This window comes from Clostridium cibarium (assembly GCF_014836335.1).
Taxonomy (GTDB): domain Bacteria; phylum Bacillota; class Clostridia; order Clostridiales; family Clostridiaceae; genus Clostridium; species Clostridium cibarium.
In genome coordinates this window covers 1-48519 of the sequence record NZ_JACSRA010000032.1, presented here as the reverse complement: position 1 = coordinate 48519, position 48519 = coordinate 1, and the positions used below count along the sequence as shown (strand labels likewise).

Below are 48519 nucleotides of genomic sequence, written 5' to 3'. Positions count from 1 at the left end.
ACTTCCTTAAATTTATATTAATTATTAGCTTAATCAGTAAAAATTGGTCTACTAATACATACCTTTTCCCCAATAAAATAGACAGCACAAACTCATAATCAATAATTAATTTTACTTTATTAATGAATCTAAAAATTGTAATGATAAAAATAATGGCAGTAATAGTTTCAACTATTATCGCCATTATTTTTCAGCATCTTATCCTCTCATTTTTATTAGATTTTTTTTCTAATATTTTAATAACTCAATTTCCTCCACATCTTTTAAACCATCTATTATGTCAATTATCAATACTCTTGATTTAAAAAAGAAAACATTTAATAATTACGGTTTTTCTCTTTAATATAACCCCTAAATCCATCATCTAATGTACCATGAGTTAAGCTTCCTATTACACTTGTAATTGTTGATGGACCGCATCTTCCTAATCAGAAGTGCTTTAATTATTAAAGTTTACAATTCTATTTTTATTTATTTTCTTATTCCCTATCATCATTTATCATATATAAAAGTGCATTACAAATGGCCGCTGCAACATTACTTCCACCTTTTCTGCCTTTTGCTACTATAAAATCTACTCCTGATTCCATAATAAGCTCTTTTGATTGAACAACATTTACAAAGCCAACTGGCACTCCTATTACAAGCCTTGGATTAATTTTACCTTCCTTTATAAGTTCATATAATCTCACAAGAGCTGTTGGAGCATTTCCAATTGCAAATATTAATTTTCTATCAATCTCTGATGCTTTATCCATACTTGCTGTTGCCCTAGTTGTTCCATTCTCTTTAGCTATTTTAGCCACATCTTCATCCGACATAAAACAAAAAACTTCCCCACCATACTTTGCAAGTGCCTTTTTATTTATTCCAGACTTAGCCATCTGAGTATCTGTAACTATGCAAGCTCCATTTTTTATTGCTTCCATTGCCTTTTCTACAGCATTATCTGAGAATTTCAAGTTATTCACATATTCAAAATCTGCAGTTGTATGAATAACCCTCTTTATTATTAATTCTTTTTCTGGATCTAATTTTATATCACCTAATTCTTCTGTTATAATTTCAAAACTTCTCTTTTCTATATCTCTCGGTAATACATTTTCAAGTTCAATCTTCATATTTATCTCTCCTACATTTCTATTCCTTTTCTTGCAAAAATACCTTTGTCATAAGGATGTTTTATCTTTTGTATATTAGATACATAATCTGCAAGTTCAATAAGTTTTTCATCTGGATTTCTACCTGTCATAACTACTTCAAGCTTTTCAGGTTTATTTTTCAAAAACTCTATTAACTCATCTCTATCAACTAAATTATAATTATAAGCAGCCATAATCTCATCTAAAACAAGCATATCATAATCTGCTTCTTTACTTTTCTTTAAAACACTAGTTAGTAAACTACTATATACTTTTTTTGCCTCTACTTTTTGTTCATCAGTCATATTAAAGAAAAAACCAAAACTCTCTTCACAAGGTATTAAATCTATATTCTCTATACTATTTAATATTTTTAATTCGCTTGAATCATTATTCTTCAAAAATTGTGTAAAAATAACCTTCATTCCATTACCAGCAGCCCTAACACTAAGGCCAATTGATGTTGTAGTTTTTCCTTTTCCTTCTCCACAGTAAATATGTACTAATCCTCTCATACTCCTGCCTCCAAAATCTCATATATTTTTTTCATATCTAAACTTTCTCTTAATCCTTTTGCTAGCAAATCGTATTGCTCTTCTTTATAGTTTACAAAATCAAAGGTTTTAATATTTTCATAATCTAAGCCTTTATTTTTGAAAAGAATAGATACTATCCCCTTAACTACTTCCTCTTCATCAAAAATTCCATGTACATATGTGCCATATACATTATTTAAAGCCACTCCATCTTCCTTTATTATGCCTTCTGTATCAGTAATCTCATTCATTGGAGCTGATTCATTTAATAATTGTGTTATTCCCATATGAATCTCATACCCTTGGAAATTAACATTTATTAATTTTTTTAATGGTCCATCAATATTTTTAAAACTTCCCTTTACTCTAGTTCTTGTTTTTTCTTTTTCAAAAGTAGTTTTAATAGGTAATAATCCAAGTCCTTTTATACTTCTTCCGGCTTCAACATTATATGGATCACATAGCTCCTCACCTAGCATCTGATATCCGCCACATACTCCAAAAATTATTTTTCCTTTTGAAGCTTCTTTTAAGACGACCGCCTCTACTCCTGATTGTCTCACCCACATTAAATCTTCCATTGTATTTTTAGTTCCTGGTATTATTATCATATCTGGATTTTTAATATCTTCTGCTTTACTTACATATCTTAAAGATACTCCTTCTATATTTTCTAGCATATTAAAATCTGTAAAGTTTGATATTCTAGGAAGTCTTATTACAACTATATCAACAAGACCTACACTTTTTCCTTTTGTAAATCTCTCTGATAAACTATCTTCGTCTTCAATATCTACATGCATATAGGGTGTAAGCCCTACAACTGGAATTTTGCTCATATCTTCAAGCATTTCAATCCCTGGATCTAATATGGTTTTATCACCTCTAAACTTATTAATTATAGTACCCTTTATCATAGATTTTTCATCATCTTCAAGGAGCATTATAGTTCCAATAAGCTGGGCAAACACTCCACCTCTATCTATATCTCCAACTAATAAAACTGGAGACTTTGCAAGCTTTGCCATTCCCATATTTACAATATCATTTTCTTTTAAATTTATCTCTGCTGGACTTCCAGCCCCTTCTATAACTATAATGTCATATTCTTCTGCTAATGCATTATAGGCTTTCATTACTTCTGGTACAAGGCTTTTCTTATACTTAAAGTAATCTCGAGCATTCATATTTCCTAGAACTTCTCCATTCACTATTACCTGAGATCCTATATCATTTGTTGGCTTTAACAAAATAGGATTCATCAAAACAGATGGCTTAATTTTTGCAGCTTCTGCTTGAACAACCTGAGCTCTTCCCATCTCTAGTCCCTCTTCAGTTATATATGAGTTTAACGCCATATTCTGTGACTTAAATGGAGCTACCTTATATCCATCTTCTTTAAAAATCCTACATAACCCTGCAACTACTAGGCTTTTACCTACATTGGACATAGTTCCTTGTATCATAATGGATTTTGCCACTAACCTCACTTCCTTCCCTTTAATCTTCTACTAAAGTTCCTTGATGAAAAACCATTTTCCATTTACCATTAATACATTTCCATATAGAACTGCGAAGTGTAGTAATTTTCCCCTTACCTGACTCATTATATTTCTTAATTTTATACATAGCTAATATACAATCATCACTTAATTCTTTTATTTCAAAGTCTAAAATTTCTCCATATAACGAATTCTTGTCATCTGTTTCCTGAAATACGTCTCCACTTTTATAATGATACTCTTGTCCTGAACTACAAAACTCGATAAAGTCATTTGCTAATAAATTATTTATTTTTTTTGCTGATTTTCTTACTTCTGATTTTAGCAAATCATTTTCTAACCTTAATATTTCTTCCTTGATAGAATTCATCTTTATCCCCCAAAAATATATTTAGAACATACTAATAACTACAATTTTAATAAAAGAAAATACCATAATCCCCATAGTTGATGTTATATATAACAATCTATTTGTTATCTTTATATCATCATACCTAATCTTCCTTATATCATCCCCAATAGTCTTCTTCTTATAAAGTTTCCCAAAATAATAAGCATCATCAGCAATTTGTACCTCTAATGCTCCAGCACAAACTGCTTCTGTTTGAGCAGAATTTGGACTTGCATGATTAAATCTATCTCTTTTAAAAATTCTATAAGCATTTTTAGTATTTAACTTTATAAATAAAGATGAAATTATCATTAAATAAGCTGAAACTCTTGAAGGTATAAAATTAAAAATATCATCTAGTTTTGCAGCTACTCTTCCAAAGTAAATATACTTATCATTTTTATACCCAACCATGGAATCCATAGTATTCACAGATTTATATAAGACTCCAAAAGCTCCTCCCCCTATTGCCATAAATAACATAGGAGCAATAATTCCATCTGAAATGTTTTCTGCAATTGTTTCTACTGTAGCTTTAGTTACACCTTCTTTTGTTAAACTATCAGTATCTCTTCCAACTATCATTGAAACCTTTTTCCTAGCCTCTACTAAATCATCTTTTTCTAATTCTTTATAAACTTTCATACTTTCATCTTTTAAAGATTTTGTTGCTAAAAGCTGATAACAAATTAGACTTTCTATAAATAACTTAAAATAAATGCTTATCTTTCCTGCTAAATATAAAATAAAAATAGAGATTCCAGTAGATATAGATATTACGAGTAAAACTAAAAATACTCCTCCTATAAGCTCACCTTCTCTATTTTTAGTAAATACTCTCCTTAATATTTTTTCTATTATACTTATCAATTTTCCTATCACTCTAACAATATGTGGCATCCAAATTGGGTCTCCAAAAAATAAATCTAATACAAACCCTATTATTAATGCAACTAACGATAATAACATAAATCTTCCCCTATTCTAAATTTCAGATAAAACCTTAACTTTTTTCTCTTTAACTTTCCACAACTTCTCATCAATTTCTATAGAATATCCACAGCAATTTCCCGTTTGCCAGTGATAAAAATCTTTATGCGGATATGAATACTTTTCTAAAATAGCCATAATAGTTCCACCATGAACAACCATTGCAGCTAAATTAAACTTACACTCAATAATATTATCCACAACTTCATCAAAAGCTCTTACACATCTTAGTTTAAAATCCTCATGTTTTTCTCCATTTGGAAAAGCTATTGTTCCATTGCTATCAATCCACTTTTGATAATATATATTATCTTTTAAATCTTCATAATTCTTATTTTCAAAATCACCAAAGTCACATTCACTTAAATCATCATATATAATAGGATTTATGTCTTTGTAAATTAACTTTGAAGTCTCTATACACCTATTCATAGGACTTGAATAAACAACTTGAACCTTTGGAAACTTCTTATTTTCTATTAACTTTATTCCTTCTTGGGATAGCTCCTCATCTGTTTTTCCTATATACCTTTTATGTAGATTCCCTTCTGTTTTTGAGTGACGAATCAATACAATTTTAATCATTTTCATCTTCCTTAATAATATTTCCTATACCACAAACTACTCTATGCACTTCTTTTGCATTTTTAGCAACCTCACAGCATATTCTACCTGTAGCTTCTCTATATTCCCTATGAAACTTTTCAATAGGTACAATTCCATATCCTATTTCATTAGATATTATGACAACCTCTGGATTCTCCTTAATAATATTTCTAACTATATCTTTAATTGATTCTATATCCTTTTTTTCTTCTAAAAGTCTTCTAATAAGCAAGTGAAAATTATAAATAATAGGCTTTTCAAAAAAATCCTCTATTTTATCCTTTAGCCCATCTGCTACATTACTTTCATCAAACCCAGTCAAGTCTAAAGTGTATTGTAACTTTCCTTGAAACTCACCACCAATAATAAAAATCATTGTTTATTTTCAATGAGAGAATGTATTCCCCCACTAAAACTCCTTTCTTTTTATACTATTTTTTCCATATGACATGTTCTTCACTTTATTGAAATTCCCCATATTTTAGTATTGTAAAATAAAAATTTTATTATATTAATACAATGTATATTTCTATCAAAACTTCACAAACTATTCAACAGTGAGGTGTATAAAATGAAGTTAAGAATATTTATAATAGCTTTTTTAATATCTATATTTGCTTTTACTGAAACTCCAAAAGCAATTTTTGTATCAGATACCTATAAACAAGGTATCTATAACATTTCCGAGCCTAAAGAATTTTCTGTTACTGCTAAACTTGTAAAAAATCCTTTTACAACTTTTATAATAATCGATTCAAGCGGTAATCAAAAATATTTTAAAAGATTTGATAACTTTGATGAAATTGTAAACATAGGCTATATTAAGAATGGAGATCTTATCATAGTAGCTGGTAATGGAGAAATAGCTGTAAGTAGGTCATAATAGCTTAGTAACTTAGATGATATGAATTAACTTGCTCAAAATCACAGCAGTAAAAGCTATTACAAGTTCACAAACTTGCAAGAAATATCCTGCTAAATCTCCTGTAATGCCTCCAAACTTTTTTATAGACATATTCTTATAATATATAAATGTAAGGATAGCACTTATAATGCATGCACTCCCAAGAATCCTATTAACTAAAATCATAGCTATACCACTTACTAAAATATAAATATACATTGCATACTTAACTCTATTTTTTTCAGAAGCTTTTGAAAAACTTGAGGCTAAACCACTATTCTTTGCACAAGGTATAGTTACAATTCCTAAGCTACTTAAAGCTCTTGATAATATAAATCCTATTCCTAAAATTATCAATGAATCTCCCTTAACTTCACTCCATACCCCTAAACTCAATAGAAAATATATAACACAACTAATAAGTGCAAAAGCTCCAATATGTGAGTCCTTTAAAATCTCTAACTTTCTCTCTATTGGCTGATATGAATTTATTGCATCCATGGTATCTACAAAGCCATCTAAGTGTATTCCTCCTGTTACTAATACAGGCATTACAACATAGCCTACTACACGTAAGATAGCCCCTATAAGTAGTTTTGCTGATATAAATGACCATAATACTAATAGCATCCCTATAACAAGTCCTACAAAAGGGAAAAATACCATTGCATATTTCATATTTTCCTTATTCCAATCTGTTTTTGGCATTGGAATTTTGGAGTACATTGAAAATGCTATTTTAAATGAATTCCACATAACTTATCTTCCCCCTTATGAAATATAGGAATAGAATAAACAACTTCTATTACTACATCTGCTACTTTACCTATTGCAGTATTTATTTCCGCAATATTCTTTATATATTTTTGAGTTTCCTCATCATAGTTTATTCCATCTGAAAAAACTTCATTTGTCACTATAATCAAGTTATCAGAATTCTTTTGAAGTTTCTCTATTCCCTTTAAAATTTCTGATACAGTCAATTCCTTAGATCCATCTTCTAAATACATTTCATTAGCCACTAAATTAGATATACATTCCAATAGCACCGTTGAATTCTTTGGTATCTCTATTTTTTTTAAATTTATAGGTTTCTCTATTGTTAAGAAATTCTTTTCTTTTCTAAGTTCCCTATGCCTCTCTATTTTCTTCAAACATTCATCATCATAAGGAAACATAGTAGCTATATAAATCAAATTTTCAGATTTAAATGAAGCAGAAATCTCTTCAGCCCTTTCTGATTTTCCACTTCCACTTCCACCTGTTATTAAAATCAGCATGTCTACTCCTTTAAACTTTTGGTGTATATTCTTCTATTTCTATATCTCCAAAAGTACTCATTTTCTCATATACTTCAGAGGCCATATCTAAAATAGGAAATAATGCAACAGCACCTGTACCCTCTCCTAAACACATTTCACATGTTATAAAAGGCTTTAGCCCAAGGGATTTCATTAACATTTTTCCTGCTGGCTCCTTTGAAACATGTGATGGCAATATATAATCTATAACTAAAGGCTCTATCCTTACCGCAACAAGTGCTGCCACTGCTGATATAAATCCATCTATAACTACTGGAACTTTAGCTGCAGCTCCACCTATAAACACACCAACAAGACCAGCTATATCATATCCACCAACCTTAGCTAATACATCTATAGCATCCTTAGAATTAGGCTTATTTATTTCTATTCCTCTTTTTATAGCATCTATTTTTCTTTCCAATCCTTCTGAAGATAATCCAGCACCTCTTCCAGTAACTGTTTCTACTGATTTATCTAAGAGAACAGAAGCTATAGCACTACTTGTTGTAGTATTTCCTATTCCCATTTCACCTGTTGCAATAATATTGTAGCCCTTACTCTTAAGTTCTATAGCTAAGTTAATTCCAACCTCTATAGCTTTTATTGCTTGCTCTCTTGTCATAGCAGGCTCTTTAGCTAAATTCTTAGTTCCATAAGATATTTTTCTCTTTAAAACATTAAGAGGTTTTATCTCACTTTCTTCATCTAAAAATTCTTCTGTATCACTTACCATTCCAATATCAACAGGATAAAGATCTGACCCAGATAATTTTACCATAATAGCTACACTAGTTTTTTCCTTAGTAAAATTCTCTGCAACTATTCTAGTTACCTCCCTATCAGCTTGAGTAACCTTTTCTTCAACTACTCCATTATCTGCACACATAATAACCAAGGATTTTTTCTTTAAACTTACATTGCTACTTCCTGTCATACCTGCTATTTTTATAATAGCTTCTTCAAGTAGTCCAAGACTTCTTAAAGGTTTTGCTATACTGTCCCAACGTCTTTGACTTTCTTCCATAACCACTTTATCTAGTGGAGTAATACATTTTAATGTTTCTTCTAATTTCATGATAGACCCCCAAATTCTATACATCTTTTTATAAATTCCTGTGGTATTTCAGTATTAGAATAATAATATAAATGAGGAAAACCAGCTAATAAATTATTAGTTGAATTTATACAATTCCAACTTCTTTTCCTTAAAGGCTTTTCTGCTATAAAGCTTTCTCCTGAGCTTTCACTATCCCAATAATGAAACTCATGAGCCTTTATGCTACTACCTTTATTACAAAGAAAATTATCTTTTATAGCTTTTAAATTTATATATCCAAATCGTCCGAGCTTTGAAGTTTTATATGTTTTTCCTCCTATTACACCTACCATGTTATGAAACTTATTTTCATTATCCTCCATACTTTCATGTAGATACATGAAGCCTCCACATTCAGCTATACATGGAAGACCTTTATCTATAGCATATTTAATTTCTTCTAGCATTGCCTTATTATTACTTAAAGCTTCTGCATAAAGCTCAGGATATCCTCCACCTAAGATTAAGCCACTAATATTTTTGGGTAGTTTTTTATCTCTTATAGGGCTAAAGTATTCTACTGTAGCTCCCATTTCCTTTAGTAGCTCTATATTTTCTTGATAGTAAAAACAAAAAGCTTCATCATATGCTACTGCCACTTTAGGGTTTCCTTCTAATTTCAAAACTTGTGGTTTATTATACTCCAATTCCTTTGCACTATTTGCAAGGTTAATTATTTCATTTATATTTATAGTCTTTTCAAATTGATCAGAAAGTTTATTTAATTTCTCTTTTAAATCTGTTATCTCATTTGGTGTAACAAGCCCTAAATGCCTACTTTCAATAACTAAATCCTTTAATACTGGAACATATCCAAATACCTTTATACTTAAATTTTCTTCTATTAATTTCTTAATCTGAGGATACATCATTTCAGAAATTTGATTAAGTATAACTCCTTTAATACAGCTGTTTTCTTTAAACTCTAAAAAACCTTTGATTATAGGAAGAATAGAAAGACTCATACCTCTACAATTAACTACTAATACAACTGGAGTATTAGTAGCATTTGCAACATCATATGAACTAGCCTCAGTTGATATTCCAGCAAGTCCATCATAATAACCCATTACGCCCTCTATAACTGATATATCCATATCTTTTGTAGCTTTATTCATTAAATAGTAAATTGTATTTTTATCTGCAAAGAAAGTATCTATATTTCTTGATTTTGTTCCAATTACCTTTGAATGAAACATTGGATCAATATAATCTGGTCCACATTTAAAAGATGTAACTTTCATTCTTCTATTAACAAGTGCTTGCAACAATCCACATGTAATCATAGTTTTTCCACTTTCACTTGAAGTGGCTGCAATCATAACTCTTGGACTTCTCCCCACTTCATATCATCCCCTTTACATGTGATTATGTATATTGGATTTTGTCCAATCATCATATTATACTTTCCTAAGGCTTTTCCTTTTGATATAGCAACTTGAACTATTTCTACATCTACCAAATTAAACTCCTTAATACACTCAATAGCTTCTGAAATAGTCTCTAAAGTAATAGCGTTAAGAACTATTTTAACCTTTGGATTCTTTTCTAATAATTTTCCTATTATGCTTCTTAAATTACCTGATGTTCCACCAATAAAAGCTCTAGTTGGAGGAGGCAATTTTTCCATCATATTAGGTGCTACCCCTTCTATAACTTCAAGATTAGAAGTCATAAATTTCTTCTTATTTCTTTTTAAAAGTTCAATTGCTTTAGGATTTTTTTCAATAGCAAATATCTTTCCTTTTCCTACTCTCAAAGCCATTTCTATTGCTACAGAGCCTGTTCCAGCCCCTATATCATAAACTATAGAATCTTCATTTAAACTGATTTTAGAGATAGAAATAGCTCTTACCTCACTTTTTGTCATTGGGACTTCACCACGTATAAATTCTTCATCTACAATCCCATGAGTAACTGAGCCATCTATAAATTTGTCATTATCTATAAGCATTACACTAAGTGAATCAAAATCTTGTGAAATAAAACCTCTTGCTAATCCTTTATGTATCTTCTCATTTTCATAAGATAAATTTTCTGCAATAGCTACCTCTAAATTTCCTAACCCATACTCTACTAACTCTTCACATATCTTTTTAGGACTATAATCCCCTCCAAGTAATAGAAATGTTTTCTTGTTATGTTTTACTGCATCTAAGAAATTTTCTTCTCTTCCATGCAAACTTAAAAGTTTAACATCATCCCAAGAAACACCTAGCTTAGAAGAAAAATATGATAAAGAAGATACTCCACTAATAGCATGAACTTCATAGTCTTTTAAATTTTCTAACAAGCTCTTTGCTCCACTAAAGAATCCAATATCTCCTGATAAAGCAATTGCAATAGAATTGTATTCTAAGTGATTTTCAACAAAATTAACTATTTCATCATATTTATATGAATTAAAAGTTGGCTTATTAAAACTCTTTAAAGCTTCTAACATCCTTTTAGCTCCAATAATCACATCTGCTTCTTCAAAGACCCTCTGCCCTTCTCTAGTTAAAGAGTCTAAGTTTCCCATTCCAATCCCAACTAAACAAACTTTTCTCTTAGGCTTATTCTCTAAAAATCCTTTATTTATAATTTTAACTACCTCTAAATAGCTAAACCCTTCTTCATCCATTGGCCTACCTATTACTATTGATTTTGCACCAGCTTTACTTGCAGCCAATACCTTTTCACTAAATCCTCCAACTTTTCCTGACTCTTTAGTAACCATATATTTTGCTAATGTATGCTTAAACATAACATAATTTAGCTCTTCACTAAAAGGTCCTTGCATACAAATTAAATGTTTTCCCTCAAAGCCAAGCCTCGTACATTCATCTACAACTTTTGTAGTTGAAAGGACTCTTGCATAGATTCTTTCCTTATAATTATCTAAGGCAGTAAATTTAGCTAACTCCTTACTTCCTGTTGCAACAAAAACATTACCCACAGTATCCTTTAAATAATTCACAGCCTCATCCACAGAATTTACATAAACAATATTTTCACTTAATACTCCTTCTTCACTACTACGTATTAATCTTAAGTACTCTGTTTTAGTATTCTTACAAGCTGAAATTACATTTTTTGAAACTTCAACTGCATAAGGATGAGTTGCATCTATGACTAAATCAAATCTTTCTCTTTCCATTAAACTTATCATTTCCTCTTCATTTAATGGTTTAGAGGAAACTTTTATATTATCTCCATCTACAAGAAGTTTTTCTCCATATTCTGTTGCAACACAAGCATAGATATTTATATCATTATTAACAAGATAGCTAATTATCTCTCTTCCTTCAGTAGTTCCTGCAAAAACAAGGATATTATACATTTTTATATCCTCTTGGAGTTACCATTTTACCATTTATATTCTTTGTTTGAGAGTTGCCAATATAAACTGTAGTGAACATGTCTACTTCTTTATCTCTTAATTCCTTAAGTGACATAACCTCAATAGCTTCACCTTCTCTTCCTATGTTTCTAACAACTCCACAAACAGTATCTTCACTTGCAAATTTTAATACAATATCACAGGCCTTTTGCAGATAATCAAATCTCTTTTTACTTGAAGGATTATATAAACAAATTCCAAAATCAGCTTCTGCAGCACATTGTAATCTCTTTTCTATCTTTTCCATTGGAGTTAGTAAATCACTTAAGCTAATAACAGCAAAATCATGTATTAATGGTGCTCCAAGAACAGCTGCTCCACTTGAGGCTGCTGTGATTCCAGGTATAATTTCAACCTCTACACATTCATACTTTTGCCCTATTTCTAATATTAATCCTGCCATTCCATATATTCCAGAATCTCCACTACATACTAAAGAAACATTTTTACCTTTTTGTGCTTCTTCAAAAGCGAGCATGCAACGATCAACTTCCTTTTTCATAGGTGTAGTTAAAAATTCTTTATCTCCAAAATGATCTTTTATAAGATCTACGTAAACTGTATACCCAATAATAACTTCACTTTCCTTTAAAGCATTTATAGCTTTAATTGTCATTTGCTCATATTCCCCTGGCCCAATTCCAACAACATATAATTTATTCAAAACTTACACTCCAATCTTCTTCAGCTATGGCAACTGTAACGCCATTTTCTGCTCTCTTATTTATAATTAACTTTCCATTATTACTTCCAAGTGTTGCTGCTCTTTCACAAACATTACTTACACCAGTAATACTTTTTACAAAAGCAGACTCACTAAAATTGCCTTCCAGTCTCTTCAATTCATCAGCAGTATATGTTACAAATTTAAATCCATACTTTTCTGCAAAATCAATTAGTCCCTTTTCATCTTTTTTCAAATCAATACTAGCTATATTTTTAACTGCATTAATTAAAATATTATTTTCATTTAAAACTTTCATAACAAGATTTTCTATTTTGTCTATACTTGTATCTCTTCTACAACCGATACCTAAAGTTAAAATCTTAGGAATTAAATTTAGAGTATTTATAAAAGGTCTTTTCTCTTGTACTGAAATGCAAACTCCAATTTCACCATTTTCTAAAATCTTAAGCTCTTTAGGCAATTTACCTTCTATTTTGTAATCACTAACTAAACCTATATCCACATTGTCCAAAACTTCACTAGAAATCTTCTTTGCCATAGTCATATCATTTATATAAAGATTTTCCTTTTTTGCAAAAACATCAACTGAGAACTTATCATTAATATCTGTTGCTGTGGTTATTACTGGAGTTGAATCTAAAATCCTTAAAATTTTCTCTGTTAAAGAATTTGCCCCACCTATATGTCCAGATAAAATAGGAATAGTAAACTTCCCTAATTCATCTATGACAACTATAGCTGGATCTGTTGTTTTTGAATTAACAAAAGGTGCTATAGCCCTTACTGCAATCCCTATAGCTCCTATAAATATAATGGCCTCTTTTTTATGAAAATGTTCTTCTGTCCAATCCTTTAATCCATTCTTCAAAGAAAATAATCCAAGCTCTTCAGCTGATTTATACATTGTGAAAGCTTCACAATTATATCCAAAGTCACTCAAACTACAGCTTAACTCCTTATTTAATAAACTCCCTTTTTGAGTAAAACTAATTACTGATATATCCACTATTCTATACCTTTTCTAAATTCAGTAGTAAACTTTGGATTATATAAATCTGAACGACTATACTCTGAACTAAGAACATCTCCAACAATAATAAGTGCTGTCTTTGTTATCCCATTTTTCTTTGCAGATTCAGCTAAGGTGCTTACAGTACATCTTACTACTTTCTCATCATCCCAAGTAGCTTTATAAACTATTGCTGCAGTTGTATTTTCTTTATATCCACCAACTACTAATCTTTCTTGCAATTTTTCTAATAAACCTGTACTTAAAAAAACAACCATAGTTGCATTATGAGCTGCAAGTTTTGATATCTCTTCTTTTTCTGGTACACTAGTCCTTCCAACCATTCTAGTAATTATTACTGTTTGAGATACATCTGGTAGTGTATATTCCAAGTTTAAAGCTGATGCTGCACCACAAAATGAACTTACTCCTGGACAAACCTTATACTCTACATTATGTTTATCCAATACATCCATTTGCTCCCTGATAGCACCATAAATACTTGGATCACCTGTATGTAATCTAACTGTCATCTTATTTTCTTTTTCAGCCTTTAAAATAACTTCAATAACTTCTTCTAAAGTCATCTTTGCACTATTATGTACTTCACAACCTTCTTTTTTATACTCTAAAAGTTCTGGATTAACCAAAGATCCCGCATATATAATTACATCTGCCTCTGATAATAACTTTTGCCCTCTAACTGTAATTAAATCTACTGCTCCTGAACCAGCCCCAACAAAATTAACCATTTATTTCTCCTTTACTATTATTAAAGAATAATAACTTGAATCATCTTTAATATCATTTATATCTCTATATACTTTTTCATTTTTCATACCACAATTTTCAACCATAACCGAATCGGATTCTGTGCCTTTTAGAATTTCTCTAACCTCATTCATCTTTTTCCCTGACTTCATAAGTACCTTCGTCCCTGGCAAACTAAGAGCATCTCTAATTTGGTATGATGCTGGAATTACATGAAGTTCATCAAAATTTTCTACTAACCCCTCATTTATCCTAGCTGCTGCTGCACAAAAAGAAGGAATTCCGCTTATTATCTCTGTATCATAGCCTTCTCCTAAAACAAGTCTATGAATATATAGATATGTAGAATAAATTGTTGGATCTCCCAATGTTATAAATGAGATTTTCTTTCCCTGATTAAGCTTTTCTATAATAGCTTTAGCCCCTTCTTCATGGCTCTTTTTTAATATATCCTTATCCTTTGTCATAGGCATTGATATGCAAAGCATTTCTTTTTCTTCCAAACTCGGTACAGATTGAACTGCTATTTTATATGCCACACATTTCTCTTTATTGCTATTTGGAATAGCAATAATATCGCTACTTTCTAATATTCTTACAGCCTTTAATGTAAGTAGTTCTGGATCTCCTGGTCCTACTCCAACTCCATATAATTTTCCTGTCATCACTTTTTACTCTCCCCCATTTAGTTTTTCTAATATATTTTCTACGTCCCTTGTTTCTCCAAGAAGACCATGTTCATTAGAAAACATTATAGCTCCTATTAGCAGCCTTTTATCTGCTCTTTTATTCAGATAGAAATCCATCTTTTCCATTACAAGATTCATAGTCTCATTCTTAATTTTCCCCTCTTCAAGGATATCCAATGCTTCATCCGTAGTTATACATTCCATAACATTTTTTAAGAGGTTACTTTCTCCCCCTGCTAAAAGAGCATTTGCAGTAATTATCTCCATTCTGGCATCTGCATTTTTAGAATGGGTATTCATAATTCCTCCAGCCAGCTTAATGAGCTTGCCAATATGTCCAATAAGCAAAATTCCTTTAAGATTAAACTCATTAGCTATATCTATGGTATCTCCAATAAAATTACTACATTTAACAGATTTGCTTATATTAATTTTCATATTATCATGCAAAAAATTTTCACCATAATTACCTGGAGTAACTACTAAATATTCTGTCCCATTAGCTGCTAACTGCTTGATTTCTACCCTAATAGTATCAATTAAAGCGGCTTCACTCATTGGCTCAACTATGCCTGTTGTTCCTAAAATAGAAATTCCTCCAACAATGCCAAGCCTAGGATTAAAAGTTTTTTTAGCTAATTTTTCACCTTCTGGAATAGAAATCTCCACATTTATACCACCTTGATAATCATTTTCCTCACAAATCTCCTTAACTGCATTATGAATCATGCTATATGGAACCTTATTAATAGCTGCACTACCAACTGGGCATTCTAGACCTTTTCTTGTTACTCTTCCTACTCCAATGCCTCCATCTATAACTATTTTTTCACAAGTACCTTTTGACACTTTAGCATAAACTAACATTCCATGAGTAACATCAGGATCATCTCCACTATCTTTTTTAATAGCACATTTTACATAATCTTTGCATTTTTCTATCTCTAATACTTGTAATTTTAATAGCATTCCTTTAGGCGTCATAAGTTCAATATTGTTTATTAAATTATTTCTTAAAAGCATTATAGTAGCTGCTTTAGCTGCTGCTGCTGCACAAGATCCTGTTGTGTATCCATATTTCAATCTTTTATTATTTTTATATATGTACTTTTCATCTTCTCTTATCATATCTCTATACACTACCTATACTCAAAATTAATTTATGAAATAAGTGGCTCAACCAACCACCTTTTCAAATTTTATATAATTTCCTAAGGAATAAAAAAACACCATTGCCCTTTAATAATAGACTAAGTCTAATATTAATTAGGTCAATGGCATTATATGTATGAGAGCTATATTCTCTAAAATTTCATCACAAAAAAGTGGTATATCCACATCTCTTTGTATAAATTTAAACATATAACTCCGGTAACCGCAGGGTTATTGAATAAAATACAAGCAGGTATTCTGGCTTATAGATCATCATATGAACTTACCTTCCCAAGAAACTTTTCAAAGTGGTCTAAAAATTAGCTCATACTCCTTATTTACAGCAACGGACTTGCGTGGGACTTACACCCAACTTCCCTATTAATCTACTGAACTTATATTCCATACTAATTAGTATAGTTTATACTAAATTTATTCTTTTTCTTTGATTATAGTATTGATTTTATACTACGTCAATGTGAATATTACTTCTTTGTATTGCTACTCTTAGTATCTTCTTTAACTTTTTTATCTGGAGAAACATATATTTTATTACCATCAGAATATATTGTTATAGTTCCATTTAAGTCAGTTCTCAATACTTTTTTTGATTTTAACTTTTTTAAAGTTGCTTTTGTAGGATGTCCATATTTATTATCTTTACCTACACTTATAACTGCATAAGTTGGATTTACATTTTTCAAAAAGTTATTACTTGTGGAACTATTGCTTCCATGATGGCCAACCTTTAACACATCAGCACTTATATCAAGGCCATTTTTCATAATTTCATTTTCACTAAGTTCCTCAGCATCTCCCATAAATAGAAATGAATTTTTCCCATATGTTAACTTAGTTACAATAGAATAATTATTTACATCTTCATAGTCACCACCATTTGGTGCTAGAAATGTTAGCTTTGCATTTTCTATAGTAACCTCTTCTCCAACACTAGGTGCTTTCATCTGAATATTTTTCTTTTTAAGTGCATCTATCATATTTTCAAAAGACTTTGTATTAGCTGTTACTTTAGGAGCATAAAAAGCACCTATATTAATCTTATTTATAATGGTTGTCATACCTCCAATATGATCATCATGAGGATGAGTAGCTATTACATAATCTAGATTTGTAACTCCTATCGATTTTAAATAGCTATACGCATCATCATCCTTATCTCCTGCATCTATTAATATGTTCTTCCCATCTACCTGAATAAGTTCTGAATCACCTTGTCCAACATCAATATAACTTATTTTCAGATTATCCTTTGAATTTTCTTTTGTTTCTACCGATCCTGCTATATCATCTAAACCTTCATCTACCTTATAACTTTTTCCACATGAAACTGCTGATAGTGAAAATCCTAAAATCAATAGTATAGCTAGAATTTTTTTTATTTTCTTCATATTCTCCCACCTTTCATAAATTACTATATATACTAATTTAAGTTTATTAAAAACACTTGTCAATGCTCCACTATAAAAACTTGGCAAATACTCTTTTTCCCATTAATGAGCCTCCATGCTTGGCACACCTAAAAAATCGCAATCCATATTAGCCTGCGATTTTCTAATAACTTCATAACAATATTAATTATGCTTGCAATGTTCTTTATTTAAGTACTGACAATCACCACAATGATTTGTACATGATTCTAAATGTATCATAACTTCTGTATTCTTTAGGGAATTTTCTAAATCTGCTTCTATAATATCACATATATCATGAGCTGATTTTACAGACATATTTTCTGGAACAACTAAATGTAAGTCAATATACTTTACATTTCCTGATTTTCTTGTTCTTAAATTATGAAAATCACAATAAACTGAACTATGTTTGCTTATAGCCTCTTCAATATTTTGAATCTCTTTATCTGATAACTTAAAGTCTAACAATGGATTAAATGCAGACTTTAAAAGTTCAAATGCTTCTTTTAAAATAAATAAGGCTACCAAAATTGCCACCACAGGATCTAAGAAGTTAAGCTTTGTTATCCATATTAGCAATAATCCAACACCAACACCCAAAGCAGTATATACATCAGTTTTTAAATGTAACGCATCAGCCTCTAATGCTACAGAATCTTCTTGTTTAGCTACTTTATATAATTTCTTAGATACCACAAAATTTACAGCAGCAGAAATAAACATAACAATGAATCCAAGAGCAAAAGACTCAATTTCTTCGCTAGGATACATAATTTTTTTTACTGACTCAAATATTATCCATATAGATGCTATAAAAATTAATAAGGATTCTATAACCCCTGATATATTTTCAACTTTTCCATGTCCATAAGGATGATTTACATCCGCTGGCCTATCCGATATCCTTACAGAAAAAAAAGCAATTATGGCTGCTACTAAATCCATAGATGAATGAATAGCTTCTGATAATATACTTACGGAACCTGTAATAATACCTACAAATAATTTCATTGCTATTAATACTGAATTAGATATTACTGAAAGAGTTGCAACTTTTGTTTTATTGTTCATTAAAAAGTCCTCCCATTTTTTTACTTCAATTCTCACTTGATACAAACCCTTATGCTAATAATAGCGAATTATCCTTGTGTAGTCAAGGATAATTCTCCGAACATTTCTATCAATTGATAATGGGACTTAGTTTGTTATGATTACTTTTTATTATTAGCATTTACCCTGATTTTATATATGCTTATACTAAAATAATTTATACTTTTAAGATAAAAAAAAACCGTAAGCATTTCGCTTACGATCTTTGTGGCAGGGGCAGTAGGACTTGAACCCACAACCAATGGTTTTGGAGACCACTACTCTACCAATTGAGCCATACCCCTTTAGGACAAGATTGATTATATAATATTATTATTCAAAAATCAACTATTTGTTCTCATTTAATTCAATTAAATCATAAAATGATTTATAGTTTTTCTCAATTAAGTCCTGAACATCAGAATTTCCGTCATATCTATCTAAAGTAACCACTTTATAACCTACTTCAGTCATGGGAGTTTCTCTATCTTTTAATACAATAACCTTCGTAGGATCTAATTTATTATCCTTAATTACACTTTCTATAGTTTTATTATTAGTAACTTTTATAGGAGAAATACCTATCCCTCTATAAAAATAATCTAATTTATCATCTAATGAAATAAATTTATACTGAGCTAAATCTTTTTTATTTTCTTTCATCTTATTTATTTTCTTATCTATATTTTCTATAACTTTATTATAATTTTCTTCATACAGAGTCCTATTTTTAGGGTCTTTATCTTGAATAGCCGACTTAATATTATAAAGAACAATTTTATATTCTTCTAATCCTGGATAGAAATATATATTTTCTTTATTCCCATTATCAGTTTGTTGCTGAATTACTCGTATTCCTCTTGATATATCTATTGTTCCTAAATTGCTTTTATTTAACTTATTTATTAACTTCCCACTCCAAGGTTCAAAGTCATTTCCACTATAGAAAAACAAATCCATATTTGAAATATTATTTATTGTTTCATCATTAAAAATGAAATCTTTGGACTCTTTTTCAGTTAAAAACATATATTCCACATTGTGCTTGTCCCCTACAATTGATTTTACCATCTCATATTGTGGTTTATTGCAAGTTATTATATTCAAATATAAATCTCTTTGTGCATCGGTTGTATCAACGGTATTAGCTATCATTGGATTTGAAAAGGTTCCGAGTCCTAAAAACAATAGAAATGTTATAAATAACATTCCAAAGGTTAACTTTTTCAATATTACACCCCCTTGACCATTTCCAGCTTCTAGATCTTATATTTCTTTATAATTATATACATAAAGTTTATAAAAATGTATATAAATTATTCTTCTTTATACCCTATAACATTTTACACCTAGATTTCTGTAAATACAAGTCTCACATTTTCTTAGTTATATTTTTTTATAATGCTTTCTTTTTATTGAAATTTGGATAAAATAATAAGTAGAACAAATTTTTGAAGGGAGTTACATATGGAGTTTAAAGTAAATAGTATAGAAGAAACTACAAATATTGGCTTTCAATTAGGTAAATTACTTAATTCTAGTGATATTATTTGCTTAACGGGAGATTTAGGTACAGGCAAAACCCATATAACTAAAGGAATAGCCAAAGGGCTTAATATAGATGATACTATAACTAGTCCAACCTTTAACATTGTTAATGAATATACTAGTGGAAGACTAAAATTAAATCATTTTGACGTATACAGGGTAAGTGATCCTGATGAAATATATGCAATAGGATTCGATGACTATATTTTTTCTGATGCAGTTTCCATAATTGAATGGGCTAATTACATAGAAGAGATACTTCCAAAAGAATATCTACATATACATATATCTAAAGATCTTGCTAAGGGTGAAAATTATAGAAAAATAACCTTAACTGATTATGGTAATCGGTATTCTTATATTAAGGAGTTGAAGTTATGATAATTTTAAGTTTAGATTCATCTTCAAAGGTTGCAACTGTAGCTCTATTAAAAGATGATGCTTTGCTTGGAGAATATATTTTAAATGATAAAAAAGAACACTCTGTACTTTTAATGCCTATGATTGAAAATATTTTAAAGGAGTGCAATTTAACTATAGATGATATAGATGGATTTGTTGTATCCAAAGGACCAGGATCCTTTACTGGGCTTAGAATAGGCATGGCAACCGTAAAAGGATTAAGCCTTGGACAAAACAAACCATATATTAGTATATCTTCTTTAGATGCTTTAGCATATAGTGTATCCTCTTTTTCCGGTATAATATGTCCTATCATGGATGCATTAAGAGAAAATGTATATACAGCTCTTTACAAGAATAATAATGATATACTTGAAAATTTACTAGAACCTACTCCTTTAGATTTAGATGATTTACTTTCTTTGCTAAAAGAAAAAAACGAAGAAGTTATTTTTACTGGGGATGGTTTATTAAAGCATAAAGAATACATAATGGAAAATTTCTCAAAAGCTCATTTTGCACCTAATCATTTAAACATAATTCGAGCTTCTTCACTTGGTGAACTAGGACTGAATCTTTTAAAAAATGGTACTTTTGATGATCCAAATTCAGCTCCTATCTATTTGAAAAAACCTCAGGCTGAAAGAGAGTTAGAAAGAAGGTTGAAAATGGATGAGTGTAAAGCTTAGTCTAATGAAGAAAGAAGATTTAAGCCAAGTATTAGAAATAAGTTCATTAAGTCTTAAGGAATCTTGGAGTTTAGATTCTTTCTCAAAGGAACTGTCAAATCCTTTGGCAAAATATGTAGTTGCTAAAACTGATAATAAAACAGTAGGTTTTGCAGGAGTATGGATAATCGTTGATGAAGGACACATAACTAATATTGCAGTACATCCTGAATTTAGAGAAAAAGGAATTGGTAGTGATTTAGTTCAATCTTTAATTGAACATTCCAAATCATGGGGCTGCCATTCATTAACTCTAGAAGTAAGAGCCTCAAATAAACCTGCACAAAATCTTTATAAAAAGTTTGGATTTGTAGAAGAAGGTATTCGCAAGAGATATTATCAAGATAATAAAGAAGATGCTATTATTATGTGGAAACGCTAAAATTTCAATATAGAAAAGAGGATATTTATGAATGAAAAATGGTTGACCTGGGCTAAAAAGCTTCAATCCATCGCCCAAGCAGGACTTGAATATTCTAAAGATAAATACGATCTTGAAAGGTTTGAGCAAATTAGAGATATTTCTGTAGAAATAATGCATGAATATACTGATATTGATAACTCAAAACTTTATGATTTGTTTTGTAATGAAGTTGGCTACCAAACACCTAAAGTTGATGTACGTGGAATTATTATTAAAGATGAAAAAATTCTTTTAGTTAAAGAAAGTTTTGATGGCAAATGGGCTCCTCCTGGCGGTTGGGCTGAAATTGGACTTTCCATAAAAGAAAATACTATAAAAGAAGCTAAAGAAGAAGCTGGGGTCAATGTCATACCTAAAAGAATAATTGCAATATATGATAGGAATACACATAACTATCCTACTTGTGCTTATGACATCTATAAAGTATTTGTTATTTGTGACTTAATTGATGGAAAATTCACTGAAAATATAGAAACTGAAGCTAGTGAATTCTTTTCCTTAGATGATCTTCCAGACTTATCTACTGGAAAAATTACAAGAGAACAAATTGAATTTTGCTTTAAAGCTAATGAAAACGAAAATTTACCTGTTTTCTTTTCATAAAAATAGACACATTGAATTTAATTCAATGTGTCTATTTTTAGTAAGTTTATTATATCAACTTCATGGATGTACTCTTTAGGGAGAATAGAAAAAGTTCTTTATATTAAAAGCAAGGTCACGCGAATTATTTCCTTTTAATATATTACTTAAAGTATATTCTTTTACTTTGTCATATTGACTAAATATTTCTTTTGCTCTGTTGCAGTCATTATAAACTTTCCAGTAACCGCAAATCAAACATTTTTTCTTTGTACATTCCATAAAATCTTTAACATCTTTTATTGGTATACCTAGGAATAATCCTAATTCATGAGGACAGTGATATAAATCATACCTTTCTTTTAAGGTTTGAATATATATACTAATATCCTCTTTACTTGTATATCCTAACTTCATTAAGAACTTTTTATGTTCTTCTTCAAATATATATTTTCCAAGTGATTCTTTATTGTAAAGCATCACTATTATAGCATCTTCACTTTCTCTTAACTCAACAAATTGTAAATCTATGTTTCTTACAAATTCTCTACCATAGCTTACCCATTTTGAATAAGTATTATCACCTGATTTTTTTAATGTAACTGTAGAAGCAGGCTTTATCCCTGCTACTACCTGTGAAATATTGAATAATAAAAAGTTTTCTATATAATCTTTATCATCCATCAAATTTAGTTTACTGTAAAAATCTAAGTACTTCATATCATTATTATAGACTAGCTATTTGTCTGCCAAATTCTCTACATTTCTCTTCATCTGAACTCTCTGGCTCATTTTCTACCATTAATAAATCTAATGTTGATTGGCATCCATAAGAAATCATTCTTTCTTCAAAATTTCTAAGCCAAGTTCCATCTCCCCAGCCATAAGATCCAAATAAAGCAACCTTCTTTCCTGATACTTTTGAAGATATTTCTTCTATAAAAGGTTCAAACTCACCCTCTTCTAGTACTTCATCGCCCATTGCTGGACAACCTAAGATTATAATTTCTTCTTCATTAAAAATATCTGAATTAGCATCACTTACATTAATTATATCTACTGATTTTCCTTTTTCAGTTATACCTTCTCCAATTAAATTTGCCATCTTTTCTGTATTTCCTGTTCCTGACCAATAAACAATTTTCATTTTAACTCCTCCTAATTTATATAGATATTCATTCTCAACAATATATTCTTATGCAAATCCTAACAATGATCCGACTTGGTAAACTAGTACAGATGCTATCCATGCCACAACGAAAGTATAGGATGCTGCAAATATTGTCCACTTCCAAGAATTTGTTTCTCTCTTTATTGCCCCTAATGCAACTAAACAAGGTGTATATAATAATGCCATTACCATAAATGATATAGCTGATAAAGGCGTAAATATACTTTGAATTGCTGTTGTTAATTCTGGTCCTTCTTCAACTCCTGCATAAATCAATCCCATAGTAGCTACTACTGATTCTTTAGCTAATATACCTGTTAAAAGAGACACCCCTGCTTGCCATGTTCCAAATCCAGCCAAAGTAAATATTGGTGCTATAACTCCTCCTATTATTCCAAGCAATGATTCTTGACTATTAGGTTCTACACCAACCGGGAAATTTGATAAGAATGTTAACAAAATCATAACAGGTAAAATTATAACTCCTGCCTTTTTAATGAATGCTCCTGCTTTTTCCCACATAAGTAAAACAACATTCTTAATAGATGGTATTTTATAGCTTGGAAGTTCCATAACAAAGTATGAAGCCTCTCCTTTAAATAAAGTTTTACTGAATATTTTACCCATAATAAGTGCTACAATTAATCCTGTTGCATAGATTGCAAATAAAATTAATCCTTGATTTTCTTCAAAAAATGCACTTATAAATAATGCATATATAGGTAATCTTGCCCCACAAGAAACGAAAGGATTAATAAGTATTGCTATCATTCTGTCTTTTTTATTCTCTAATGTTCTTGTAGACATTATTCCCGGTACATTGCACCCTGTACTAACTAGCATCGATACAAATGTTTTTCCATGTAAGCCTAGACTTCTCATAAGTCTATCCATAACATATGCTGCTCTTGCCATGTATCCACTATCTTCCAATAATCCAATTAGGACATACATAACCATTATTAATGGCAAAAATGCTAGTACACTTCCTACTCCTCCAAAAACGCCATCTCCTATAAGATTAACTAGTATATCTGGAGCCCCTATATTTGCAAGCATATTAGATACACTATCTCCAAGACTTCCTATTAGCCCATCTACTATATCCTGAAGTCCCGCCCCTGCTATAAATGTAATTTCATATAATATATACATAATAACTGCAAATATAGGTATTCCTAAAAACTTATTTGTTACTATTTTGTCTATTTTATCTGTAATTGTTTCTTTACCATTTTCTTTTCTAACTATAATATTTGAAACCAAACTTGATATAAAAGAATATCTTTCATTTACTATAGCCATTTCTCCTTCAAAACCAACCTTTTCTTCTATTTCTTTATTACAAAATTCAAGCTTATCATTAATCGATTTATTCTCAGAAACTTTTAGTTCATTTTTAATATGCTCATCATTCTCTAATAACTTTATAGCTGCCCATTCTGAAGTAAAATTAGTATTATTTGCATTTTCTTCTATAGTTTTTGCTAAAGCTTCTATCTCATCATTTATACTTTGACCATAATCTATTTTAATTTTTGAAGGTTTTATGTCCTCACTAATACTAATTTTTATTAACTCTTCGATTCCCTTTGATTTTAAAGCAACTGTAGGAATTACTGGAACTCCTAATTTTTTAGCAAGCTCTTTTATATTAATTTCTATTTGCTTATTTTCTGCCTCATCCATCATATTTAATGCTATTACAACCTTAGCTCCCATTTCCAATAACTGAATGGTAAGATATAGATTTCTCTCAATGTTAGTTGCATCTATTACATTAATAACTACATCAGGTTTATCATTAACTATATAATTTCTCGCAATAACCTCATCTTCTGAATATGCTCCTAAACTATAGGTTCCTGGCAAATCAACTACAGTATATTCTTTACCTTGGTATTTCAATATACCTTCCTTTTTTTCTACTGTAACTCCTGGCCAATTACCTACATGCTGTCTTGCTTTTGTTAAAATATTAAATAAACTTGTTTTCCCACAATTAGGATTACCAGCTAATGCTATTGTCTTCATTTTACTCCCCTTCTGATATTGAAACTTATTATCAATAATTTGCTAAATTGATATCATTACTTTTTGTGCTATACTTTTATCTATAGCAAATCTACTTTCATCTATAGCAACTATTATGCTTCTTCCATCATTTTTAATTATTCTTATCTTATTTCCTGATATAAGTCCTAGTTCACTTAATCTTTTCCCTAGACCATCTTTCATCGAAATTGATTTAACTTCAACTTCTTTACCTTCATCTGCTAAGTTCATTGGCAGTATCATATAACCACCTCTACTCTCCAGCTACTACCATAGCTTCATTTTTTCTTAACGTTAGCTTATATCCTCTTACTAGAACTTCCATCGGATCACCAAAAGGTGCTCTCCCAGTAACTTGAAGCTCTACTCCTGGTGTTATTCCCATATCCAAGAGCTTTCTTCTTACTGGACTATTTTTTTGGATATTGTTAACTTTCATCTTCTCTCCAACCTGTAATTGATCCAAAGTACTCATAACTACCTCCCAATTTTATTTAATAATTCATAACCTTTTTTAGTTATTTCCCAATCTACCTTATCATTTAATTTCTTAGTACTACATCCACAAGAACACTTCTCGCATGCAGACATATCACATGATATTTTCGCAATATAGCCCATATTTATAAGCTTATTTTTAAAATCATCAACCATAGATTCCTGAAGATTAAATTCTCTAGCTATTACTCTACTAGAAAAATTACCTTCCCTGTTAATAAACTCTAATACTTTATTTAACATTAACTCACTCCCTTTGGCATAGATGCTTGATTTTTCTTCTCGTTATTGATATTGTACATCAACTGATAATTAATTTCAACTATTTCTTTTGATTTTTATTTTATTCATAAATATACAAACTTCTATAATTTTTACTACAAATTATTAAGAGTAAAATTTATTATTTAGCCAATACTATATATATACTTAAATGCAAGGAGAGATTAATAATGTCAAGTAGAACTGGTACAGTAAAATGGTTTAACACTGAAAAAGGTTATGGATTTATTTCCGGTGATGATGGTAATGATGTTTTTGTGCATCATTCCCAATTAAAAACCCAAGGTCCTAATAAAGATTTACAGGAAGGCGAAAATGTATCTTTCGATGTTGAAAATGGAGAAAAAGGGCCTATGGCTGTAAATGTTCAAAAGTTATAATAAAGAAGCTGTCTCAATTTTGAGACAGCTTCTTTATTATAAAAGTAGATGCCAAGAACCAACATCTAGCCACTTTTCTTGTTTATACCCAACTTCTTTATAATAAGCTACGTTTTTGAAACCAAATTTTTCATGTAATGATACACTTACATCATTTGGCATAGTTATTACTGAAACAAGTGTATGTATTCCCGCTTCTCTACATCGCTTCAACAATTCTTCCATTAACTTAGTTCCTACTCCTTTTCCTTTTTCATTAATATCTAAATATATAGTTACTTCTTTAGTTAAATCAAAGGCAGCTTTTGACCTCCATTCACTAACATATGCATAACCTATTACTCTATTATTTTCTTCATATACAATCCAAGGATCTCTATTTATATGCTTTTTAATTTTCTCTTTCATATCATTTAGCTCTATTTTTTCCATATCAAAAGTAATACAAGTATTCAATATGTAATAATTATTAATCTTCGCAATATCTTTTGAATCTTCTATCTTAACATTCCTTATCATACTTATCCTCCTTTTCTAATATAAGTATACCAAAAATTAAAGGTTGTAGAAAAATCATTTCTACAACCTTTATTCTTTTATCGACTTTATTGCTTCTTTAACAATATCAATTTCGATTTCTTCTGTATTATCTACATTAACAATTAAAGTCTCCCCTCTTACTCCTAAATCTAAATTTTTTTTATTAATTAAATCTAATCTTTCCTTAAATATTGTCATTCCCTCATCAAATATTGATATCCCATCATCAACTTCTCTACCTAAACTATTAGAATTAACTGTAACTACTAATTCAACTCCATATTCATCACAGCATTTTATTAAAAACCGCTTAAATATATCTTTAATTTCTGGAACTATAGTATATGCAGTTATATCAAATTTATTTTTTCTTAGCAAGTCAACTAAATATTTACCCATTATATCTTCTTCTTCTCCTGTATATCCCTTATCACTTATTACGATAACACACGCCTTATACATAACTCCTCCTATTTAACTGTTACTTTACTACTATAATACATAATTTATTAATAAATTATGTTATTGTATCCACATTCACTTAATTCTTTTTCTTTTATTAATAAATAGTCTTCTATAGCATTTATATTTATGAAAACATCTTCATTTCTTGGAAAAATATATCTCACACTTATATTACTATACAGGTCATCAAAAGATTTATTTCCATTCTCTATCATCATTTTCAAATAAGGTAATACAGCCTTATCATATATAGCGCAAAAACTTTGAATTTTACTCATTGCAAATGGTACCAATACTTGTTCTTTAAAATTAATTATGCCCATATAATCTAAAAATCTTTTGCTTATTAACGGCATATTACATGAAAGCACTAATGCCTTAGAATTTCTAATTTTATTTAATGCTTTATAAATACTAATCATAGCTATCATTTCTGAACTTGTAACCTTTTTCTCTTTGTTATAATACCTTAACATTTCATTAGCTTGATTTAAAATTATTATTTCATCATAATTTCTTACAGACTCTAAAATAATTTCTAAGTATCTCCTGTCTTTGTACTCACTTAACTTTTTACCCCTCATCTCCTTATTTATCTCAGTCATGCCATAAAGAATTATTGCAGACTTTCCAATTTTCATTTTTATCACCCTTTGTTATTATTTATTTTCTCCCCCAATCCCCTACATCGTTAATTATTTTATATTATCTCCAATATATTTTTTTTACCTTTGTACAAATTAAAAATTTCTGGAACATTATATACATATTCTTAATTTGTAAATATATTCAAACAAAAAAGATCCTATAATAAATTTTCTTTACTATAAGATCTTATAATTACCTTAACTTGTTATTCTATCCTAAAATTCTTCTAGCTCTACCAATTTTACTCCAAGGAACATTTACTATTCTAACATTTGAACTACTATTTGGAGCTTCTATCCATTGTCCATTTCCTATATACATTCCAACATGTTCTAGACTTGAGTAAAACAACAAGTCTCCTGGTTTTAAATCTGAAAGTGAAACTTCTGTTCCATCTCCTATCTGATCCCAAGTGGTTCTACCTATCGATATGCCAGCTTGTTTGTATCCCCATTGCATAAGTCCTGAGCAATCAAAAGCTCTATATCCCTGATTTACATAACTTGCAGCTCTATTATAAAAACCCCCTGCTGCTTTAATCGGATATAAGCTCCTAAGGCTATTTAAAAGAGTTGTGGTTAAGGACTCACCATCTCCTCCCCAAACATAAGGACTTCCTAATTGCGATTTCATAGCATTAAATATTGAGTAGAACGTTGATGTATTATTTGTATGTTCATCACTAGTACTAGAATTTACAACCTTAATATACTCACTGCTTACATATCCAGCTTGTCCATTAAAGTTTATCTTAATCCACTGTCCACGCTTACCTGTTATATTAACTATTTGATTATTTAATAAATATCCTAAAACTGTTGAATTTGTGCCTGCACTAGATCTTACTCTTAAATTGCTAGTTATATTTATAACCTGCCCTTTTTGATTAGATATAACTTCTTCTGAATGATTTGTGCTATCACTTGAACCAGATGTCTCTCTTACATAATCTCCTGATACATATCCTGTTACTGAACCTGTTCTTATATTATACCAATTTCCACTCTTTCCTATTATATCAAAGCCTTCACCGTTTCTTAAAGAACCTATTACTTTCGAACTTGTGCTTGCTGATTGTCTTATGTTTAAGCTATTTGTTATATTGGTTACTTGTCCTCTTCCACTCGCAGCTTGCTGAGGAGTACTGCTAGGAACAGAGTTTCCTGATACTTCTTTTACATAATCTCCTGATACATATCCTGTTACCGAACCTGTTCTTATATTATACCAATTTCCGCTTTTTCCTATTATGTCAAAGTTTTCACCATTTCTTAAAGAACCTAATACTCTCGAACTTGTGCTTGCTGATTGTCTTATGTTTAAGCTATTTGTTACATTTGTTACTTGTCCTCTTCCACTTGCTGTAAAATTTTCTTGTGTTTCAGCTTTTGTATTTACTGGTGTTGCATTTTCTTTTTGAACATATTCTTTTGAAACATATCCATCTGAATTGTTAAAGGAAATTTTATACCAATCTCCATTTTCACCTGTTATACCAACTTCTTGTCCGTTTAATATATAACCTAAAATAGATGAAGAAGTAGAAGGACTTGTCCTAACTCTTAAATTAGATGTTATATTAACTACTTTTCCTTTTACCCCAGATTTTACTTCAACTTGTGGTTCAGGTTTATTTTGTATACTTGAACTATCTACTTCTTTTACATATTCACCATTTATAAAACCTATTGTGTTTTGTGATTTTATATTATACCAACCATTACTATTTGATATAATCTCAAATGTATCACCATTTCTTAATGATCCAATTACAGCTGAACCTGTGCTTGCTGATTGTCTTATATTTAAACTACTTGTTATATTTATTACTTGTCCTTTTTTTTCAGATGTAACTACAGTATTTGAAAGAGATTCATTTAAATTTATATAATCTTTTGAAACATACCCTTCTCTCCCATTAAAAGATATCCTATACCAACCACCTTTTTCTGAGTTAACCTCAATTTCTTGTCCATTATATAAATATCCAATAGTATCATAGTTAGTTCCTGCATCTGAACGAACTCTAAGATTAGTGCTTATATTAACCACTTTTCCTTTAGTAACACTTTTTAATGCCATACTACTTTTAGTTAACTCGCCAGTTTTAATATTACCAGCATTGTTTTCAGTTGCATGTACAGTATTGCTAGATAAACTTATCCCTCCTGCAATTGCCGATGATGCAACTACAAGTTTCATTATTTTATTTCTTTTCATAACTTATCTCCTTCAATCTGTAATACTTAATATATATCAATTTCACTTTACAAAAAGTCACTTATTATTCATATATGAATATATTATACCATATTATTCTTTTTCTAACCTTATTATCGAATAATTTACCAAAAAAATAAGACCCTTTTGACAAATTTCTCATTTTTCAAAAAGGTCTTAAAAAATTAATATCCTATAAACTTTTTATAATATCTATATTTCTCTAGTTTTTCTAACTTCAGGTTCTACCTTAAATATTGCTACAGATACTCTCTTATAAACTAAGAACGTAATAACAGAAACTAGAACGGCCTTAATTCCATTAAAAGGTAATAAACCTGCAGTAACATAATTCATCAATTGTGATGGTTCCATTGCCATACCATAAGCAGGTAATAAGAAATATACATTAGCTACTATTGCAAATACCTCCATAAATAATGCCCCTACTATCATACCAATAACAGCATTTTTTTTGCTCTTTCTTCTATTGTATATAATTGTTGCTGGTAAAATAAATGATATTCCAATTATAAAGTTAGCAACTTCTCCCACTCCACCAGTTTGAGTACCTCTAAGTAGTAAGAACAATAATATCTTTATTCCTTCAATAACTATTCCAGCAATAGGACCAAATGCAAAAGCACCCATAAGTACTGGCAATTCACTAATATCCATCTTTAACCAACCGAAAGCAGGCAATATTGGAACTTCAATATACATTAGAATCACTGCTATAGCTGACAATAATGAAATTTTAATTAATTTGTTTAATCGTGTGTTTAAATTATTCATTTTAACCCTCCAATTTTTTCTCCTAGGGTGGATGTTAAAAACAAATAAAGCCCTGACATTCTACGTCAGGGCTAATGATAACAAATTCATTAGAATTATCTTTCTAACTATTGTATGTTATCTTCTCTCATCCAGACTATACTGTCGGCTCCGGAATTTAACCGAATCAACTAAAAACTTAGCTCGCGGGCTATACCGCCGGTGAGGACTTACACCTCGCCCTGAAGACTTTTTTGTTTACATTATACACCTATTTTAAAATTGTTGCAATATATACTATTCTATGTCTTTCATTGTTAATCCTATTCTCTTACGTTTAGTATCTACTTCCAATATCTTAACCTTAACTATGTCTCCAACTTTAACTATATCCAGAGGATGCTTAACAAATCTATCTGCCATTTGGCTCTTATGAACCAATCCGTCTTGGTGAACTCCTATATCAACAAATGCTCCAAAGTCAGATACATTTCTTACTGTTCCCATAAGAACCATTCCTGCTGATAAATCTTTAAGATCTACAACCCCAGTTTTTAAAATCGGCTTTGGCATTTCATCTCTAGGATCTCTACCAGGCTTTTGAAGTTCTTTAATAATATCCTTTAATGTTAATTCACCAATTTCAAAATCTTTTTCAATATTATTTAATCCTTTATTTTTTACTCTCTCTTCTATATCTTCTAATTTCTTATTCTTCAAATCATCCGCTGAGTATCCTAATATCTCCATAAGTTTTTTTGCTTCACTGTATGACTCTGGATGAACTGATGTATTATCTAAAGGTTCTTTACTCTCTGCTACTCTTAAAAAACCTGCACACTGTTCATAAGCTTTTTGCCCTAATCTTTTAACTTTTAAAAGTTCTTTTCTACTTTTAAATCCACCTTGTTCATCTCTATAATCTACAATATTTTTTGCAATAGCTGCATTAATACCTGAAATATATGTTAGTAATGATGGTGTTGCAGTATTTAAATCAACTCCAACTTTATTTACCGAATCTTCTACTACTCCTTTAAGAGATTCTTCTAATCTCTTTTGGGTAACATCATGTTGGTACTGTCCTACTCCTATAGCTTTAGGATCTATCTTTACAAGCTCTGCTAGTGGATCTTGAAGTCTTCTACCTATTGATATAGCGCCTCTAACTGTTACATCAAGATCAGGATATTCTTTAGTTGCAAGTTCAGAAGCTGAGTAAACAGAAGCTCCAGCTTCTGATACTATGACATATGCTAATTCTTTACCAGTATCTTCTTTAATCTCTGCAATCATCTCAGATATAACTTCTTCTGATTCTCTTGAGGCAGTTCCATTACCTAATGATATAACATCTACATCGTATTTTTTTATAAGAGCTTTCAAAGTCTTTTTAGTTCCTTCTATATCTTTTCTTGGAACAGTTGGATATACCGCAACATTTTCTAAGAACTTTCCTGTTGCATCTAAAATAGCAACTTTACACCCAGTTCTAAACCCTGGATCATATCCCATAACTACTTTCCCTTTTATAGGAGCTTGCATTAATAATGCCTTTAAATTTTCCTTAAAAACCATTATAGCTCCAACTTCACCCTTATCAGTAAGCTCACTTCTAATTTCTCTTTCTATTGATGGAAAAACCAATCTCTTATAGGCATCTCTTATAGCAAGCTTTAATTTTTCGTCTGTAGTTTCATTCTTTTTAAGAAGCTCTCTCTCCAAATAGCTAATTACTTTATCTTCACTTAAAGTAACCTTTACAGAAAGAATCTTTTCTTTTTCTCCTCTATTTATAGCCAATATTCTATGAGGCGGGATCTTCTTTACTTCTTCACTATAATCATAATACATTTCATAAGGAGTTGGTTCTTCTGATTCACCTTTTGACTCAATGTAACCTTCTCTCATTACTAATTCTCTTATGAACTTTCTATATTTTGCTTCTTCTGAAATTCCTTCAGCTATTATATCTAAAGCTCCTAAAATTGCATCTTCAGCTTTTTCAACGCCTTTATCTTCACTTACATATTTTAAAGCTTCTTCTTCCAAATCTCCCTTAAACTTTCCCTCAAAAATCAAATTAGCTAATGGCTCTAACCCTTTTTCCTTAGCTATAGTTGCTCTAGTTCTCTTCTTAGGTTTGTAAGGTCTATATATATCTTCAACTTCTGTCAAGGTTTCTGCTTTTCCTAAAGCTAAAGTTATTTCTTCTGTAAGTTTTCCTTGTTCTTCAATAAGTCTTGATACATCAGACTTTCTTTCTTCTAAGTTTCTTAAATATGATAATCTTTCAGCTAGCTTTCTTAGCACTTCATCTGAAAGTCCACCTGTCTTTTCTTTTCTATATCGAGCAATAAATGGTACAGTATTACCCTCATCTAACATTTCAATAACATTATTAACTTGACCAAGCTTTAATTCTAATTCTTTAGCCAATCTTTCTTCTATTTTTATCATAAGTCCCTCCTTATAAAATAAACGCAATACTTCTATTATAAACTTTTTTCTATTTTAAATAAATAATTTGTAAATTAATTCATATTAACTCTTTCATTATCTTTTATATTATGTAACCTTCTGATATAATTTAACTGTAAATATTTTACAGTAGGTGATTGTATGAATAAAATGATTTTAAAAACCGTTTCTTTATGTTTAGTTATTTTAATCCTACTTCTTGTACTGGATTACTTCAAGATTATTACTTTTACAAAAGTCATTAGAGAAATTCTTTCTTTACTTACACTTATACTGACAGTTTTTTCATCAACAGCAGTAATCTGTACAAGTAAATCTGGATTAAACAAATTTCTTAACTACATTATTTTATCTTCTATAACCCTTGGACTAGTGATTTACATTATAAATGGCGAACTTAATAATATACTTTATGTATCCCTCCTGTTTACTACTATATACGCCCTTATGGACATGCTATTTAAAAGGCCAGCATAATCTATTCATATTGTTTCCTCTAAATTAATATTATTAAGTAAAATACTAATTTGAGGAAACATAATGAAAAAATTATATTTTACCATCACAATCATTTCATTGTTAGGCTTAATGACATCTGCATTGCTAAAACTTTCATACTACGAATTTAAACCTTGGAATGTGAAAAGTACTATTGAACATTTTTCATCAAAGGATTTTAAAGGAAGGCTTGCAGGAACTGAATCTAATGAAAAAGTTGGAGCCGAAATTGAAAATACTTTTAAAAAATATAACTTAAAGCCCTTTGAAGAAGATTTTAACGTTAAGGTCCCTCTTCCAAATGATAAAAAATGTTCTTTACAATTACTTAACGGCTCAGCCGTCATTAAAAATTTTATTCTTGGTGAAGATTTTAAGGAAGATTTTCTTTCTTTTAGAAATTCATCTATAGATTTTTCAAAAAAAGATAGAATTGATATATACCCTAAATCATTTTCTATTTTTAAAGATAACATAGAGTATCTATTTTATGTTAATTTTGATAAAAACTTTTCATTTAGAAGCTCTTTTTCTCCAAATTCAAAATATGGATTTGTAATTGAAATTAATACTTCTACATTCAACTCTCTATTAGATTCACTTAGAGAAGGATATACTTTACATGTTGATCTTCCTTACTCAGTCCATGAAGAAAAAGTTTGTAATATAGTTGGAAAGATAGAAGGTTCTTCTGACTCATTGCCACCCCTTATACTCACTGCTCATTATGATCATATAGGTACTGACTCTCTAGGCAATGTTTATTATGGTGCTTTAGATAATGCTTCTGGTATTTCTTTTTTATTAGAGCTTGCTAAAAGCTACTCTACGTTAAAAGCACCAAAAAGAGATATAATTTTTGTTGCTTTAAATGGAGAGGAAATAGGACTAACGGGATCTAAATACTTTGCTAGTGAATACAAAGATACTTTGGCTGGAGCTGAAGTAATTAATTTTGATATGATAGGTGTAGATAATGTACCTATAACGTTAATGTCAGGAGAAAATTCTACTAAAGATTCTTCTAAATTATTAAGTTCTCTTGAAAACATATGTAACATAAAAAAGCTTAAATTTGCTAAATCATATCAGAATTCTAGTGATCATGCCGAATTCGTAAATAATGGTTTTGATTCATTAACCATATCAAATTGTGATTTAACTAATATCCACACACCTAGAGACACTGTAGACAAAATTTCTACAAAAGCAATTAAAAATACTTATGAACTAGTAAGATGTAAGATCATTGATTACGCTTATGACGATAAGTCTCTAATATTTTATAATAGCAAAACACTATTATTTTTTTCCTTATCATCCTTTTCATTAGTTGGTTTTAAATTAGCAAATTATAATAATAGAAAAAATACACCGACTATTTATAAGTCTTAATAAATAGTCGGTGTGTTCTATTTCATTAACCAATATATTTTGTCATTGCATATTTCAAATCCTAGCTTTTTTTGTAGACCTAGTGATTTTTCATTTTCTTCCCTCACTTCACCGTAAGGAATTCGGCCTTCTTTTAGAGCTTTATTAGTAGCTTCTGCTTGAAGAATTGTAGCTATCCCCATTCCTCTATATTCTTCTAAAACCTCTAAAAGCCCAATAGATCCTTCTTCATGATTTCCAATAAAGCCACATAACTTCTCATTAATAAACGCACCTAACATGTTTTCACTTTCAATTCTTTCTTCTATGTATTCTTTCCCAACTAAATCTATACTAGAATAACTACTAACTACTATATCTAAATTTTCTTTTGTTAATTTTCTTACTTCTATTTCGCCTCTTGGTATCTCTATTAATAACTTCTTTGTCCATACTGAATAGTAACATGCTATATTAAAATTAGAATTGATTCTATTCTCTATAAGTTTACAACAAAAATCTTGATGGACTACAACCATTTCGGCTTCAAAGGGGATAAGCTTTATCATCCTCTCAGCTATTTCTAAATTTTCTGCTGATAACATATATATAAGGGAGTACTTATCTTGTATAAGTACTCCTTCTGAAGAAGCAAATAATATATCAACATTTCCTCTTCGTATGCATTCAATCATATCTACATTTAAAATATAGTTTTTATATAACATGCTATTTGCTATATCTTCACTCATTTCTCTCCCCGCTTCACTCTTATAAATTAAAAAATCCTGTAGAATTCTTTTAAATAATTCTACAGGATTTTTTTATGGTTCTTCGTTCATTATCCCTAACTTATCAAATATGATAAATAATATACTTATTATCATACCAACAATTGTTGCAAGTCCCATTCCCTTAAATTGAACTGACCCTATTGATAAGGTAATACCACTTAATCCAACAATAAATATTATTGATGTAATAATTAAGTTTCTTGACTTCGAAAAATCAACTTTTTCTTCTATGAAAGTTCTTAATCCTGATGTAGCTATTGTTCCAAATAATAACATACTAATTCCACCTACTACAGGCATAGGTATAGTATTAATCAAAGCTGCCATCTTACCTGAGAACCCTAATATAATTGACAGTAAACCAGCCCCACAAATAACATAAACACTATATACTTTTGTTAATGCTAGAACTCCAATATTTTCTCCATAAGTTGTTGTTGGTACTGATCCAAAAAATCCTGATAACATAGTTGATAATCCATCTCCAAGTAACGATCTATTAAGTCCAGGATCTTTAGTTAAATCTTTTCCTACTATACTGCTAGTTACTTTTAAATGACCGATATGTTCTGCTATTACTACAAATGCTGCCGGTACTATCGTAATTATTGCTTGAACATCAAAATGCGCTACTTTTATGTTAGGTAGTATAAAGAATTTCGCTTCCATTACTGGTGTAAAATCTACTAATCCCATAAAGCAAGCTGTTATGTACCCTACTATTACTCCAATAAGTATTGGAATAACTTTTAAAAATCCTTTTAACAATACATTACCTAAAATTACAGTTCCCAAGGTTACCATGGATACTATAACCCAAGTTCCATTAAATTCTGTAGTATTGCTTCCTCCAACTGGGAATCCTGCCATATCCGCAGCTGAACTTGCTAACTCTAGCCCTATTATAGTAACTATTGCCCCCATAGCTGCTGGCGGAAACAATCTGTTTATCCAACCTACTCCAAAATATCCTATAATAATTGCAACTATAGTAAATACACATCCAGTGGCAACAAATCCACTTTGGATAGTTTGAAAATCATAGCCTTGGCTCATTAATAAAAATACTGGTGCTAAAAAGGCAAAACTTGATCCTAAATATGCAGGTATTTTCTTTTTAGTTACAAATGCGTACAAAAGTGTTCCAATTCCATTAAAGAATAACACTGTTGTCGGATCTATCTTGAAAAGTATTGGTACCAAAACTGATGATCCAAACATAGCAAATAAATGTTGAATGCTTAGTGGTATAGCTCTCTTTAAAGGAACTTTTTCTGTTACATCTATGACTAACATTTCATCCTCTGACCTTCTTTTTTCTTCCATAAGTCTTCTCTCCTTATTTTTTTACACAATTTCTATTATAACTAACTTTTATCATATTATCTACACTAAGCAACAATATTATTTGCTTTCTAAATTTTTTATTATATCCTCTTTCTTTTAACTTTTTATATAGCAGAAAAGGCATAACTTAATACTCAATTTAAGTTATGCCTTGAAGTGCTTAATTACTATTTGAAAGGTACCCATTAATAAAATTATCTATTTCCCCATCCATAACAGCCGTTACATTAGATGTTTCAATATTAGTTCTATGATCTTTTACCATACTATATGGATGAAACACGTATGACCTTATTTGACTTCCCCATCCCATATCTCTAAGTTCACCTGTTAAATCTTCAATCTTCTCCTTATGAGCTCTTTCCTTTAATTCTATAAGCTTTGCCTTAAGCATAGCCATAGCAGTATCGCGATTAGAGAATTGACTTCTTTCATTTTGACATTGCACTACTATTCCAGTAGGGATATGCGTTATTCTTATAGCTGATTCCGTCTTATTAACGTGCTGTCCTCCAGCTCCACTAGCCCTATAAGTATCAACTTTTAAATCTTCTGATCTAATATCTATATCTTGATCTTTAGTAAGTTCAGGAAGCACTTCCACAGATGCAAAGGAAGTTTGTCTTTTTCCATTTGCATTAAATGGAGATATTCTAACTAACCTATGAATTCCCTTTTCAGCTTTTAAGTATCCATAAGCATGTTCACCCTTAATGCTTAGCGTAACACTTTTGATTCCAGCTTCTTCTCCATACAATAAATCCAAAGTTTCAACTTTATAACCTTTTTTATCACACCATCTAGTATACATTCTAAGGAGCATTTCAGTCCAATCATTTGCATCTGATCCTCCAACTCCAGAATGTAGTGTTAATATAACATTATTGTTATCATACTCTCCAGATAATAACAATTCTATCTTGTATGCTTGAATCTCTTTTTCCAGAGCTTTAATTTCATCAATTATCTCTTTTGCAGAATCTTCATCATCTTCATCCATTAGTTCTTTTAATACTTCTATATCTTCAACTCTTGAAACTAAATTATTGTGCCTATCTAACTTATCTTTTAATCTTTTACTTTCTTTAGTCACTTCTTCTGCTCTTTTAATATCTTCCCAGAAACCATTTTCCTGCATTTGAAGATCTAATTCATTTATCTTTTTTTCTAAAGCTTCCTTGTCAAAGTGAAGCCCCCATTTCTTTTATATTTTCTTTGATACTTGAAAGTTTACTCATCTCTTTTTCTAATTCAATTAACATATAAATTTCACCCCTCATTAATTAGAGGTTAACCTAATTAGGCTAACCTCTATTATTCATTATACTTCCCTACCGCAGCAGTTCTTATACTTTTTACCACTTCCACAAGGACAAGGATCATTTCTACCTATTTCTACTTTCTTTCTTACAGGTTCTCTCTTTGTTGATGGTGATTCTCCGTCACTAGCCCCTGCATGTGATGCACCTGTCTCTTGTACTACTCTTTCTCTTTCTGGAGCCTTCTCCATTTGAACATGGAATATATATCTAACTGTATCTAGCTTAATGCTTGCTATCATTTCATCAAACATTTCACTACCTTCCATTTGATAAGCTTGAACTGGATCTTGTTGCTTAAATGCCTTTAATCCCATTCCTTGCTTTAAATGATCCATATTATCTATATGATCCATCCACTTAGTATCAACATTTCTAAGAAGAATTACTCTTTCAATTTCTCTCATTCTCTCTGAACCAAATTCAGCTTCTTTTCCTTCATATATATCATTTGCTATAGATATATATTTATCTATAATTTCTTCATTAGAAAGATCCATAAGTTCTTCAATATCTACTTTGTTTGAAGGAATACAAATATCATTTAGATATGCAACTAATTTCTTCATTTCAGTTTCTATATCTTCAGATCCTTGCTCTACTCCATTTAAATGTACATTAACTGCATTAGTTATTATTTCTTTAGTCATATTTAAAATTTGTTCTTTAATGTCTTTACCTTCAAGAACTTCCGCCCTTTGACCATAAATAACTTCTCTTTGTACATTCATTACATCGTCATATCCTAGTAATGTCTTTCTTATATTAAAGTTATTACCTTCAACTTTCTTTTGAGCATTTTCTATTTGCTTTGTAATAACCCTATTCTCAATAGCATCATCATCTCCAAGTCCTAACTTTTCAACAATTCCTTGCATTCTATCAGACCCGAATCTTCTCATAAGTTCGTCTTCTAGTGATATATAGAATTGAGATGAACCTGGGTCACCTTGTCTACCAGAACGACCTCTTAATTGATTATCTATTCTTCTAGACTCATGTCTTTCAGTACCTATAATCTTAAGTCCGCCTACTTCTACAACATCTTCTCCAAGCTTAATATCAGTACCTCTACCAGCCATATTAGTTGCTATTGTAACCATACCAAGCTCACCAGCATGACTAATTATTTCAGCTTCTTGCTCATGATATTTAGCATTTAACACTTGATGAGGTATGCCTTTTTTCTTCAACACCTTAGAAAGTTCTTCTGATTTCTCTATACTTACAGTACCCACAAGTACAGGTTGACCTGTTTTATGAGTTTCTGCTATCTCATTAGCTATAGCATTAAATTTACCTTTTTCATTCATGTAAATTACATCTGATTTATCTATTCTTTGAACTTCTCTATGTGTAGGAACAACGATAACATCTAAACCATAAATTTCTTGAAATTCACTAGCCTCTGTTAATGCAGTACCAGTCATACCAGATAATTTCTTATACATTCTGAAGTAATTTTGGAATGTAATAGTTGCAAGTGTTTTAGATTCTCTAGCAATCTTAACACCTTCTTTAGCTTCTATAGCTTGATGAAGACCATCTGAATATCTTCTTCCTTCCATAAGTCTTCCTGTAAATTCATCAACAATTACAACTTCTCCATCTTTAACCATGTAATCTTTATCTTTTTTCATAGTTACATTAGCTTTTAACGCTTGTGTTACGTAATGTTGAAGAGACATATTATCAGCATCAGCATAGTTTTCAACTTTAAATGTTTTTTCCGCTTTATGTATACCTGATTCTGTTAACATAACTGCTTTTGCTTCTTCATCAATAGTATAATCTTCTTCAGATTTTAAACTCTTTACAAAATAGTCTGCCACTTTATAAAATTCTGTAGACTTTTCTCCTGCTCCTGAAATAATAAGAGGAGTTCTAGCTTCATCAATAAGTATGGAGTCAACTTCATCTACAATACAGAAATTAAGTTCTCTTTGAACTCTTTCTTCTTTATATATAACCATATTATCTCTTAAATAATCAAATCCAAACTCATTATTTGTTCCATAAGTTATATCAGCACCATATGCTTCTCTTCTTTGATCATTTGTAAGACCATGAACAATAACGCCTGTTGTTAATCCTAAGAATTCATATACTTGCCCCATCCATTCTCTGTCTCTTGATGCAAGGTAATCATTAACTGTTATTACATGAACTCCTTTTCCACTTAAGGCATTTAAATAAGCTGGTAAAGTTGCAACTAATGTTTTACCTTCACCTGTTTTCATTTCAGCTATTCTTCCTTGATGTAACACTGTTCCACCAATTACTTGTTCTCTATAATGTTTCATTCCAAGAACTCTACCTGAAGCTTCTCTAACTACTGCAAATGCTTCCACTAGTATATCATCTAATGTTTCTCCATCTTCAAGTCTCTTTTTAAATTCTGAAGTTTTTGCCTTTAGCTCTTCATCTGTAAGCTTTTGCATCTCCCCATCTAAGGCTTCAACTTTATCTGCAATAGGCTTTATTTTATTTACTTCTCTTTCAGTATATGATTTAAATAAACCACCTAATAATCCCATAATTTCATCCTTTCAAAATTTATTCTCTGTATATTATGATAATAGTATACTGTGCTTCTTTAAATTATAACATTTAACGCCGAGTATTATCAAGAAATATAGTTATATATTAACAAAGATTTATAAATTAGTCTAATCTTTCCCATACTTTGATAACAAAAAACCTATGGTTACCCATAGGTTTTACTAAATACTATCTATATTCTGGTTCTATCAAACCATAATTTCCATCTTTTCTTTTATAAGTAACGCTAACTTTATTTGTTTCTGCATCTTGATATACGAAAAAGTTATGTCCTAAAAGCTCCATTTGCAAAATCGCCTCATCAACTGACATTGGTTTCACATTAAAACTTTTTGTCTTTACTATCTTTTGCTGTTCTTCTTCTTCAACCTTTATATCACTCGCATTAAAGGATGGATACCTTAGTGATCCTCCTGTATTTTTTCTAGAAAGTTTTGTTCTCTGCTTTCTTATTTGTCTTTCTAACTTATCTTCTACTAAATCAATAGATTTATACATATCATCAGTACTTTCTTCGCTTCTTAATATAACTCCATTAAAAGGAATAGTGACTTCGATGATTTGTCTATTCTTTTGTACACTCAATGTTACTTTTGCTTCAACTTCCGGGCTAAAATATCTTTCTAACTTAGATATTTTTTTCTCAACACTTTCCTTTAGTGCAGATGTTAATTGAATATTCTTTGCCATTACATTTACTTTCATATTTCCAGCCCCTCTCATACGTTTAAAATTGTTTAAAACTTATATTATCTTCTTTTACTATATTTTAACCTTTTCTTAATAGAAACTCAATATTACTTTTCAGAATTTACAGAATATTATGTAATATTCTCTTTTCTATTCTCTCTATTTCTTTTATTTTCATATTTTTATGACAAGTTAGTTTATCTTTAACAAAAAAAATTTGCATATAATTAATAATAATAATTTAATATTATTACAAATTATATACAAACTTATAACTCTTATTTATTCAAATTTACATTAGTAAAGCTAGCTGACCTGGTCTTTGACCCCACACTCGCCTGCTGGAACTTTCGCTACCCAGATTTAACTTCTCACTACTAATCCTCTCAACTTTTATAGCTGGCAGGGCTTACTTCTATACCGCACCATGCTCCCTAGAACTTTGTCTAGCTTACGTGGATCGTTTTGCCTGCGACTAGCATCGACTTTCAACCACAGACCTAGCCTTACATTAATATTATATATGAGATTTAGCAAGAGTCAATGTTTTTATTTCTATAGCTCCACTTTCTTTTAAAACTCTTATACCTTCATTGATAGTAGACCCCGTCGTAATAACATCATCAATAAGTATAAATTTTCTACCCTTTACTTTACTTATATCTTTAACAGCAAATGCTCCTGCCATATTTTCAGTTCTTTCTTCTTTATTTAATGTTTTCTGTACCCTAGTATCTTTAATTTTCTTTAATGTATCTATAATTTTAAATCCATTTCTCCACCCGATCTCCTGAGCTAAATATTCACACTGATTAAATCCATATTTCTTTAATCGTTCTTTACTAATTGGTATAAAAGTTATATAGTAATCTCTTTCAAAACTTAAAATTTTCTCTTCAGCTAGTTTAACTAAGATTTCTCCAGCCGTAAAATCTTTTTTATATTTAAATTTTAATATTAATTCCTTAAGAACTCCTTTATAGTATCCAACACAAAGCTCTTTATCAAAACATGGCATTATATCATTTCTACAATTATTACATATACCATTAACTTCTTCTTTTCTACATATTATACATTTATCTTCTTTAGGATATATTAATTCTAAAACGCCTAAATATATATCTTTTAAAAAACCATAGAATTTCTTTTCCATATCATTTTGTTAAAATCTCTAGCCATGTCTTTTGCTTTATCCATATCCTCAGACACATCTTTTGAAACAAATAACATTTCTGGTACCACATCATTTATCTTAGAAATACTTCCACATAAATATATTAAATTTTTATAATTATATCTATTATTATCAGCAAAAAGAACTATAGCAGCTTCAAACCTTGAATCTTCTAACGAAACCTCCATATAATCTGTTATTATAAATATTGCCTTATCTTTTATTTTTAAACTGCTATTTATATATTTTTTCCTATCATCTTTTGAAAACTTAATTATTTTTGCTCCATCAAGTTTTAATTTATCTATATAATAATCATATACAGCTTCTAATTTCTCCTTATCTGGAACGAATATAACCACTCTCTTTTTTTCATCTCTAAACCATTTTAAATAATCATATAAAATGTATGGTATATCTTTATTTAAATCAATCCTTGTTGTAATCATTCTAGGCTCAACAATTAACATTTCTTTGCAGACACTTGCTAATTCAAATCTCTCTCCTATTTTTATAACAAGTTCAACTGTATATAATATAGATCTCTCTGATATTTCTAAGGTATTCTCATACGCACCCTTTAAGTTAAATTTGCTTAGATATGAATAACTTGTTATATCATCGAATATTGCTAACTTAAACTTTCTTTTAACTTTTGAAATATTTTTATAGTTCAAAAATAAAATATCTGAATCACCACTACCATCTTCTGTATATCCATAAGTAACATTTATCTTAAATGATTTTAATTTTCCAATTAATTCTTTAACTTCTCCGTCTTTGCCCCAAATGTAAAGTATTTTCCCTTCATCTTTAATCACTTCCAATATTATATCTACAAATATTAAAGATGAATTAAAAGGTATAGTAACAATAGACAAACTCTTCAATTTTTTTTTATACCAAGAACTAATTCTTTTTACACCGTGATTAAATTCTTCATAAACTATCATATCCTTTTTATTCATACATGCACCTTCCAGATTAACTTAAAGCATCGTTACATAACAAATCCTTTATCCTTAATTCCAATGTAGAATATCTCTCCATACTTTCAGTATTAGTTACCATGTACTGAAGAGCTCTTGAATACCCTACAACTGTTAACAATTCCTTCGCTCTTGTAATACCTGTATACAGTAAATTTCTATTCATTAAAAAAGGTGATCCCATAAAAGCTGGAATTATAACGACTTTAAACTCACTACCTTGACTTTTATGTATTGTTATTGCATAAGCAAGTTCTAATTCTTCCGTACTTTCTGAATCATAAACAACTTTTTTTTCATCATCAAACACTACGGTTAATGTGCGTCCATCTTCACTTATACTTTTGATAAACCCCATATCCCCATTAAATACGCCTTCACCTTCTATAGATTCACCTTCTGACAACAAACTCCATTTAATAGAATAATTATTTTTCGTTTGCATAACCTTGTCACCTTCTCTTAAGATAAGGTTTCTTTGCTTCTTTTCCTTTTTTTCTTTTGATGGTGGGTTTAATATTTCTTGCAATTTTTCATTTAAATTCAACACTCCAAGTATACCTTTCTTCATTGGAGTAAGAACTTGAATATCTTTTCTTTTATCCCAATTCCTATTAAAATTTGGCAATCTTCTATTAATTAAATCTAAAAGAACCTGTAGTATACTCTCCATATTATCTTCTTTAATAAAATAAAAATCCTTATCTTTTCTATTTAATAGAGGCATTTCCCCCTGATTTATTCTATGAGCATTTGTTATAATTAAACTTTCTGCTCCTTGCCTAAATATTTCTTTTAATCTTACAACTTTAATAAGTCCACTATTAATTAAGTCTTTAAGAACATTACCAGCACCAACTGAAGGAAGTTGGTCCACGTCTCCTACAACTATTAACCTAGTCCCTAACCTTATAGCCTTTAATAAATTATTCATCAAAAAAATATCTATCATAGATGCCTCATCTATAATTACTACATCTCCATCTAATGGTTCATAGGAATCATTACCTATATCTGTATTTTCTTCACCAGCTCCTATATCTAACAGCCTATGAATTGTCTTCGCTTCTCTGCCTGTAGATTCACTCATTCGTTTTGCTGCTCTTCCTGTAGGTGCTGCTAATAATACTTTCATTCCCTGGTTCTCATATATATCAATTATTGATTTTATTATTGTTGTTTTTCCAGTTCCAGGTCCTCCAGTAATAATCTCAATCCCATCAGTAAATGCTCCTATAATAGCTTCCTTTTGTGATGCTGCTAATCTAATCTCTTGCTTTTTTTCAAATACTTCTATTTCAAATTCTATATCAGTATTAATAGTTTGATAATTTTCTAATGACAGTTTAGCTATCTTTTCGGTTATTCCTAGTTCACTATAGTAATAAACAGGAATAAAAACAGCTTCTACATTATTAATTTTTTGTATTATAAGTTGATTTTCTAATGAGGCATTATATATATTCTCTTCAATAAGCTCTTCTTTAACTCTTATTAATTCCTTTGTTTCTTCTATAACTAATTTCTTAGGCATATATGTATTTCCAGAAGAACAAAATCTATTTATTATAAAATCAATTCCACTCTTTATCCTTGAATCTGATTCTCTATCTATTCCAATTGATTCTGCTAACTTATCTGCAGTTAAAAAACCTATTCCTTTTATCTCCTTACAAAGTATGTATGGATTTTTTTGTACTATTTCTTTAGCATTGGGTCCAAACTTTTTATAAATCTTCAAACATTGCCCATGACTTATCCCTTGCCCTTGAAAATATATCATTATATCTTTTAAATCATGTTGTTCTAAATATGACTCGCATATAATACTAAATTTCTTATCTCCTATTCCTTCAATTTCCTTTAATCTATTAATATTGTTATCAAGTACATCAATTGTATCTTCTCCAAAATGTTCTATTATCTTTTTGGCGGTAACCGGTCCAATTCCTCTTATGATTCCCGAAGATAGATATTTTTCTATTCCATCAATAGTATCTGGCACTATTTCTTCACATTTTGTTATACTAAATTGTTCTCCAAATTGTTTATGTACCTTCCATGAACCAGTTAACTTAACATGTTGCCCTTCTCTAAGAAAAGGTACTGTTCCAACAGCAGTAACTGTTTTATTATTTGAATTAACTTTTACAACAACATATCCAGTATCTTCACTTTTAAAAACAATGCCTTCTATAAAGCCTTCAACTACATCCATACTATCTCTTCTCCAAATCTTGTGCCTTTATTTTAATTTACTTTGTTTATTATAATTATAGCATAGGATATTAATAATTTGCCCATTAATCAAAAAAGGAACTGACTCAAAAATTTCTGAATCAGTTCCTTTTTATTATAATAAATTCTTGATTTCCTCAACCTTGTTAAGTTGTTCCCAAGGAAGATTTACATCTGTTCTTCCAAAGTGTCCATATGCTGCAGTTTGCTTGTAGATTGGTCTTCTTAAATCCAAGTCTCTTATTATTGCTCCTGGTCTTAAGTCAAATACCTTTTCTACTATTGAAACTAATGTTTCTTCATCAACTTTACCTGTTCCAAAAGTATCTATTTCTATAGATACTGGTTTAGCAACTCCAATTGCATAGGCTAATTGAATTTCAAGCTTATCTGCTACTCCTGCTGCTACTAAGTTCTTTGCAACCCATCTTGCTGCATAAGCTGCTGATCTATCAACCTTAGTTGGATCTTTTCCAGAAAATGCTCCACCACCGTGTCTTCCATATCCACCATAAGTATCCACGATAATCTTTCTTCCTGTTAATCCTGAATCTCCTTGAGGTCCACCAACTACAAATCTGCCAGTTGGATTAATATAATACTTAGTATTTTCATCTAACAATTCTGCTGGAATCACTTCATTTATAACATATTTCATTAGATCCTTTTCTATTTGTTCTAATGTAACATCTTCACCATGTTGTGTTGAAATAACTATTGCATCAATTCTTTTAGGTTTATTATCTTCATATTCAACTGTAACTTGAGTTTTACCATCTGGTCTTAAATAATTTAAAGTACCATTCTTTCTTACTTCTGTAAGTCTTCTTGAAAGTCTATGAGCCATAGCTATTGGAAGTGGCATAAATTCTGGTGTTTCATTTGTAGCAAAACCAAACATCATACCTTGGTCTCCAGCACCTACTGCTTCTACATCATCCTTTTCACCTTTTCTTGCCTCTAATGCTTCATCAACACCCATAGCTATATCAGCTGATTGTTCATCTATAGTAGTCATAACGGAACAAGTATCGCAATCAAAACCATACTTTGCTCTATCATATCCTATTTCTCTTACTGTTTCTCTAACAACTTTAGGAATATCAACATAACAGTTTGTTGTTATCTCTCCCATAACCATTACCATACCTGTTGTTGTACATGTTTCACAAGCTACCCTTGCATTTGGATCTTTTGAAAGAATTGCATCTAAAACTGCATCTGATACCTGATCACATATTTTATCTGGATGTCCTTCTGTAACTGATTCTGAAGTAAATAATCTTTTCATTTTCATCTTCCTTTCCTTGTTTTTCTACAATAAAAAAACTCTTCACAGAGAAGAGAATTGCAATAATCTCTCTCATCTCGTAGATATTAAACCTACAGGAATTGGCACCTTGTTATTTTAACAGGTTGCCGGGTTTCATCGGGCCCTTTCCCTCCACCTCTCTTGATAAGAGTTTTCATATTCTATTTAACTGTATTTTAGCATATTAATATTAAAATTACAACACTATAATTTCAACAAATATAACTTGCATAAAAAAAGCAAGAACATTCTTGCTTAAGTGGTGGATGAGGATGGATTCGAACCATCGAAGCAACTTGCAACAGATTTACAGTCTGCCCCCTTTGGCCACTCGGGA

Annotated in this window: 49 protein-coding genes, 1 tRNA gene and 3 riboswitches; of the genes, 7 read left to right on the top strand and 43 right to left on the bottom strand. The window is 30.2% G+C overall.

What is annotated here, in order from left to right; translation table 11 throughout:
- From H9661_RS19430 to H9661_RS16650, 8 genes are all read right to left on the bottom strand, one after another.
- Positions 1 to 184, bottom strand: a 184-nt coding sequence (locus H9661_RS19430) for a hypothetical protein (RefSeq protein WP_207729703.1), incomplete at its 3' end; no start/stop codon positions are given.
- A gap of 295 nt (positions 185 to 479) precedes the next feature.
- Positions 480 to 1121: a precorrin-8X methylmutase gene (locus tag H9661_RS16680; RefSeq protein ID WP_191769908.1), complete on the bottom strand. Its 642-nt coding sequence runs from the start codon at positions 1119 to 1121 to the stop codon at positions 480 to 482.
- Positions 1122 to 1132: 11 nt separating this feature from the next.
- A complete protein-coding gene (locus H9661_RS16675) occupies positions 1133 to 1657 on the bottom strand; it encodes a cob(I)yrinic acid a,c-diamide adenosyltransferase (RefSeq protein WP_143317345.1) in 525 nt (174 codons plus the stop codon).
- A complete protein-coding gene (locus tag H9661_RS16670; RefSeq protein WP_143317346.1) occupies positions 1654 to 3159 on the bottom strand; it encodes a cobyric acid synthase in 1506 nt (501 codons plus the stop codon). Before H9661_RS16670 ends, H9661_RS16675 begins: the two co-directional genes overlap by 4 nt.
- 19 nt (positions 3160 to 3178) lie before the next feature.
- The gene (locus tag H9661_RS16665; RefSeq protein ID WP_143317348.1) at positions 3179 to 3550 is read right to left on the bottom strand and encodes a nuclear transport factor 2 family protein; all 372 of its coding nucleotides are present in this window, start codon (positions 3548 to 3550) and stop codon (positions 3179 to 3181) included.
- 21 nt (positions 3551 to 3571) lie between these two features.
- Positions 3572 to 4540 (bottom strand): adenosylcobinamide-phosphate synthase CbiB, encoded by a 969-nt coding sequence (cbiB, locus tag H9661_RS16660; protein ID WP_143317350.1) that lies wholly within the window; start codon positions 4538 to 4540, stop codon positions 3572 to 3574.
- 15 nt (positions 4541 to 4555) lie between these two features.
- The gene (locus H9661_RS16655; protein WP_191769905.1) at positions 4556 to 5146 is read right to left on the bottom strand and encodes a histidine phosphatase family protein; all 591 of its coding nucleotides are present in this window, start codon (positions 5144 to 5146) and stop codon (positions 4556 to 4558) included.
- A complete protein-coding gene (locus tag H9661_RS16650; protein WP_143317354.1) occupies positions 5139 to 5543 on the bottom strand; it encodes a bifunctional adenosylcobinamide kinase/adenosylcobinamide-phosphate guanylyltransferase in 405 nt (134 codons plus the stop codon). Before H9661_RS16650 ends, H9661_RS16655 begins: the two co-directional genes overlap by 8 nt.
- A 195-nt stretch (positions 5544 to 5738) precedes the next feature.
- On the opposite strand from H9661_RS16650, the gene H9661_RS16645 reads away from it, so the two are divergent.
- Positions 5739 to 6050, top strand: coding sequence for a hypothetical protein (locus H9661_RS16645; RefSeq protein WP_191769902.1), 312 nt, complete (start codon positions 5739 to 5741; stop codon positions 6048 to 6050).
- Between the two features lie 12 nt (positions 6051 to 6062).
- Here the strand turns inward: H9661_RS16645 and H9661_RS16640 are convergent, their stop codons facing one another.
- The 14 genes from H9661_RS16640 to H9661_RS16575 all read right to left on the bottom strand — a co-directional run bounded on the left by H9661_RS16640 (position 6063) and on the right by H9661_RS16575 (position 19914).
- On the bottom strand, positions 6063 to 6827 hold the full coding sequence (locus H9661_RS16640; protein WP_191769900.1) for an adenosylcobinamide-GDP ribazoletransferase: 765 nt from the start codon (positions 6825 to 6827) through the stop codon (positions 6063 to 6065).
- The gene (locus tag H9661_RS16635) at positions 6806 to 7351 is read right to left on the bottom strand and encodes a bifunctional adenosylcobinamide kinase/adenosylcobinamide-phosphate guanylyltransferase (RefSeq protein ID WP_191769898.1); all 546 of its coding nucleotides are present in this window, start codon (positions 7349 to 7351) and stop codon (positions 6806 to 6808) included. The genes H9661_RS16640 and H9661_RS16635 overlap by 22 nt, the downstream gene beginning before the upstream one ends.
- 10 nt (positions 7352 to 7361) lie before the next feature.
- Positions 7362 to 8450 carry a nicotinate-nucleotide--dimethylbenzimidazole phosphoribosyltransferase gene (cobT, locus tag H9661_RS16630; RefSeq protein WP_143317362.1) on the bottom strand — a complete coding sequence of 363 codons (1089 nt, stop codon included), beginning with the start codon at positions 8448 to 8450 and terminating at the stop codon, positions 7362 to 7364.
- Complete coding sequence (locus tag H9661_RS16625; RefSeq protein WP_341480438.1) at positions 8447 to 9814, bottom strand: cobyrinic acid a,c-diamide synthase CobB; 1368 nt, start codon at positions 9812 to 9814, stop codon at positions 8447 to 8449. The genes cobT and H9661_RS16625 overlap by 4 nt, the downstream gene beginning before the upstream one ends.
- Positions 9790 to 11793, bottom strand: a complete 2004-nt coding sequence (gene cobK, locus H9661_RS16620; RefSeq protein ID WP_191769896.1) for a precorrin-6A reductase — start codon at positions 11791 to 11793, stop codon at positions 9790 to 9792. The genes H9661_RS16625 and cobK overlap by 25 nt, the downstream gene beginning before the upstream one ends.
- Positions 11786 to 12517, bottom strand: coding sequence for a precorrin-3B C(17)-methyltransferase (gene cobJ, locus H9661_RS16615; RefSeq protein WP_143317365.1), 732 nt, complete (start codon positions 12515 to 12517; stop codon positions 11786 to 11788). The genes cobK and cobJ overlap by 8 nt, the downstream gene beginning before the upstream one ends.
- Positions 12510 to 13481 carry a cobalt-precorrin 5A hydrolase gene (locus tag H9661_RS16610; RefSeq protein ID WP_207729702.1) on the bottom strand — a complete coding sequence of 324 codons (972 nt, stop codon included), beginning with the start codon at positions 13479 to 13481 and terminating at the stop codon, positions 12510 to 12512. Before H9661_RS16610 ends, cobJ begins: the two co-directional genes overlap by 8 nt.
- Before the next feature lie 65 nt (positions 13482 to 13546).
- Positions 13547 to 14302, bottom strand: a complete 756-nt coding sequence (gene cobM, locus H9661_RS16605; protein ID WP_143317368.1) for a precorrin-4 C(11)-methyltransferase — start codon at positions 14300 to 14302, stop codon at positions 13547 to 13549.
- Positions 14303 to 14986, bottom strand: coding sequence for a precorrin-2 C(20)-methyltransferase (gene cobI / locus H9661_RS16600; protein ID WP_191769894.1), 684 nt, complete (start codon positions 14984 to 14986; stop codon positions 14303 to 14305).
- A gap of 6 nt (positions 14987 to 14992) precedes the next feature.
- Entirely contained in the window at positions 14993 to 16138 is a 1146-nt protein-coding gene (gene cbiD, locus H9661_RS16595) for a cobalt-precorrin-5B (C(1))-methyltransferase CbiD (RefSeq protein ID WP_191769892.1), read from the bottom strand.
- A 255-nt stretch (positions 16139 to 16393) separates the two neighbouring features.
- A riboswitch (cobalamin riboswitch) is annotated at positions 16394 to 16576 on the bottom strand.
- A 71-nt stretch (positions 16577 to 16647) separates the two neighbouring features.
- Complete coding sequence (locus H9661_RS16590; protein ID WP_191769889.1) at positions 16648 to 17571, bottom strand: ComEC/Rec2 family competence protein; 924 nt, start codon at positions 17569 to 17571, stop codon at positions 16648 to 16650.
- Positions 17572 to 17754: 183 nt separating this feature from the next.
- The gene (locus H9661_RS16585) at positions 17755 to 18666 is read right to left on the bottom strand and encodes a cation diffusion facilitator family transporter (protein ID WP_143317375.1); all 912 of its coding nucleotides are present in this window, start codon (positions 18664 to 18666) and stop codon (positions 17755 to 17757) included.
- A 247-nt stretch (positions 18667 to 18913) separates the two neighbouring features.
- Positions 18914 to 18989, bottom strand: a tRNA-Trp gene (locus tag H9661_RS16580).
- A gap of 43 nt (positions 18990 to 19032) precedes the next feature.
- Positions 19033 to 19914, bottom strand: coding sequence for a metal ABC transporter substrate-binding protein (locus H9661_RS16575; protein WP_143317377.1), 882 nt, complete (start codon positions 19912 to 19914; stop codon positions 19033 to 19035).
- Positions 19915 to 20151: 237 nt separating this feature from the next.
- On the opposite strand from H9661_RS16575, the gene tsaE reads away from it, so the two are divergent.
- The 4 genes from tsaE to H9661_RS16555 are packed head-to-tail and all read left to right on the top strand — an operon-like array spanning position 20152 to position 22389.
- Complete coding sequence (gene tsaE, locus H9661_RS16570; RefSeq protein ID WP_191769887.1) at positions 20152 to 20613, top strand: tRNA (adenosine(37)-N6)-threonylcarbamoyltransferase complex ATPase subunit type 1 TsaE; 462 nt, start codon at positions 20152 to 20154, stop codon at positions 20611 to 20613.
- Positions 20610 to 21323: a tRNA (adenosine(37)-N6)-threonylcarbamoyltransferase complex dimerization subunit type 1 TsaB gene (gene tsaB / locus H9661_RS16565; protein ID WP_143317381.1), complete on the top strand. Its 714-nt coding sequence runs from the start codon at positions 20610 to 20612 to the stop codon at positions 21321 to 21323. Before tsaE ends, tsaB begins: the two co-directional genes overlap by 4 nt.
- The gene (gene rimI, locus H9661_RS16560; RefSeq protein ID WP_143317383.1) at positions 21307 to 21744 is read left to right on the top strand and encodes a ribosomal protein S18-alanine N-acetyltransferase; all 438 of its coding nucleotides are present in this window, start codon (positions 21307 to 21309) and stop codon (positions 21742 to 21744) included. Before tsaB ends, rimI begins: the two co-directional genes overlap by 17 nt.
- 27 nt (positions 21745 to 21771) lie before the next feature.
- Positions 21772 to 22389: an NUDIX hydrolase gene (locus H9661_RS16555; protein ID WP_143317385.1), complete on the top strand. Its 618-nt coding sequence runs from the start codon at positions 21772 to 21774 to the stop codon at positions 22387 to 22389.
- 75 nt (positions 22390 to 22464) lie between these two features.
- Here H9661_RS16555 and H9661_RS16550 read toward each other — a convergent pair whose 3' ends face one another.
- The 6 genes from H9661_RS16550 to H9661_RS16525 are packed head-to-tail and all read right to left on the bottom strand — an operon-like array spanning position 22465 to position 26335.
- Positions 22465 to 23088: a DUF3793 family protein gene (locus tag H9661_RS16550; protein ID WP_191769885.1), complete on the bottom strand. Its 624-nt coding sequence runs from the start codon at positions 23086 to 23088 to the stop codon at positions 22465 to 22467.
- 7 nt (positions 23089 to 23095) lie between these two features.
- Positions 23096 to 23515 carry a flavodoxin gene (locus H9661_RS16545; protein WP_143317389.1) on the bottom strand — a complete coding sequence of 140 codons (420 nt, stop codon included), beginning with the start codon at positions 23513 to 23515 and terminating at the stop codon, positions 23096 to 23098.
- 48 nt (positions 23516 to 23563) lie between these two features.
- A complete protein-coding gene (feoB, locus tag H9661_RS16540; protein ID WP_191769883.1) occupies positions 23564 to 25573 on the bottom strand; it encodes a ferrous iron transport protein B in 2010 nt (669 codons plus the stop codon).
- A gap of 42 nt (positions 25574 to 25615) precedes the next feature.
- Complete coding sequence (locus tag H9661_RS16535) at positions 25616 to 25837, bottom strand: FeoA family protein (RefSeq protein WP_143317393.1); 222 nt, start codon at positions 25835 to 25837, stop codon at positions 25616 to 25618.
- A gap of 10 nt (positions 25838 to 25847) precedes the next feature.
- Entirely contained in the window at positions 25848 to 26069 is a 222-nt protein-coding gene (locus tag H9661_RS16530) for a FeoA family protein (protein WP_143317395.1), read from the bottom strand.
- A 2-nt stretch (positions 26070 to 26071) separates the two neighbouring features.
- On the bottom strand, positions 26072 to 26335 hold the full coding sequence (locus H9661_RS16525) for a FeoC-like transcriptional regulator (RefSeq protein WP_143317397.1): 264 nt from the start codon (positions 26333 to 26335) through the stop codon (positions 26072 to 26074).
- 209 nt (positions 26336 to 26544) lie between these two features.
- On the opposite strand from H9661_RS16525, the gene H9661_RS16520 reads away from it, so the two are divergent.
- Complete coding sequence (locus tag H9661_RS16520; protein WP_143317398.1) at positions 26545 to 26754, top strand: cold-shock protein; 210 nt, start codon at positions 26545 to 26547, stop codon at positions 26752 to 26754.
- A 36-nt stretch (positions 26755 to 26790) separates the two neighbouring features.
- Here the strand turns inward: H9661_RS16520 and H9661_RS16515 are convergent, their stop codons facing one another.
- From H9661_RS16515 to H9661_RS16490, 6 genes are all read right to left on the bottom strand, one after another.
- Positions 26791 to 27273, bottom strand: a complete 483-nt coding sequence (locus H9661_RS16515) for a GNAT family N-acetyltransferase (RefSeq protein ID WP_143317400.1) — start codon at positions 27271 to 27273, stop codon at positions 26791 to 26793.
- A 69-nt stretch (positions 27274 to 27342) separates the two neighbouring features.
- Positions 27343 to 27756 (bottom strand): molybdopterin-binding domain-containing protein, encoded by a 414-nt coding sequence (locus H9661_RS16510; RefSeq protein WP_143317402.1) that lies wholly within the window; start codon positions 27754 to 27756, stop codon positions 27343 to 27345.
- Positions 27757 to 27803: 47 nt separating this feature from the next.
- A complete protein-coding gene (locus H9661_RS16505; RefSeq protein ID WP_191769881.1) occupies positions 27804 to 28400 on the bottom strand; it encodes a glycosyltransferase family protein in 597 nt (198 codons plus the stop codon).
- Between the two features lie 217 nt (positions 28401 to 28617).
- A complete protein-coding gene (locus tag H9661_RS16500) occupies positions 28618 to 30627 on the bottom strand; it encodes a C40 family peptidase (RefSeq protein WP_191769879.1) in 2010 nt (669 codons plus the stop codon).
- A 213-nt stretch (positions 30628 to 30840) separates the two neighbouring features.
- The gene (locus H9661_RS16495) at positions 30841 to 31422 is read right to left on the bottom strand and encodes an ECF transporter S component (RefSeq protein ID WP_191769877.1); all 582 of its coding nucleotides are present in this window, start codon (positions 31420 to 31422) and stop codon (positions 30841 to 30843) included.
- Positions 31423 to 31537: 115 nt separating this feature from the next.
- Positions 31538 to 31655: riboswitch (FMN riboswitch) on the bottom strand.
- A gap of 43 nt (positions 31656 to 31698) precedes the next feature.
- Positions 31699 to 33861: a Tex family protein gene (locus tag H9661_RS16490; RefSeq protein WP_191769875.1), complete on the bottom strand. Its 2163-nt coding sequence runs from the start codon at positions 33859 to 33861 to the stop codon at positions 31699 to 31701.
- Between the two features lie 561 nt (positions 33862 to 34422).
- Here H9661_RS16490 and H9661_RS16485 point away from each other — a divergent pair.
- Positions 34423 to 35775, top strand: a complete 1353-nt coding sequence (locus H9661_RS16485; protein ID WP_191769873.1) for a M28 family metallopeptidase — start codon at positions 34423 to 34425, stop codon at positions 35773 to 35775.
- Between the two features lie 17 nt (positions 35776 to 35792).
- On the opposite strand, the gene H9661_RS16480 is transcribed toward H9661_RS16485, so the two are convergent.
- From H9661_RS16480 to metK, 9 genes are all read right to left on the bottom strand, one after another.
- A complete protein-coding gene (locus H9661_RS16480; protein WP_143317412.1) occupies positions 35793 to 36506 on the bottom strand; it encodes a GNAT family N-acetyltransferase in 714 nt (237 codons plus the stop codon).
- A 72-nt stretch (positions 36507 to 36578) separates the two neighbouring features.
- Positions 36579 to 37874 carry a uracil permease gene (gene uraA / locus H9661_RS16475; RefSeq protein WP_143317414.1) on the bottom strand — a complete coding sequence of 432 codons (1296 nt, stop codon included), beginning with the start codon at positions 37872 to 37874 and terminating at the stop codon, positions 36579 to 36581.
- A gap of 181 nt (positions 37875 to 38055) precedes the next feature.
- A protein-coding gene (prfB, locus tag H9661_RS16470; RefSeq protein WP_143317416.1) for a peptide chain release factor 2 occupies positions 38056 to 39157 on the bottom strand; the annotation gives its coding sequence in 2 pieces (ribosomal slippage) (positions 38056 to 39078 and positions 39080 to 39157; 1101 coding nt in all).
- A gap of 59 nt (positions 39158 to 39216) precedes the next feature.
- A complete protein-coding gene (gene secA / locus H9661_RS16465) occupies positions 39217 to 41751 on the bottom strand; it encodes a preprotein translocase subunit SecA (protein WP_143317417.1) in 2535 nt (844 codons plus the stop codon).
- 193 nt (positions 41752 to 41944) lie between these two features.
- Positions 41945 to 42481: a ribosome hibernation-promoting factor, HPF/YfiA family gene (gene hpf / locus H9661_RS16460; RefSeq protein ID WP_143317418.1), complete on the bottom strand. Its 537-nt coding sequence runs from the start codon at positions 42479 to 42481 to the stop codon at positions 41945 to 41947.
- Positions 42482 to 42983: 502 nt separating this feature from the next.
- On the bottom strand, positions 42984 to 43622 hold the full coding sequence (locus H9661_RS16455; protein ID WP_143317419.1) for a ComF family protein: 639 nt from the start codon (positions 43620 to 43622) through the stop codon (positions 42984 to 42986).
- Positions 43595 to 44611, bottom strand: coding sequence for a hypothetical protein (locus H9661_RS16450; RefSeq protein WP_143317420.1), 1017 nt, complete (start codon positions 44609 to 44611; stop codon positions 43595 to 43597). Before H9661_RS16450 ends, H9661_RS16455 begins: the two co-directional genes overlap by 28 nt.
- A gap of 16 nt (positions 44612 to 44627) precedes the next feature.
- Positions 44628 to 46850: an SF1B family DNA helicase RecD2 gene (gene recD2, locus H9661_RS16445; protein WP_143317421.1), complete on the bottom strand. Its 2223-nt coding sequence runs from the start codon at positions 46848 to 46850 to the stop codon at positions 44628 to 44630.
- 135 nt (positions 46851 to 46985) lie between these two features.
- A complete protein-coding gene (gene metK, locus H9661_RS16440; RefSeq protein ID WP_143317422.1) occupies positions 46986 to 48161 on the bottom strand; it encodes a methionine adenosyltransferase in 1176 nt (391 codons plus the stop codon).
- Between the two features lie 69 nt (positions 48162 to 48230).
- Positions 48231 to 48333, bottom strand: a riboswitch (SAM riboswitch).
- Positions 48334 to 48519 lie beyond the last annotated feature (186 nt).

Coding starts and splice junctions, on each gene's coding strand:
- H9661_RS16650 (WP_143317354.1), bottom strand. CDS start 5,543: ATGATTTTTATTATTGGTGGTGAGTTTCAAGGAAAGTTACAATACACT.
- H9661_RS16655 (WP_191769905.1), bottom strand. CDS start 5,146: ATGATTAAAATTGTATTGATTCGTCACTCAAAAACAGAAGGGAATCTA.
- H9661_RS16510 (WP_143317402.1), bottom strand. CDS start 27,756: ATGTATAAGGCGTGTGTTATCGTAATAAGTGATAAGGGATATACAGGA.
- cobT (WP_143317362.1), bottom strand. CDS start 8,450: ATGAAATTAGAAGAAACATTAAAATGTATTACTCCACTAGATAAAGTG.
- H9661_RS16645 (WP_191769902.1), top strand. CDS start 5,739: ATGAAGTTAAGAATATTTATAATAGCTTTTTTAATATCTATATTTGCT.
- H9661_RS16550 (WP_191769885.1), bottom strand. CDS start 23,088: ATGAAGTACTTAGATTTTTACAGTAAACTAAATTTGATGGATGATAAA.
- feoB (WP_191769883.1), bottom strand. CDS start 25,573: ATGAAGACAATAGCATTAGCTGGTAATCCTAATTGTGGGAAAACAAGT.
- H9661_RS16455 (WP_143317419.1), bottom strand. CDS start 43,622: ATGGAAAAGAAATTCTATGGTTTTTTAAAAGATATATATTTAGGCGTT.
- H9661_RS16480 (WP_143317412.1), bottom strand. CDS start 36,506: ATGAGTGAAGATATAGCAAATAGCATGTTATATAAAAACTATATTTTA.
- H9661_RS16545 (WP_143317389.1), bottom strand. CDS start 23,515: ATGAAAATTGTTTATTGGTCAGGAACAGGAAATACAGAAAAGATGGCA.
- H9661_RS16555 (WP_143317385.1), top strand. CDS start 21,772: ATGAATGAAAAATGGTTGACCTGGGCTAAAAAGCTTCAATCCATCGCC.
- H9661_RS16520 (WP_143317398.1), top strand. CDS start 26,545: ATGTCAAGTAGAACTGGTACAGTAAAATGGTTTAACACTGAAAAAGGT.
- H9661_RS16485 (WP_191769873.1), top strand. CDS start 34,423: ATGAAAAAATTATATTTTACCATCACAATCATTTCATTGTTAGGCTTA.
- H9661_RS16665 (WP_143317348.1), bottom strand. CDS start 3,550: ATGAATTCTATCAAGGAAGAAATATTAAGGTTAGAAAATGATTTGCTA.
- H9661_RS16590 (WP_191769889.1), bottom strand. CDS start 17,571: ATGAAGAAAATAAAAAAAATTCTAGCTATACTATTGATTTTAGGATTT.
- H9661_RS16635 (WP_191769898.1), bottom strand. CDS start 7,351: ATGCTGATTTTAATAACAGGTGGAAGTGGAAGTGGAAAATCAGAAAGG.
- H9661_RS16515 (WP_143317400.1), bottom strand. CDS start 27,273: ATGATAAGGAATGTTAAGATAGAAGATTCAAAAGATATTGCGAAGATT.
- H9661_RS16505 (WP_191769881.1), bottom strand. CDS start 28,400: ATGAAAATTGGAAAGTCTGCAATAATTCTTTATGGCATGACTGAGATA.
- H9661_RS16525 (WP_143317397.1), bottom strand. CDS start 26,335: ATGTTAAATAAAGTATTAGAGTTTATTAACAGGGAAGGTAATTTTTCT.
- cbiB (WP_143317350.1), bottom strand. CDS start 4,540: ATGTTATTATCGTTAGTTGCATTAATAATAGGGTTTGTATTAGATTTA.
- tsaE (WP_191769887.1), top strand. CDS start 20,152: ATGGAGTTTAAAGTAAATAGTATAGAAGAAACTACAAATATTGGCTTT.
- H9661_RS16535 (WP_143317393.1), bottom strand. CDS start 25,837: ATGATACTGCCAATGAACTTAGCAGATGAAGGTAAAGAAGTTGAAGTT.
- H9661_RS16675 (WP_143317345.1), bottom strand. CDS start 1,657: ATGAGAGGATTAGTACATATTTACTGTGGAGAAGGAAAAGGAAAAACT.
- H9661_RS16640 (WP_191769900.1), bottom strand. CDS start 6,827: ATGTGGAATTCATTTAAAATAGCATTTTCAATGTACTCCAAAATTCCA.
- cobK (WP_191769896.1), bottom strand. CDS start 11,793: ATGTATAATATCCTTGTTTTTGCAGGAACTACTGAAGGAAGAGAGATA.
- uraA (WP_143317414.1), bottom strand. CDS start 37,874: ATGGAAGAAAAAAGAAGGTCAGAGGATGAAATGTTAGTCATAGATGTA.
- H9661_RS16490 (WP_191769875.1), bottom strand. CDS start 33,861: ATGATAAAAATAGAAGAAAGATTGGCTAAAGAATTAGAATTAAAGCTT.
- H9661_RS16495 (WP_191769877.1), bottom strand. CDS start 31,422: ATGAATAATTTAAACACACGATTAAACAAATTAATTAAAATTTCATTA.
- H9661_RS16500 (WP_191769879.1), bottom strand. CDS start 30,627: ATGAAAAGAAATAAAATAATGAAACTTGTAGTTGCATCATCGGCAATT.
- H9661_RS16450 (WP_143317420.1), bottom strand. CDS start 44,611: ATGAATAAAAAGGATATGATAGTTTATGAAGAATTTAATCACGGTGTA.
- H9661_RS16585 (WP_143317375.1), bottom strand. CDS start 18,666: ATGAACAATAAAACAAAAGTTGCAACTCTTTCAGTAATATCTAATTCA.
- secA (WP_143317417.1), bottom strand. CDS start 41,751: ATGGGATTATTAGGTGGTTTATTTAAATCATATACTGAAAGAGAAGTA.
- metK (WP_143317422.1), bottom strand. CDS start 48,161: ATGAAAAGATTATTTACTTCAGAATCAGTTACAGAAGGACATCCAGAT.
- cobI (WP_191769894.1), bottom strand. CDS start 14,986: ATGACAGGAAAATTATATGGAGTTGGAGTAGGACCAGGAGATCCAGAA.
- H9661_RS16530 (WP_143317395.1), bottom strand. CDS start 26,069: ATGAGTACTTTGGATCAATTACAGGTTGGAGAGAAGATGAAAGTTAAC.
- cbiD (WP_191769892.1), bottom strand. CDS start 16,138: ATGATAAGAGAAGATGAAAAGTACATATATAAAAATAATAAAAGATTG.
- H9661_RS16680 (WP_191769908.1), bottom strand. CDS start 1,121: ATGAAGATTGAACTTGAAAATGTATTACCGAGAGATATAGAAAAGAGA.
- rimI (WP_143317383.1), top strand. CDS start 21,307: ATGAGTGTAAAGCTTAGTCTAATGAAGAAAGAAGATTTAAGCCAAGTA.
- hpf (WP_143317418.1), bottom strand. CDS start 42,481: ATGAAAGTAAATGTAATGGCAAAGAATATTCAATTAACATCTGCACTA.
- tsaB (WP_143317381.1), top strand. CDS start 20,610: ATGATAATTTTAAGTTTAGATTCATCTTCAAAGGTTGCAACTGTAGCT.
- cobM (WP_143317368.1), bottom strand. CDS start 14,302: ATGGTTAATTTTGTTGGGGCTGGTTCAGGAGCAGTAGATTTAATTACA.
- recD2 (WP_143317421.1), bottom strand. CDS start 46,850: ATGGATGTAGTTGAAGGCTTTATAGAAGGCATTGTTTTTAAAAGTGAA.